This window comes from Janthinobacterium sp. GMG2 (assembly GCF_033949445.1).
In the GTDB taxonomy this organism is placed as follows: domain Bacteria; phylum Pseudomonadota; class Gammaproteobacteria; order Burkholderiales; family Burkholderiaceae_D; genus Janthinobacterium; species Janthinobacterium aestuarii.
This window is the reverse complement of sequence record NZ_JAXAWA010000008.1, coordinates 167348-223046: the sequence shown is the minus strand read 5'-3', so window position 1 is coordinate 223046 and position 55699 is coordinate 167348. Positions and strand designations below refer to the sequence as shown.

56 protein-coding genes (2 of these 56 cut by a window edge) are annotated in these 55699 nt (G+C 63.3%); 27 read left to right on the top strand and 29 right to left on the bottom strand.

The window, feature by feature from the left end:
* The 6 genes from SKZ59_RS24950 to SKZ59_RS24925 form a co-directional block, all read right to left on the bottom strand.
* Positions 1-65, bottom strand: the beginning of a protein-coding gene (locus tag SKZ59_RS24950; protein WP_319993274.1) for a hypothetical protein. 274 nt of this gene lie to the left of the window's left edge; 65 of the gene's 339 nt are visible here — the first part of the coding sequence; its start codon is at positions 63-65; the stop codon falls past the left edge of the window.
* Between the two features lie 21 nt (positions 66-86).
* Positions 87-473: a phage holin family protein gene (locus SKZ59_RS24945; protein ID WP_034758936.1), complete on the bottom strand. Its 387-nt coding sequence runs from the start codon at positions 471-473 to the stop codon at positions 87-89.
* Between the two features lie 17 nt (positions 474-490).
* Positions 491-793: a DUF883 family protein gene (locus SKZ59_RS24940; protein ID WP_034758939.1), complete on the bottom strand. Its 303-nt coding sequence runs from the start codon at positions 791-793 to the stop codon at positions 491-493.
* Positions 794-851: 58 nt separating this feature from the next.
* Positions 852-1388 (bottom strand): ferritin-like domain-containing protein, encoded by a 537-nt coding sequence (locus SKZ59_RS24935; RefSeq protein ID WP_070304102.1) that lies wholly within the window; start codon positions 1386-1388, stop codon positions 852-854.
* An 84-nt stretch (positions 1389-1472) separates the two neighbouring features.
* Positions 1473-2372, bottom strand: coding sequence for an OmpA family protein (locus tag SKZ59_RS24930; RefSeq protein ID WP_034758945.1), 900 nt, complete (start codon positions 2370-2372; stop codon positions 1473-1475).
* 26 nt (positions 2373-2398) lie between these two features.
* Positions 2399-2803 carry a DUF4398 domain-containing protein gene (locus SKZ59_RS24925; RefSeq protein WP_319993273.1) on the bottom strand — a complete coding sequence of 135 codons (405 nt, stop codon included), beginning with the start codon at positions 2801-2803 and terminating at the stop codon, positions 2399-2401.
* Between the two features lie 256 nt (positions 2804-3059).
* Here SKZ59_RS24925 and SKZ59_RS24920 point away from each other — a divergent pair, with 256 nt between their 5' ends.
* Positions 3060-5096: an AsmA family protein gene (locus tag SKZ59_RS24920; protein WP_319993272.1), complete on the top strand. Its 2037-nt coding sequence runs from the start codon at positions 3060-3062 to the stop codon at positions 5094-5096.
* Between the two features lie 169 nt (positions 5097-5265).
* Positions 5266-5484: a glycine zipper 2TM domain-containing protein gene (locus SKZ59_RS24915; RefSeq protein WP_034758955.1), complete on the top strand. Its 219-nt coding sequence runs from the start codon at positions 5266-5268 to the stop codon at positions 5482-5484.
* An 85-nt stretch (positions 5485-5569) separates the two neighbouring features.
* Here the strand turns inward: SKZ59_RS24915 and SKZ59_RS24910 are convergent, their stop codons facing one another.
* Positions 5570-6346, bottom strand: a complete 777-nt coding sequence (locus SKZ59_RS24910; protein WP_081368341.1) for a Crp/Fnr family transcriptional regulator — start codon at positions 6344-6346, stop codon at positions 5570-5572.
* 174 nt (positions 6347-6520) lie between these two features.
* On the opposite strand from SKZ59_RS24910, the gene SKZ59_RS24905 reads away from it, so the two are divergent.
* From SKZ59_RS24905 to SKZ59_RS24890, 4 genes are all read left to right on the top strand, one after another.
* Positions 6521-7189: a glycine zipper 2TM domain-containing protein gene (locus SKZ59_RS24905; protein WP_319993271.1), complete on the top strand. Its 669-nt coding sequence runs from the start codon at positions 6521-6523 to the stop codon at positions 7187-7189.
* Positions 7190-7354: 165 nt separating this feature from the next.
* A complete protein-coding gene (locus SKZ59_RS24900) occupies positions 7355-7621 on the top strand; it encodes a hypothetical protein (RefSeq protein WP_219329640.1) in 267 nt (88 codons plus the stop codon).
* A gap of 195 nt (positions 7622-7816) precedes the next feature.
* A complete protein-coding gene (locus SKZ59_RS24895; protein ID WP_010396376.1) occupies positions 7817-7963 on the top strand; it encodes a lmo0937 family membrane protein in 147 nt (48 codons plus the stop codon).
* Between the two features lie 211 nt (positions 7964-8174).
* Positions 8175-8810, top strand: coding sequence for an OmpA family protein (locus tag SKZ59_RS24890; RefSeq protein ID WP_070304156.1), 636 nt, complete (start codon positions 8175-8177; stop codon positions 8808-8810).
* A gap of 70 nt (positions 8811-8880) precedes the next feature.
* Here the strand turns inward: SKZ59_RS24890 and SKZ59_RS24885 are convergent, their stop codons facing one another.
* Positions 8881-11727 (bottom strand): pitrilysin family protein, encoded by a 2847-nt coding sequence (locus SKZ59_RS24885; protein WP_319993270.1) that lies wholly within the window; start codon positions 11725-11727, stop codon positions 8881-8883.
* Positions 11728-12021: 294 nt separating this feature from the next.
* Between SKZ59_RS24885 and SKZ59_RS24880 the strand changes: the two genes are divergently transcribed.
* The 3 genes from SKZ59_RS24880 to SKZ59_RS24870 all read left to right on the top strand — a co-directional run bounded on the left by SKZ59_RS24880 (position 12022) and on the right by SKZ59_RS24870 (position 14556).
* Entirely contained in the window at positions 12022-12279 is a 258-nt protein-coding gene (locus SKZ59_RS24880) for a hypothetical protein (protein ID WP_034758969.1), read from the top strand.
* Positions 12280-12362: 83 nt separating this feature from the next.
* Positions 12363-13910, top strand: coding sequence for a TerC family protein (locus SKZ59_RS24875; protein WP_072456421.1), 1548 nt, complete (start codon positions 12363-12365; stop codon positions 13908-13910).
* 67 nt (positions 13911-13977) lie between these two features.
* The gene (locus SKZ59_RS24870) at positions 13978-14556 is read left to right on the top strand and encodes a DUF3617 domain-containing protein (RefSeq protein ID WP_034759524.1); all 579 of its coding nucleotides are present in this window, start codon (positions 13978-13980) and stop codon (positions 14554-14556) included.
* Here SKZ59_RS24870 and SKZ59_RS24865 read toward each other — a convergent pair.
* Complete coding sequence (locus tag SKZ59_RS24865) at positions 14544-15653, bottom strand: porin (protein ID WP_070304107.1); 1110 nt, start codon at positions 15651-15653, stop codon at positions 14544-14546. The two genes, SKZ59_RS24870 and SKZ59_RS24865, sit on opposite strands and share 13 nt — an antisense overlap.
* 320 nt (positions 15654-15973) lie before the next feature.
* Here SKZ59_RS24865 and SKZ59_RS24860 point away from each other — a divergent pair, with 320 nt between their 5' ends.
* The 4 genes from SKZ59_RS24860 to SKZ59_RS24845 all read left to right on the top strand — a co-directional run bounded on the left by SKZ59_RS24860 (position 15974) and on the right by SKZ59_RS24845 (position 20098).
* Complete coding sequence (locus SKZ59_RS24860) at positions 15974-18085, top strand: site-specific recombinase (protein WP_319993269.1); 2112 nt, start codon at positions 15974-15976, stop codon at positions 18083-18085.
* An 11-nt stretch (positions 18086-18096) separates the two neighbouring features.
* Positions 18097-19473, top strand: coding sequence for a cardiolipin synthase (gene cls / locus SKZ59_RS24855; protein WP_413774598.1), 1377 nt, complete (start codon positions 18097-18099; stop codon positions 19471-19473).
* 96 nt (positions 19474-19569) lie between these two features.
* Entirely contained in the window at positions 19570-19815 is a 246-nt protein-coding gene (locus SKZ59_RS24850; RefSeq protein ID WP_034758982.1) for a type II toxin-antitoxin system ParD family antitoxin, read from the top strand.
* Complete coding sequence (locus SKZ59_RS24845) at positions 19808-20098, top strand: type II toxin-antitoxin system RelE/ParE family toxin (protein ID WP_319993267.1); 291 nt, start codon at positions 19808-19810, stop codon at positions 20096-20098. The genes SKZ59_RS24850 and SKZ59_RS24845 overlap by 8 nt, the downstream gene beginning before the upstream one ends.
* Positions 20099-20128: 30 nt before the next feature.
* Here SKZ59_RS24845 and SKZ59_RS24840 read toward each other — a convergent pair whose 3' ends face one another.
* Genes SKZ59_RS24840 through SKZ59_RS24830 form a run of 3 tightly spaced genes read right to left on the bottom strand, consistent with a single transcriptional unit; the run spans position 20129 to position 22631 of the window.
* A complete protein-coding gene (locus SKZ59_RS24840) occupies positions 20129-20947 on the bottom strand; it encodes a metallophosphoesterase family protein (RefSeq protein ID WP_070304111.1) in 819 nt (272 codons plus the stop codon).
* 4 nt (positions 20948-20951) lie between these two features.
* Positions 20952-21860 carry a diacylglycerol/lipid kinase family protein gene (locus tag SKZ59_RS24835; protein ID WP_413774603.1) on the bottom strand — a complete coding sequence of 303 codons (909 nt, stop codon included), beginning with the start codon at positions 21858-21860 and terminating at the stop codon, positions 20952-20954.
* A 12-nt stretch (positions 21861-21872) separates the two neighbouring features.
* Positions 21873-22631 carry a phosphatase PAP2 family protein gene (locus tag SKZ59_RS24830; protein WP_319993266.1) on the bottom strand — a complete coding sequence of 253 codons (759 nt, stop codon included), beginning with the start codon at positions 22629-22631 and terminating at the stop codon, positions 21873-21875.
* A gap of 141 nt (positions 22632-22772) precedes the next feature.
* On the opposite strand from SKZ59_RS24830, the gene SKZ59_RS24825 reads away from it, so the two are divergent.
* A complete protein-coding gene (locus SKZ59_RS24825) occupies positions 22773-22997 on the top strand; it encodes a hypothetical protein (protein WP_319993265.1) in 225 nt (74 codons plus the stop codon).
* Positions 22998-23104: 107 nt separating this feature from the next.
* On the opposite strand, the gene SKZ59_RS24820 is transcribed toward SKZ59_RS24825, so the two are convergent.
* From SKZ59_RS24820 to SKZ59_RS24805, 4 genes are all read right to left on the bottom strand, one after another.
* Entirely contained in the window at positions 23105-24205 is a 1101-nt protein-coding gene (locus SKZ59_RS24820) for an AI-2E family transporter (RefSeq protein WP_070304113.1), read from the bottom strand.
* An 89-nt stretch (positions 24206-24294) separates the two neighbouring features.
* Positions 24295-25485, bottom strand: a complete 1191-nt coding sequence (locus SKZ59_RS24815) for a DUF1501 domain-containing protein (RefSeq protein ID WP_319993264.1) — start codon at positions 25483-25485, stop codon at positions 24295-24297.
* Positions 25486-25496: 11 nt separating this feature from the next.
* Positions 25497-27041 (bottom strand): DUF1800 domain-containing protein, encoded by a 1545-nt coding sequence (locus tag SKZ59_RS24810; protein WP_319993263.1) that lies wholly within the window; start codon positions 27039-27041, stop codon positions 25497-25499.
* 96 nt (positions 27042-27137) lie between these two features.
* Positions 27138-28043, bottom strand: a complete 906-nt coding sequence (locus SKZ59_RS24805) for a LysR family transcriptional regulator (RefSeq protein WP_319993262.1) — start codon at positions 28041-28043, stop codon at positions 27138-27140.
* Positions 28044-28215: 172 nt separating this feature from the next.
* Here SKZ59_RS24805 and SKZ59_RS24800 point away from each other — a divergent pair, with 172 nt between their 5' ends.
* Positions 28216-29232 (top strand): zinc-binding alcohol dehydrogenase family protein, encoded by a 1017-nt coding sequence (locus tag SKZ59_RS24800; protein ID WP_319993261.1) that lies wholly within the window; start codon positions 28216-28218, stop codon positions 29230-29232.
* Here SKZ59_RS24800 and SKZ59_RS24795 read toward each other — a convergent pair whose 3' ends face one another.
* Together SKZ59_RS24795 and SKZ59_RS24790 are read right to left on the bottom strand one after the other, a co-directional pair.
* Complete coding sequence (locus tag SKZ59_RS24795) at positions 29233-30501, bottom strand: glycerate kinase (protein WP_319993260.1); 1269 nt, start codon at positions 30499-30501, stop codon at positions 29233-29235.
* A 37-nt stretch (positions 30502-30538) separates the two neighbouring features.
* Positions 30539-31870, bottom strand: coding sequence for an MFS transporter (locus tag SKZ59_RS24790; RefSeq protein ID WP_034759002.1), 1332 nt, complete (start codon positions 31868-31870; stop codon positions 30539-30541).
* Positions 31871-32010: 140 nt separating this feature from the next.
* On the opposite strand from SKZ59_RS24790, the gene SKZ59_RS24785 reads away from it, so the two are divergent.
* Both SKZ59_RS24785 and SKZ59_RS24780 read left to right on the top strand, forming a co-directional pair.
* On the top strand, positions 32011-33174 hold the full coding sequence (locus SKZ59_RS24785) for a sugar diacid recognition domain-containing protein (RefSeq protein ID WP_319993259.1): 1164 nt from the start codon (positions 32011-32013) through the stop codon (positions 33172-33174).
* Between the two features lie 43 nt (positions 33175-33217).
* The gene (locus SKZ59_RS24780) at positions 33218-33571 is read left to right on the top strand and encodes a YnfA family protein (protein ID WP_319993258.1); all 354 of its coding nucleotides are present in this window, start codon (positions 33218-33220) and stop codon (positions 33569-33571) included.
* On the opposite strand, the gene SKZ59_RS24775 is transcribed toward SKZ59_RS24780, so the two are convergent.
* Together SKZ59_RS24775 and SKZ59_RS24770 are read right to left on the bottom strand one after the other, a co-directional pair.
* Positions 33572-33973: a TerB family tellurite resistance protein gene (locus tag SKZ59_RS24775; protein ID WP_034759008.1), complete on the bottom strand. Its 402-nt coding sequence runs from the start codon at positions 33971-33973 to the stop codon at positions 33572-33574.
* 64 nt (positions 33974-34037) lie between these two features.
* Positions 34038-35000, bottom strand: a complete 963-nt coding sequence (locus tag SKZ59_RS24770) for a TerC family protein (protein WP_072456397.1) — start codon at positions 34998-35000, stop codon at positions 34038-34040.
* A gap of 159 nt (positions 35001-35159) precedes the next feature.
* On the opposite strand from SKZ59_RS24770, the gene nhaR reads away from it, so the two are divergent.
* On the top strand, positions 35160-36059 hold the full coding sequence (gene nhaR, locus SKZ59_RS24765) for a transcriptional activator NhaR (protein ID WP_319993257.1): 900 nt from the start codon (positions 35160-35162) through the stop codon (positions 36057-36059).
* 6 nt (positions 36060-36065) lie between these two features.
* On the opposite strand, the gene SKZ59_RS24760 is transcribed toward nhaR, so the two are convergent.
* Positions 36066-37076, bottom strand: a complete 1011-nt coding sequence (locus SKZ59_RS24760; RefSeq protein WP_413774597.1) for a zinc-binding alcohol dehydrogenase family protein — start codon at positions 37074-37076, stop codon at positions 36066-36068.
* Between the two features lie 98 nt (positions 37077-37174).
* Here SKZ59_RS24760 and SKZ59_RS24755 point away from each other — a divergent pair, with 98 nt between their 5' ends.
* A complete protein-coding gene (locus SKZ59_RS24755; protein WP_319993256.1) occupies positions 37175-38095 on the top strand; it encodes a LysR family transcriptional regulator in 921 nt (306 codons plus the stop codon).
* Between the two features lie 83 nt (positions 38096-38178).
* Complete coding sequence (locus SKZ59_RS24750) at positions 38179-39513, top strand: chloride channel protein (RefSeq protein WP_319993255.1); 1335 nt, start codon at positions 38179-38181, stop codon at positions 39511-39513.
* On the opposite strand, the gene SKZ59_RS24745 is transcribed toward SKZ59_RS24750, so the two are convergent.
* The 6 genes from SKZ59_RS24745 to SKZ59_RS24720 all read right to left on the bottom strand — a co-directional run bounded on the left by SKZ59_RS24745 (position 39503) and on the right by SKZ59_RS24720 (position 45823).
* Positions 39503-39952 (bottom strand): MarR family winged helix-turn-helix transcriptional regulator, encoded by a 450-nt coding sequence (locus SKZ59_RS24745; RefSeq protein ID WP_235194348.1) that lies wholly within the window; start codon positions 39950-39952, stop codon positions 39503-39505. The genes SKZ59_RS24750 and SKZ59_RS24745 overlap by 11 nt on opposite strands.
* Before the next feature lie 132 nt (positions 39953-40084).
* Positions 40085-41182: a toxin-antitoxin system YwqK family antitoxin gene (locus SKZ59_RS24740; protein ID WP_319993254.1), complete on the bottom strand. Its 1098-nt coding sequence runs from the start codon at positions 41180-41182 to the stop codon at positions 40085-40087.
* Between the two features lie 44 nt (positions 41183-41226).
* Positions 41227-42339: a toxin-antitoxin system YwqK family antitoxin gene (locus SKZ59_RS24735; protein ID WP_319993253.1), complete on the bottom strand. Its 1113-nt coding sequence runs from the start codon at positions 42337-42339 to the stop codon at positions 41227-41229.
* 147 nt (positions 42340-42486) lie between these two features.
* Positions 42487-44322, bottom strand: coding sequence for a lipid A export permease/ATP-binding protein MsbA (gene msbA / locus SKZ59_RS24730; RefSeq protein WP_070304123.1), 1836 nt, complete (start codon positions 44320-44322; stop codon positions 42487-42489).
* Between the two features lie 108 nt (positions 44323-44430).
* The gene (locus SKZ59_RS24725; protein WP_046682396.1) at positions 44431-44814 is read right to left on the bottom strand and encodes a hypothetical protein; all 384 of its coding nucleotides are present in this window, start codon (positions 44812-44814) and stop codon (positions 44431-44433) included.
* A 46-nt stretch (positions 44815-44860) separates the two neighbouring features.
* Positions 44861-45823 carry a Dyp-type peroxidase gene (locus tag SKZ59_RS24720; RefSeq protein ID WP_319993252.1) on the bottom strand — a complete coding sequence of 321 codons (963 nt, stop codon included), beginning with the start codon at positions 45821-45823 and terminating at the stop codon, positions 44861-44863.
* Positions 45824-45977: 154 nt separating this feature from the next.
* Here SKZ59_RS24720 and SKZ59_RS24715 point away from each other — a divergent pair, with 154 nt between their 5' ends.
* Entirely contained in the window at positions 45978-47399 is a 1422-nt protein-coding gene (locus tag SKZ59_RS24715) for a PLP-dependent aminotransferase family protein (RefSeq protein WP_070304125.1), read from the top strand.
* A gap of 5 nt (positions 47400-47404) precedes the next feature.
* Here the strand turns inward: SKZ59_RS24715 and moaA are convergent, their stop codons facing one another.
* Both moaA and SKZ59_RS24705 read right to left on the bottom strand, forming a co-directional pair.
* Positions 47405-48472, bottom strand: coding sequence for a GTP 3',8-cyclase MoaA (gene moaA / locus SKZ59_RS24710; protein WP_139143443.1), 1068 nt, complete (start codon positions 48470-48472; stop codon positions 47405-47407).
* Positions 48473-48575: 103 nt separating this feature from the next.
* On the bottom strand, positions 48576-48857 hold the full coding sequence (locus SKZ59_RS24705; RefSeq protein ID WP_070304164.1) for a helix-turn-helix domain-containing protein: 282 nt from the start codon (positions 48855-48857) through the stop codon (positions 48576-48578).
* Between the two features lie 165 nt (positions 48858-49022).
* Here SKZ59_RS24705 and SKZ59_RS24700 point away from each other — a divergent pair, with 165 nt between their 5' ends.
* The 6 genes in view from SKZ59_RS24700 to SKZ59_RS24675 are tightly spaced (at most 30 nt apart) and all read left to right on the top strand, a layout consistent with a single transcriptional unit that may run on beyond the window.
* On the top strand, positions 49023-51335 hold the full coding sequence (locus SKZ59_RS24700) for an FdhF/YdeP family oxidoreductase (RefSeq protein ID WP_319993251.1): 2313 nt from the start codon (positions 49023-49025) through the stop codon (positions 51333-51335).
* Between the two features lie 13 nt (positions 51336-51348).
* Positions 51349-52728 carry a cytochrome ubiquinol oxidase subunit I gene (locus tag SKZ59_RS24695; RefSeq protein ID WP_070304128.1) on the top strand — a complete coding sequence of 460 codons (1380 nt, stop codon included), beginning with the start codon at positions 51349-51351 and terminating at the stop codon, positions 52726-52728.
* 30 nt (positions 52729-52758) lie between these two features.
* A complete protein-coding gene (locus tag SKZ59_RS24690; RefSeq protein ID WP_319993250.1) occupies positions 52759-53739 on the top strand; it encodes a cytochrome d ubiquinol oxidase subunit II in 981 nt (326 codons plus the stop codon).
* A 27-nt stretch (positions 53740-53766) separates the two neighbouring features.
* The gene (locus tag SKZ59_RS24685; protein WP_034759046.1) at positions 53767-54687 is read left to right on the top strand and encodes a bestrophin family protein; all 921 of its coding nucleotides are present in this window, start codon (positions 53767-53769) and stop codon (positions 54685-54687) included.
* A gap of 12 nt (positions 54688-54699) precedes the next feature.
* Positions 54700-55557 carry a formate dehydrogenase accessory sulfurtransferase FdhD gene (gene fdhD / locus SKZ59_RS24680; RefSeq protein WP_413774596.1) on the top strand — a complete coding sequence of 286 codons (858 nt, stop codon included), beginning with the start codon at positions 54700-54702 and terminating at the stop codon, positions 55555-55557.
* A gap of 7 nt (positions 55558-55564) precedes the next feature.
* Positions 55565-55699, top strand: partial view of a ribonuclease Z gene (locus SKZ59_RS24675; RefSeq protein ID WP_319993249.1) — the beginning only. It continues 834 nt past the right edge of the window; only the first 135 of its 969 coding nucleotides appear in the window; it begins with the start codon at positions 55565-55567; its stop codon lies beyond the right edge, outside the window.

The following is a 55699-nucleotide window of genomic DNA, read 5'->3' as shown; positions in this document are numbered from 1 at the left end:
TCGCCCTGGGCGATCAGCAGGCGCTTGCGGGCGGCTTGCGCCGCCAGTTTGTCGGTTTCCGACATGAATTCTCCTCGTGAGGCAGCTTACATCAGCATGTCGCGGTCGGCCTTCAATTCCGCCATGGTGGCCGGCATCGACAGCTTTCCTTGACGCAGCATGGCGCGCGCATACATGACCAGCGCGATGGCCAGCAGTACGAACACGACCGTCATGATCGCCAGGATCTTCCAGCCCAGGCTATCCCAGGCGAGGAAAACGATCAGCACGCTGCCGTAAGCGATGGCAAACAAGCCCGCCACCGTCGCCAGCGCGAAAATGACAATCAGCTGCAGCATGTGATTGCGCACTTCCGACAGCTCGATGGTGGCCAGTTCCAGCCGCGACAACATCAGTCCGACGGCGTTTTTGGCCAGGCCGGCGACCGAGCCGATCAATCCCGGCCCCTGGTGAGACGAAGCAGACTTGTCCATATCGCTCCTGTATGGGATTACTTGCGGCCCAGGATGAAGCCGACCAGCACGCCGACGCCAGCGGCAACGGCCACCGTACGCCATGGGTTTTCCTTGACATAGCCGTCTGCCTGGGCAGCCATCTGCTTGGTGGCGACGATGGCCGACGCTTGCGCTTCATGCGCCTTGGCCAGGGCGGCGTCCAGGGTTTTCATGCCCTTGATGCGCACTTCATCGGCTTTTTCGCCAGTCAGGGCGGCAGCGGCGCTGAACAGGGCTTGTGCATCCTTGACGAGGGTTTTGACATCGTTATTAACGGTGGTGATATTATTTTCCAACATGGTTTAGCTCCTTAGCTGTGGATGAATGTAGTTACTATACCTACTTTACTCAAAAACACTATTCCATTAGATCGCGCATATCATCGGCGTGCTCTTCTTCAACAGCCATGATTTTGATCAACAAATGGCGTGTGGTCGGGTCTTTGTCGCCGATTTTCACAATCATCTGGCGATACGACTCGATCGCTACCCGCTCCGCGATCAGATTGGCACGCACCATGCTCTGCACGTCTTCGGAGTCATCATACTCGGCATGGCTACGCGCAAGCAATGTTGCAGGATTAAAATCTGGCTTGCCATTCAATTGCACGATGCGTTCGGCCAGCCAGTCCGCATGTTCCTGCTCCTGCTGCGCATGCTCGAGGAACTCGGCCTTGATGCTGCCATTGTCGCGTCCGCTTACGGTGTAGTAATGGCGTTTATAGCGTGCGATACACACCAGTTCGGTGGCCAGCGCGCCATTCAACAAGGTAATCAACTCCTCGCGGTCGGCCTGGTAGCCGGCCGTCACGGCGCCGTCGTCCAGGTTTTTCGCGGCAGCGCGGATGGCCGCCGTATCGATGCCAGCTGGAATCTCAACAGATGTTGGTGTCATGATGCTTCCTTTCAATACTTGCGTGGGTATCCACCGGCCAGGTTGCGGCCGGTGCTGCCTTTGGCTTACAACGCCCCAAGGCGTTTAACGGCGGGCGGGAATCGCCGTGTTGTCCTCGGACAAGACGATTTCCACCCGGCGATTCAGTTGGCGGTTTGCCGCCGTGTCATTGCCGGCGGCCGGATAGGCGGCGCCATAGCCTTTCGTGGCGATGCGGTCGCGGCTGATGCCTTGCTCCAGCAGCGCATTGCGCACGGATTCGGCGCGGCGTTGCGACAATTCCAGGTTGTGCGCGGAGCCGCCCGTGCTATCCGTGAAGCCTTCGATCAGCACGGTGCGCTGCGGGTTGTTTTTCAGCACATCAGCCAGCTTGCGCGCCGTATTCGCGCCATCGGCCGTCAGATTCGCCTTGTCCGTGCCAAACAGCACGTCGCCCAGGGTGATCACCATGCCGCGTTCGGTTTTCTTGGCGGCCAGGTCGGCCAGCTGCGCCTCGAGTCCGGCGGCGCGGGCTTGCGCATCGCGGGCCGACGCTTCGGCAGCTTGTGCCTGGGCCTTGGCCGCTTCCGCATCGGCCTGCGCCGACTGGGCGCGGGCCGTTGCCTGGTCAGCCTGCTGCGTGCGCGCATCGAGGCGCAATTGATCGCGCTGCTTGCCGGCGTTGGCGATATCGGCTTCCGCAGCTTTCTGCTTGGCGACTTCTTGCGCCGTGGCTATCTTTTGCTTGGCCAGGTAGGCCAGCTTGTCGACTTTTTCGCTATCTTCCTGGCGCGTGGCGGCCGCGTTCGCCGCTTCCAGGGCAGCGCTCGCTTCACGGAATTCGCGTGGCGCATAGGTCGACACGATCGGGTTCGATTGCGCCGCCATGTAGTCGCCGCGGGTCTGGTCGAGCAGGCTGGTGGTGGTCGGTGCGGAGCTGCAGGCGGCAACAAAGGCGGCCATGGCCAGCAGGCCGGGAATGGTGGTGTAAGTAGCTTTTTTCATGATGGGGTCCTAGTTATTGTTATTAGTTATTGTTTTGGGGCTTGCTGATTGGCGCGGTCGAGCTCTTCGCGCATGACGCGGATGTTTTCGTTGATCTCGTCGGCAGCGCTGGTGGCCTTGGCCGAGTTGGCCTTGCTTTGCGCCAGCTTGGCATCGGCTTGCGCCTGGTCGGCCAGGTCGCGCGCCGTCTTGTAGTCGCGGTCTTTCAGCGCCTGGTTGGCCATGCGCATTTTTTCGCGGGCCGAACGCATTTCATCGGGCGCCAGGTCGGCGGCGCCGGCGCTGGCGGCGTTATCGACGGCGGCGCGCGACACGGCGACGTCGGCCGTGGCTGGCGTTTTCAGGCTGGAGCAACCCGTCATCAGCACAATGGCGGTGGCGCAAGCGGCCAAGGCGGCCAACGGGGACATCTTGAAATCTCGGTTTGTCATTTTTCTTCTCCTGGAGAATGTAAGCAGTAAGGTTCATACGTCGGTGCATCTGGAATCAGGAACGGCGTTTGATGTAGACGTTATAGGCTCCGGCTCCCCGCATATCCGTTCGGTGCCGCACATAGGGTAGGAAATCGACAATACTTGCATGGGCAACGTGCGCTAGCGCACGTGCCCGATAGTAAAACCTGAAACAGCCCCGGCCTTAGGACGATTCCTGTAGCATCGCGACTACTTGTTCAGAAAGAATCCGCTCATGCCGCTCTCCCGCCGTCAGAAAATCGCCCTCGCCAGCACCGCCGTGCTCATCGCCCTGCCCGTCACGGCTTCCATCGTCCTGCTGAACATGGACTGGAACCGTGCCAAGCCCTGGCTCAATGCGCGCGCCAGCGAAGCGCTGGGCCGGCCGTTTGCCATCGAGGGCGACCTGGCGCTGACGTGGCAGCAGCCGACGGCTGGAGGGAAACAAGGCTGGCGCGACTATTTGCCATGGCCGCACCTGCAGGCCAAGGATGTGCGCCTGGGCAACCCGAGCACCATGGCTGGGACGGATGACGAAGCGCAGCTGGCCAGCGTCAGCCAGCTGGCGTTCTCGCTCAATCCGCTGGCCCTGCTGGACAAGAAAATCATCATCCCGCAATTGCGCTTCGACACGCCGCAGGTGCGCTTGCTGCGCAACAAGGACGGCAAGAACAACTGGACCTTCGACAAGCAGGAACAGCCGTCGCCGTGGCAGCTGGAATTGCAAAGCGTAGTCTTCAGCAAGGGCACCGTGACCCTGGATGATGGCGTCAGCAAAACGGCCATGCGCGCCGATGTCGACACCATTGCGGGCGACGCGCGCTACGGCATCGCCTGGACGCTGTCCGGCAAATACCGTGGCGAAACCGTCAAGGGCGGCGGCAAGGCGGGCGGCGTACTGTCGCTGCAGCAGCAAGGCACGCCCTTCCCCATCCAGGCCGACATGCGCGCGGGCGGCAACAGCATGGCCATCGAAGGCACGCTCACGCGTCCGGCGAACCTGGCCGCGCTCGACGTGCGCCTGAAGCTGTCCGGCCCCAGCATGGCGCGCCTGTATCCCTTGACGGGCGTGCTGCTGCCGGAAACGCCGCACTTCAGCACGGAAGGCCATTTGACGGGCACCCTGGCGCCGCGCGGCGGCGAGTGGGTATACGACAAGTTCAACGGCAAGGTAGGGTCAAGCGACATCAGCGGCAAGCTGGCTTTTTCCGCCAGCACGCCGCGCAAGCGCCTGACGGGCGAAGTCCACTCGCGCCTGCTGCAATTTTCCGACCTGGGTCCGCTGGTGGGCGCCGATTCCAGCGCCAGCAAGAAGGAACGGGGCGTGGCCTCGACGCAGCCGGCCGGCCGCGTGCTGCCGGTGGAAACGTTCAAGACAGAGCGTTGGACCAGCCTGGACGCCGACGTGCGCTACACGGCCGACAAGATCACGCGCGACGCCGAGCTGCCGATCAGCAAGCTCGACACGCATGTGGTGCTGACGGATGGCGTGCTGTCCTTGACACCGCTCAACTTCAACGTGGCGGGCGGCACCCTGACGTCGCAGATCAAGCTCGACGGCAGCGGCAAGGTCATCGCCAACGGCATCGCCGCCGAACTCAAGGCCAGCGCGCGCCATCTGCACATCCAGCAACTGTTCCCCCGCCTGCCCGCCCTGCAGGCCAGCGTGGGCGAAATCAATGGCGACGCTTCGCTGTCGGCCACGGGCAATTCCGTCGCCACCCTGCTGGGCAGCTCGAACGGCGAAGTGCGCGCGCTGATCAATCGGGGCAGCATCAGCAAGCTGCTGCTGGAAGAAATGGGCTTGAATATCGGCAGCGTCGTGCTGGCCAAACTGTCTGGCGACAAGCAGGTCAAGCTGAACTGCATGGCCGCCGATTTCGCCGTCACCAAGGGACTGATGCGCACGCGGCAGTTCATCGTCGACACGGATGACGCCGTCCTGAATATCGACGGCACGGTGAACCTGGCCGATGAACGGCTGGACCTGACCCTGCGGCCGGACAGCAAGGGCTTGCGCGTCTTTTCGCTGCGCTCGCCCCTGTATGTGCATGGCACTTTCAGCAAACCCGACGTGAGCGTCGACAAGGGCGTGCTGGCCCTGCGCGCCGGTGGCGCCCTGGCGCTGGCCGTGGTGGCGCCCGTGGCGGCGCTGCTGCCGCTGGTCAATGCCGGTCCCGTCGAGGATAGCGAATGTGCGGCACTGCTGGCCCAGGCGCGCGTCAAGCCAGTCGCCCCCAAGCCGGGGAAAGCCGTACGCAAGGTGCGCTGAACGGGGTGTGGGTGCCTTTACAATTGTTACACACCTATGTGCGTTGCCGAACAGACCCTGCCTTGTCGCAATCCTATCCTGTGATCGTGCCTGAAACACACGGCGTCACGAAGTCATCCGGCCCATACCATGCCGGCGCCACGAGGTCCGAATTCATAGGAGAACTATCATGCAAATCATTAAAAAAATCGCCGCTACCACTTCCGTTGCTGCCCTTCTGCTGAGCCTGACGGCTTGCGCCAACATGTCCGGTCAGGATAAAAACACGGCCATCGGCGCCGGCGTCGGCGCCGTTGCCGGTTCCGTGCTGACGGGCGGTAGCGCTGTCGGCGCAGTCGGCGGCGCCGCTGTCGGCGGCGTGATCGGTAACCAGGTCAAGCCGAAGTAATCGATGATGAAAAAAGCGGGGTGGGTGCCCAGGCGCCCGCCCCGCTTTTTTGCGTCTGCGGTATAAGCTTTAAAAAAAACAGGAATCAGACGAAGACGTTGGCCATGCCGATGGTGCCGCTGTCCTTGACCAGCTCGTAGCAGCGGCAGGAAACGGCTTCCAGGCCAGCCGAATCGAGGATCTCGATATTGCCGCGGCTGTAAGTGATGAGTTTTTGCTGTTGCAGCGCACTGGCCGCCTTGGTCACACCGACCCGCCGCACACCGAGGGTATGGGCGAGGAATTCATGCGTGAGGTGAAATTTTTCGGACTGCAAGCGGTCGCGCGTGATCAGCAGCGAACGGGCCAGGCGCGCCTCGAGCACGTGGAAGCGGCTGCACACGGCAATCTGGATGGCTTGTGCCAGCAGGGTGTCCGTGTAGCGGTACAGCAAACGCTGCAGGGACTCGAGCTGGGCGAACTCGGCGCAGAAATCGGCCCGCGCGATGCGGCTGGCCGTGCCGGAACGTTGCACGACTGCGCGCACTTGCGCCAGGTCATGACCGAGCGCGACGGAAGCGCCCAGGACGCCTTCGCGGCCGACGGAGCCCACTTCCAGGGTCATGCGGCCTTCCGCCACGGCCAGCAGCGAGATCAGGCAGTCGCCGGGGAAATAGATGTGGGCGATAGGCTGGCCAGGTTCGTACAGCACCTCGCCCACCTCGACGGTGACGGTATCGAACAGCGCCGTTAGGTGCCGCAAATCGTGCTCGGGCAGGCTGGCCAGCAAGCGGTTGCCGGCGTCAGGCGCGCCCATGGGCGACCCCAGGCCGGATCGGCCTGTATCGCGGGACAGGGTCGTGCTGGCGTTCGTTAGTGGCATTGCTTTTCCTTGGTGTCGTTACAACTCGACATAATTTTTACCTAGCCTACGGTGCAGTACCGTCCCTGTATGTACGGTGACGCACGGAAGCGGGGCAAGCGGTACAGCACACTGGCCGCATGCACGGATAACACGCACTACCCATTTCATTATTTTAAAAACAAGGAGCCTTCCATGACCACCACCACCAAATCCCTCCATCCGCTGGTGCTTGCCGCCGCCGTCGCCGTCCTGCTGTTTTGCGGCGTCGGCACGGCGGCCCTGATGGGCTGGCTGCCTTCGTCCCAGGGCGATAGCCAGCCGCTGGCAGCGGGCACCTCGGCCGAGCAGATGGCCAGCCTGCAGGCGAACCAGCCGCCAGCGAACCTGCAGCCTGCCGGCGCGCAGCCGCTGGCCGCCCTGCCGCCACAGCAGCAGCAACAGCAACAGCAGCAACCGGTGCGCCAGGCGCAACAGCAGCCACAGCAGCCACAGCAACAGTACGCAGCAGCCCCGGCGCCGCAAGTGTGCGGCAATTGCGGCGTGATCGAAGCCATCCATGAAGTCAATACGCGCGCCGAAGGCAGCGGCGTGGGCGCGGCCGGCGGCGCCGTCGTCGGCGGCTTGCTGGGCAACCAGGTAGGCGGCGGTCATGGCAAGCAACTGGCTACCGTGCTGGGTGCCGTTGGCGGCGCCGTGGCCGGCAACCAGATCGAAGGCAGCGTGCGCGCCACGCGCAGCTACAACATCGTCGTGCGCCTCGATAACGGCAAGACGCGCACCGTGCACCAGAGCGCCGCGCCGAACTGGCGCCAGGGCGACCGCGTGCGCATCGTCAACGGCGGCTTGCGCGCCATGGGCTAAGCGAACCGCGGCGGCGCCGCTGCCGCGATTAGTTGCAAATTCAACACACGCCCGGCCCGTCCGGGCGTTTTCTTTTTGATAATGTTCGTTGGCGTACAGATGAGTTTGCCGTCCCGCGAGATGATGCATTCAAGAAAGTTCAACGGATGTCTTCAAGGAGATGCGATGGAAAACGACAAGACAGGCAGCCGCCGGATCTGGCTCGGCTTTATCGGTGGCGGCGCATTGGCCACCGCGCTGGGCTTCTGCGCGCTGGACCTGGCGCCCGTGCAAGCGAGCGCGCCCGTGTTTGGCGTGATGCTGTTGCTGACGGGCGGCATGGTCAGCTGCCTGGCCGGCGCCATCGGCCTGGCCGGCATGCTGGCCTGGATACCGGGCATGGATGGCGAACAGGAAACGCCACCGCTACGCGAGCGGAATTTGGCCAAATAAGCTGGATAAATCAGGAATAAGTTGGGTAAATAAGGCTTGTGTACGGCACCGTACAGAAAATTTCAGAAACAAAGTAGACAATAAGTCATGGCATCAGCGTTCAGCGACCCAGTCGCCGCGCAATGACAAAAACCGATGACAGCGCCCGGCCAAGGCAGCCGCCGTCATCCACACATTACTCTCGGAGGACACATCATGCTGTATACAATCGCCGTCGTACTCATTATTCTTTGGCTGCTGGGCCTGGTAACTTCCTATACCATTGGCGGCTTCATTCACATTCTGCTGGTGGTCGCCGTGATCATGGTGCTGCTGCGTTTGATCAGCGGGCGCGGTTTATAGAGGCCAGCGCACTGGCCAGACAGGGCGGCGCGCGTGCAAACGGCGCCGCCTTTTTGCCGCCTTTTGCATACAGTGCGTGCGCACTGGCACGCCGCGGCATTTTGCAGTAACGTGTGCAGGTAATTCCTGGGTATGTCCCAATAACAAAACAAGGAGAAAATCCATGAAAGAAACATTCAAAAAAGGCCCTGGCGCCAAATCCCTGATCGGCATGCTGGTGATCGCATTGGCCGCCACCGGCTGTGCGGACATGTCCTCGACGCAGCGTGGCACGGCCACGGGCGCCGGCATCGGCGCGGGCCTGGGCGCCTTGATCGGCGGCACCACCGGTGGCGGCAGCAGCGGCCGCACGGCCGGCGGCGCCCTGATCGGTGCCGCAGCTGGCGCCGTGGTCGGCAATATCTGGTCGAACCGCATGGAAAACCAGAAGCGCGCGATGGAACAAGCGACACAGGGTACTGGTGTGCAAGTGTCGCAAACGGCCGATAACCGCCTGAAAATGGAAATCCCGAGCGACATTTCCTTCGATACCAACCGCGCCGACATCAAGGGCAACTTCCGCCCCATCCTCGACCGCTTCGCCGCCACCCTGAATGAAAACCCGAACACGACGGTCAGCATCATCGGCCACACGGACAGCACGGGCAGCGATTCCATCAATGAGCCGCTGTCGGTGGAACGCGCAGCGCACACGCGCGACTACCTGTCGATGCGCGGCGTCTCGCCGACCCGCGTCGTGACGGAAGGCCGCGGCGCCCGCGAGCCGATCGCCTCGAATGCCGATGCATCGGGACGCGCACGCAATCGCCGCGTGGAAATCTATGTAGCCGAGCTTGCCCCACGCTAAGCTGACACGCATCAATAAAAAACCCGCCGGCAAGGTAACTTGCCGGCGGGTTTTTTCCATGTAAAACAGCTTATTTCGACGTCGTTGCCTTGGCGCCGCTTTCACCCTCTTTCGCCACCTTGGCGAAGTCGCCCGCCACCACCACCGAAACGGCCGATGGCTTCAGGTATTCGCGCAGGCCCTGGTTCACTTGCGCCAAGGTCAAGGCGGCCACTTTCGCTTCCAGGTCCTTGTCGTACGCCATCGTGCGGTCCTGCGCCAGGTAGCCGGCCAATTCACGCGCCAGGCCAGCGTCCTGCGTGCGGCCCACTTCTTCCGATTGCAGCCAGCCTTTCTTCGCTTCAACCAATTCGGCTTCCGTGAAGCCGTCGGCCAGCACCTTGGCGATTTCCTCGCGCAGGGCCGCTTCCACCTTGACCGTGTTTTGCGGCGCGCTGATCGCATACGCCATCCAGTAGCCGGCCGGCTCGCGCGACGGGATGCTCACTTGCGAACCGACGCCGTACGACAGGCCTTCCTTCTGGCGGATGCGGTCGGCCAGGCGGCTGCGCAAGGCGCCGCCACCGAGCATGTGATTGGCCATCAGCAAGGCCGGATAGCTGGCGGCATCATCCTTGAGGGGAATCGGCTGGATGGCGAACAGCACGCTGTTGGCCTTGTCCGGCGTTTCCAGTGTGACTTTCTCGCCGCTGACAGGCTTGACGGCGTCAAGAATGCGCACATACGGCTGCTGCGCCTTCCAGCTGCCGTACAGGCTGGCCACTTGCGCCTTCAGCGCGGCCGGATCGAAGTCGCCGACAGCGGCAAAGGTGGCGTTCGAGGCGCCATAGTAGGCGCCATGGAAGGCTTTCACATCGGCAACCTTGATGGCTTTCCATTGCGCCAGTTCCGCCGGCAAGGTGGCCACGTGGCGCACATGGCCTTCCGGCGTGGCGTCGAGCAGGCGGCGGAAGGCGTTCACGGCCAGCGGCTGCGGTTCAGGCAATTCCTGCTCCGCGCGGCCGACGCGCTCGCGCTGCAATTCCAGGAACTCCGTTTCGCTCAGGGCCGGCTTTTGCAGCACTTGCGCCAGCAGGTCCATGGCGGCCGGCAAGTTCTCGCGCTTGCCCGTCAGTATGGCGGTAACGCCCTCGGCGCCGCCCGAAATCGCCACTTGCGTACCCAGCTGGTCGAACTTGTCCTTCACTTCCTGGCGCGACAGTTTATCCGTGCCGCGCGACAGCAGATTGGCCGTGTAGCTGCCCACTTGCCCCTTGCCGCGCAAGCTCTCTTCGCTGCCGATCTGCAATTTCAACACGATGCTGACGGTATTGCCCTTGGTTTTCTTCGGCAGCAAGGCGCCCTTCAAGCCGTTCGGCAAGGTGAAGCGCGTGGTGCGCGATTCGATATTGTCGGGACTCGGGTCGAATGCTTCGCCCTGCGCCACGACGGCGCGGCTCGTGTAGCCGGCCAGTTGCGGCGCCACGTCGGCGTAAGCCGGCACGACGGTGCGGTCCGGCGTATCGGTAGGGATGAAACGGCCCAAGGTGCGGTTCGAGCTCTTCAGGTATTTCTCTGCCGCCGCCTGCACCTGCGCCGTCGTCAGCTTGTCGAGCTGGTCGCGCTGCAGGAAGAACAGACGCCAGTCGCCGGCCGCCAGCGATTCCGTCAGGGCGATCGTCATGCGCGCCGTGTTCGACGTGATCAGTTCCACCTGCTTGTTCAGCTGCTGTTTCACGCGCGCCACTTCCGCATCCGTGACCGGCTGCGACTTCAAGTCTTCCAGCACTTTCAGCATGGCCGCTTGCGCCGCGTCGAGGTTGCCATCGACAGGCACCAGCGCGCCGAACAGGTTGTAGCCCGGCTCCAGGTTGCTTACCGAGTTGTATTCGATCTTGCTGGCCAGCTTGGTTTCCACCAGCGCCTTGTGCAGGCGGCCGGCCGGTGCATCCGTCAGCACGTGGCCGAGCACCTCGATGGCGACGGCATCCGGGTTGCCGGATGGCGCCACGTGGTAGCCGGCGCCGACGAACTGCGTGCCGCCGCTGCGGCGCACCGTCACGGCGCGCTCGCCATCCTGCACCGGTTCGGCCGTGTAGGTCGGTTCGATCACGCGCGTCGGTTTCGGGATCTTGCCGAACAGTTCATTGATCTGCTTCAAGACCTTCGCCTCATCGAAGCGGCCCGCCACCATCAGCACGGCGTTATCGGGCTGATAATATTTATGGTAAAACGCGCGCAGGCGGGGAATGTTCACCTGCTCGATGTCGGAACGGGCGCCGATGGTCGACTTGCCATAGTTGTGCCAGTCGTAGGCGATGGCCTGGATGCGCTCGCTCGTCACGCCGATCGGGTCGCTCTCGCCCATCTCGAACTCGTTGCGCACGACCGTCATTTCGCCCTTCTGCGTCTTCGGATTCCACAGGTCGTTCTGGTCGATGGCCGCGTTGACCATGCGGTCCGCTTCCATGGCCAGCATCTGGCGCAGATTGTCGTCGTTGGCGGGGAAGGTGGCGTAGTAATTGGTGCGGTCGTACCAGGTGGTGCCGTTGAACTGGGCACCCGTCGAGTTCAGGATCTCAACCGGGGTTTTCGTCCCCTTCTTGATGCCGAAGTTGGCGCTGGGCTTGAACAGCAAGTGCTCGAGCAAGTGGGCCATGCCCGTTTCGCCATAGTTTTCATGGCGCGAACCGACCAGGTAGACGATGTTGGTGGTCAGGGTCGGCTTGCTGGCATCGGGGAACAGCAGCACGCGCAAGCCATTGGCCAGCCGGTATTCGGTAATGCCTTCGACGGACGTGACCTTGACGGCGGCGGCGCGATTCGGCGCGGCCTTGCCGGTTTTCTGGGTCGGCGCCGCTTCAACGGGGGTGGCGGCCAGGATGAACGACGGCGACAGGATGCCGGCGGCAAGCAGGAGGGCGGTAATTGGTTTCAAGGCAGAGTCCTGGTAACACTACATGATTGGGCAAGGCGCAACAGCAAGCGCCATGGAATACATACTGAGTGCAAGAATGATCACGGAGCTTGCGCTGCGTCTTCGCCACTACGTGAAATTATTGCCATTTCACAATTTACGTCATGCTTGTCACTTGCGCAAGTCCCTGTCATCAAGCTGTTATGTGCCCGTGTTATACTCCACGGTTCCAGAACTATCTGCCTGTATATGAGACGAGCTCTCGTCCTGCTCTGCCTTTTTGTTTTCATCGCGTTACCCCAGGCGTTCGCCAGCATGGCCTACGCCAGCCCCTCCCCATTCCAGCACCTTGATGTCGCCGGCGTTACCGCCACGCCTGCCGCCGATTGCCACGATGCCGGCCAGCCCGGCGACAGCTGCGACGCCAACGAATGCGACAACGATCCCATCACGCTATACCCGAGCTCGCGCCAGGCCGTACCGTTTTACGCCATCATTTGGCAAGCGGGACCGGGCGCACTTTCCGAAGCGGACGTGCGGCTGGCCACCCGGCCGCCGCGCGTCCGCCACTGAGACGAACACGGCAGCACCCATCACGCCCGGGGCACCAGCCGCCAGGCAAGCTTGATACTTACTGACTTTACAAGGTTACACACATGGAATGGTTATTTGACCCGACAATCTGGGTCGGCCTGCTGACGCTGGTCGTACTGGAAATCGTACTGGGCATCGACAACCTGATTTTCATCGCCATCCTGGCCGAGAAGCTGCCGCCGCACCAGCGCGACAAAGCCAGGGTGCTGGGCCTGACCCTGGCCCTCGTCATGCGCCTGGGCCTGCTCTCGCTGATTTCCTGGCTGGTCACCCTGACGACGCCATTGTTTTCCATATGGACATTCTCGTTCTCGGGGCGCGACCTGATCCTGCTCCTCGGCGGCCTGTTCCTGCTGTTCAAGGCCACCAGCGAGCTGCACGAACGCCTCGAAGGCGTCACGCACGCCCAGACGGGCCCGAAAGTCTACGCCGGCTTCGGCCTCGTGGTGGCGCAGATCGTCGTGCTCGACGCTGTCTTTTCGCTCGACGCTGTCATCACGGCCGTCGGCATGGTGGAAAACCTGTACGTGATGATGGCGGCCGTCGTCATTTCCATCGTCGTCATGATGCTGGCCTCGAAAGTGCTGACGCGCTTCGTCAACGCCCATCCCACCGTCGTCGTGCTGTGCCTGAGCTTCCTGCTGATGATCGGCCTGTCGCTGGTGGCCGAAGGCCTGGGCTTCCACATTCCGAAAGGCTATCTGTACGCGGCCATCGGTTTCTCCATCGTCATCGAGTTCTTCAACCAGCTGGCGCGCCGCAACTTCCTCAAGCTGCAATCGAACGCCCCGCTGCGCGACCGCACGGCGCAAGCCGTGCTGAGCCTGCTGGGCGGACGCAAGGGCCGCGAAACCGTCGAAGAGCACGAAGTCAAGGAATTGCCCGACGTCTCCGCCTTCGGCGTGGAAGAGCGCAACATGGTCAGCGGCGTGCTGACCCTGGCCGAGCGCTCGATCCGCTCCGTGATGACGCCGCGCGGCGACGTGTCGTGGGTCAACCTGAACGACAGCAGCGACAAGATGCTGCAGCTGCTGCGCGACACGCCGCACAGCATGATTCCTGTCTGCAATGACGACCTCGACAATGTGGTCGGCATCGCGCGCAGCAAGGACCTGATCGAAGACCTAGTGTCGCACGGCAAGATCGACCCGGCCAGCATGCGCGAAGCCGTCGTCGTGCCGGAAGCGGCCGGCGTGCTGAAAGCCATGGAAACACTGAAGCGCTCGCGCGGTCAGCTGGTGCTGGTGGTCGACGAGTTCGGCACGGTGCAAGGCGTGCTCACGCCGATCGACATCCTGGAAGCCATCGCCGGCGAATTCCCCGACGAGGACGAGCAGCCCGACGTGGAAGTGCTGGGCCCCGGCCACTGGCGCATCGACGGCGCGACGGACCTGCATTACCTGGAGCAAGTGTTCGAGACGGAAACCCTGGTCAGCGAAGACGGCGAATACAACTCGCTGGCCGGCTTCCTGCTGGCGCATTTCGAGAACATGCCGGCCGTGGGCGAAGTGCTGGAACTCGACGATCTGCGCTATGAAATCCTCGAGGCCGACGAGCGCCGCATCGCCAGCGTCGACGTGCGCCGCATCGAGCCTGATCACAGTTTGTAACACAATGGCAAGCGTGCCCCGCTTGCCATGCCGTATGCTGGGGTCTGCCTTTTTTGGAGACGCCAACATGAAACATTCTTTGCTACGCCTGAGTCTGCTGGCTTGCGCCGCCTTGGGCAGCCAGGCCAGCGCCCAGGCCGCCTCGCCCTCCACCACCATCAAGCCGGGCCTGTGGCAAGTCGACAGCAAGATGGCATCGCCCGACGCCGCCACCGACAACGCCATGTCCATGGTGTTGCAGCAGCTGGGCAACCTTCCTCCCGATCAACGCAAGCAGCTGGAAAGCATGGCGGCCAGCCGCGGCATGGCCATGCCCACCGTGGGCGCAGACGGCGCCGTGCGCGTGACGGCGTGCGTGACGCCGGAAATGGCCGCGCGCAAGCAGATTCCCACGGGCCAGCCCGGCGATTGCACCTCGAAGAACAAGGACATCGCGGGCGGCATGCAGGTGTCGTTTACGTGCGCGAATCCGAAATCGAGCGGCGAAGGCAAGGTCTTGTTCAGCGGCGAGCAGGCGTTCAACATGCAACTGGCGGTGACCACCAGCGCGCGCGGCACGCCGGAACAGGTGAATGTGACGAGCAACGGCAAGTGGCTGGGAGCAACGTGCCCTGCGCCATCAAGCGCTGCTGGTCAGAAACCGTGACGGAAGCCCATATTGAAGGCGGCGTCACCACGGCCCGCGTCGCTGGCATTGCCCACCGTGTAGCGGGCGCCATTCTTGTTGTGGATCTTCGCGTAGGACGCGTAGAAATCGCTGCGTTTTGACAGCGAATACGTGAGGCCGACGGCCACCTGCTTGGCATCGCGGTCGGCCAGGTCGCGGTCGTCCTTGCGCACGTACGAGGCCAGCAGCTTGAAGCCGCCCACGGGCACGGACACGCCCAGCAAGGTGTCGCGGCTGTCCGACGACGACATCGACAGGGCCAGCGAGCTGTAGGCATTGTTCGGGTCCCACGGCGAACTGCCATAGCCTTTGTTCACGCCCACGGCGGCAAAGGCGGTGGCCACTTTCAGGTCGATATTGGCCGCGATCAAGGTGTTGCGGGCCGACATGTCGATGGCGGGCAAGGTGCCGGAGGCGAGGATGAAGTTGTTCTTGCGCTGGTGCGACACGCTGACATTCACGGCGCCGGACGAATAGCCGAGGGTGGCGCCATACGCGCGGTTGTTGGCGCTGCTGTACGGCGACTCGCCGAAACTGTAGATGGCGCTGGCGGTCACGCCGCGCAAGGCGGGAGTGACGTATTTGACGGTATTGTCGTAGCGTTTCACGCTGTAGCCGGCCAGATTGCCGGCGCTGCCGGCCATGCCGCCCTTGAACGGGTCGGCCACGTCGGTCAGGGTCAGGTATTGCAGGTTGTACTGGCGCCCCAGAGTCAGTGCGCCCAGGCGGCTGTCGAGGCCCACGTAGGCCTGGCGGCCGAACAAACGGCCCTCTTCCGACTGGCCCGTGTCATTCTGGATGCCCGCTTCCAGGGTAAACACGGCGGAGACGTCATTGCCCAGCGCTTCGCGGCCCTGCACGCCCAGGCGCGAGCCGGACGCGACGCCGCCGGACACCTTGGCGCCGGCGCAATTGGCGGTGCAGCCGCGTTCGGCCACGATGCCCGCGTCGAGCACGCCGTACACGGCAACGTTACTGGATGCGGCACTGCCTGCGCCATCGGCAGCCTGGGCCGTCGCGCCCAGCGCGAAAGGCCCCATCCCTATCACAGCAAGCGCAAAATACGAGGTCTTCATGATAAATATCTCGGTAACGTGAGTTGAAACTTCCCGGTATTGATCAGGACATGCGCTGTGTGTCTGATCTCAGTGTTACCTTATCCCCGCTTTTTGTCCAGCCATCCGTGCGTTGTACAACAGAAACTTCAGCTTAGCCCCAAGAAATGCGTCGTACACTGACAACACGCAAGATTGACCATGATTGGTGGCAATTTGCGGCAAAATGGCGTGAATTGCAGGCCCTGCCGTAAAGCAATGTTCGGTGGCGAACGTTGCGCGATCTGACGCAGGCGGTACACTACTGGTTTTACCGACAGCGGCTCGCCCGTTTTTTCTGCATGCTAGCTATCCTCGAACGCATTGACCCCAACTCCAGCAATATCGACTTGCTGGTGGAATTATTCAACTCACTGCGTCCCAAGCGCTCCCACGACAGCGCTACCGCGATTGCCAACGTGCGCACCCTGCGCCAGCTACTCAAAGGTAACCCCGCGCAAGCGCGCGCCCTGCACGAATACGTGCTGCGCGTGCTGGCCGCGCGCCGCCACGCCAGCCTGTACACCGATATCGGCGTGCTGTCGAACAGCGGTTTTTTCACGGAATTGAAACGCCGCATCGCCTACCGCATGCTGCCGCCCGCCTTGGGCGACGAATACCTGAACGACGCGCTCGACCAAGTGCTGTACCTGAAGACCGATTATTTGTGGATCAGCAACGTGCCGGCCACGGACTGGCTGGAACTGTTCGACGTATTGACCAGCGACGATATCGAACTGGCCGTCGGCGATGGCAACATCATGCTGCCCGGCATGCTCGACGCCATCCGCACCCTGTCCTACCGCGTCTGCGCCATGGGGCTGGAACCGGAACTGACGCGTTTCCACAATGAAATCGAAGTGTTCCAGTCGCCGTTCATGGTGCAGAACACGGAAGTGAACGCCTACCTGGACGCCTACACCAGCCTGCTGCACGGCGAGATCGAGCACATCGAGGACGCGCGCCATTTGCTGGTGATGCTGGACCAGTGCGACGCCGTCATCGCCAAGATCCGCAAGAAGGCGCTGTACCAGGGCACCAGCATTCCCCTCACGTATCTATTGGTGGCCTTGGCGCAAAGCATCGAGCGCCTGCGCAAGCTGCTGTTCCTCGTCGACACGAGCGGCGAATTGCCCGCATCGAACAACGTGGACATCGCCGCCATCACGGTCGACGCCACGCAAGACTTGCTGCACCCGCAGCCCGTCAGCCGCCGCCGCGCGGGCGCCGTCGGGCTGGCGCTGGAACTGATACGCGCGCATAACCACAAGTACAAGGTCAGCGACCTGTTTTCCGACAATATCAACTTGCTGGCGCGCAATGTGACGGAAAACGCCAGCCGCACGGGCGAGCACTACATCGCGGAAAACCGCCGCGAGATGGGCGCCATGTTCCTCTCATCCGCGGGCGCAGGCATCATCATCGGCTTCATGGCCCTGTTCAAGATACTGATGTCGTATCTGCGCTCGGCGCCGCTGGTCGAAGCCTTCATGTTCAGCATGAATTACTCGATCGGCTTCATGTTCATCCACTTGCTGCACTTCACGGTGGCCACCAAGCAACCGGCTATGACGGCCTCGCGCATCGCCGCGGGCCTGCACAGCAAGGATGGCAGGAATATCGACCTCGACAGCATGGCCGAACTGATCAACAAGGTCTTCCGCACGCAAAACATGGCCGTGCTGGGCAACCTGGCCACCGCGATTCCCACGGCCTGGCTGATCGCGCTCGGCTACAAGGCGATCACGGGGCACAACCTGGTCACGCCCGAGAAGGCGATGCACTTGCTGCACGATATCGACCCCATCGGCAGCCCCGCCATCTTCTACGCCATGATCGCCGGCGTGTGCCTGTTCGTCGCCGGCCTGATTTCCGGCTACTATGACAACCAGGCCCTGTACACGCGCTGGGCGCAGCGCATCGCGCAATTGCGCGGCCTGGGCCGGGTGATCGGCCAGGAGCGCTTGCAACGGCTGGGCCTGTATCTGGAAAACAACCTGGGCGGGCTGATGGGTAACTTCTATTTCGGTATCTTGCTGGGCTCCATCGGCACCCTGGGCTTTTTGATCGGCTTGCCGATCGATATCCGCCACATCACCTTCTCGGCCGCCAACTTCGCCACGGCCCTGGTGGGCCTCGACCACAACATGAGCTGGCAACTGGCCGTCAAGTCGCTGTCGGGCATCTTCGCCATCGGCACGGCCAACCTGCTGGTCAGCTTCGGCCTGGCCCTGTGGGTGGCCCTGCGTTCACGCCAGGTGCGCTTCAAGCACGGCATGCAATTATTGAAGATTCTGGGCAAGCGCTTCCTGCGCTCGCCCATCGTCTTCTTCTTCGGCTCGAAAAACCCGCCACCGCTGGCACTGCTTGACGAGTCGGCAACCCTGTCACTGACGAACAAGGCTCAAAAATGACCGCTCGGCGCATGCAACCCTGTCTCACCGCCCTACTGCTGTGCTGGACCCTGGCTGCATGCGCCTCGCTGCCCAATGTCAAGAATCTCAATACCACCCTGGAGCCGGTGGCCAAGCCCAAAGTCATCACGGGCAAGGGCGCCGTGCTCAACGTCAACAGCCGCGCCGCCCTGCTCAACAAGCGCTGGGCCAAGTCCGGCATGGACTTGAAGACCCAGGCCGCGCTGGAAGAGGCGGCCACGGGCGTGCCTTTAATCAAGGGCAACAAGGTGACCCTGCTGTTTGACGGCCCGCAAACCATGGCCGCCATGTTCCAGGCCATCAGCGAAGCGAAGACCAGCATCAACCTGGAAACGTATATCTTCGACCAGGATCCGCTGGGCCTCAAATTTGCCGACATGCTGATCGAAAAGCAGAAAGCGGGCGTGACGGTCAACATCATCTACGACAGCGTGGGCACCATCGGCGTGCCGCAAGCGTTCTTTGACCGCATGCGCGCGGCCGGCATCCACCTGGTGGCCTTCAACCCCGTCAATCCCGCCAAGCTCAAGGGCGACGACTGGAAGATCAACAACCGCGACCACCGCAAGGTACTGATCGTCGACGGCAAGATGGCGTTTACGGGCGGCATCAATATCAGCGATACCTATGCGAAAAGCTCGCTGTTCCGCTCGAAATCGAAACCCACGGACAAGAAGGACGTGGGCTGGCGCGATACCCACGTGAAAGTGGAAGGCCCGGCCGTGGCCGCCTTCCAGTGGCTGTTCATCCGCACCTGGGCCCAGCAAGACCAGGCCGACTTGCCTGACGCCAATTATTTCCCCGTGCTGTCGGAAGTGGGCGACAAGCTGGTGCGCGTGGTGGCCAGCGAGCCCGAGGGCGGCTTTGAAATCTACAAGGCATATATCCTGGCCATCCAGGAAGCAAAGAAATCGATCCACATCACGTCCGCCTACTTCGTGCCAGACCAGCAGACGGTCGACGCCCTGATCGCGGCGGCCAAGCGGGGCGTGGACGTGACCGTGGTGCTGCCCGGCGTGTCCGACAGCGGCCTCGTGTTCCATGCGGGACACGCGCTGTACGACCAGCTGCTGGCCGGCGGCATCCGCATCTTCCACTTGAAACTGGCCGTGCTGCACGCCAAGACAGCCGTCATCGACGGCGCCTGGTCAACGGTAGGCTCGACGAATATCGACATGCGCAGCTTCCTGCACAACAGCGAACTGAACGTGATCGTGCTCGGCGACAGCTTCGGCCGAGAGATGGAAAACGCCTTCCAGGAAGACTTGCGCGACTCGGAAGAGATCACCAAGGCGAAATGGGAAACACGGCCGCTCTCGGACCGCATGAAGGAGTGGGCGGCGCGTTTCATGAATTACTGGCTGTAAGCACCGATGGGACAACTGGATATTTGCATGGATATGCACTATATTGCACCAATAGTATGACAATCGTCGTGCTGCTCATCTCTGGAGTTGACTACCATGGCTACCGTGCGCAAGACCATTACCTTGACGGATCAGCAAGACGATTGGATCAAGGCGCAGATTGATGCGGGGCGCTATACCAACGACAGCGAATACATCCGCGACCTGATCCGGCGTGAACAGGAACGCAGCGCCGAACTCGATGCGATCCGCGCGGCGCTGATGGAAGGAGAGGCAAGCGGCGAACCCCAGCCTTTCGACGCCAAGGCGTTCAAGCAGAGAATGCTGGCGGCGCATGGCTGAATACCGGCTGACGCCTGCCGCCGAGCATGACCTTGAGGCGATCTGGGCTTATACGGTACAGCACTGGGGCGTACAGCAGGCCAGTCATTATCTTGACAGCATGACGGCGGCCTTTGATGACCTGGCAGGCGCGCCAGAGACCGCGCCGGCATGCGAGCAGATTCGGCCCGGCTACCGGCGCCGCAAAGTCGGACGGCACATGATTTATTTTCGCATCACGAACTATGGCATTGCCATCGTGCGTATTCTGCATGACCGCATGGATGCGGCACGCCATCTTTAATGAAATCACCATCCGACGCGACGCGACGCCTCACAACGGCCGCAAACTGGCCCACACGCCGCCCTGGCGCTCGAACGCTTCCGTGCTGACTTTTTCAAAGTCGGCGCTGTCTTCATTCCAGCTGTAGCGCTCGACGCGGATACAACTGTTTTCCACGCGCAGCACGTTGAAGGAGTTCGACTCGCCCCTGCCCCGCGTGGATGTGGCCGTACCCGCCTGCACCATCAGGGCCGCGTAGCCGGCGATCTTGTAGCGCTCGGCCGTGTTGCCCGCCACGCTTGCATGCAAATGACCCGCCAGCAGCAAATCGACGCCGCATTCGGAAAACATCTGCAAGGCTTGCGGGGCGCGGTCGACCAGGTCGTCTTCATCGAAGTTTTCCGGCAAGTCGAATGGATGGTGGGTGACGATGATGCGCGTCAAGCCGGGCGGCAAACTGCCCAGGCGTTCACGCAGAAAATCGATCTGCTCGTGGCTGATGCGGCCATCCTTGAACGTCAGGGAACGGGCCGTGTTGATGCCCAGCACAGCGATTTCCTCGTCCACATATTCGGGCGACAAATCGTCCGTCACATGGCGCCGGTACTTCACTAGCGGCGTCAGGAAGCGGGAAACGACGTTGTACAGCGGCACGTCATGGTTGCCCGGCACCACGATCTGCGGCCCCGGCAAGCTGTCGAGAAATTGCCGCGCTTGCTGGAACTGGGCGCTGCGAGCGCGTTGCGTGAGGTCGCCCGAGACGACGACCACGTCCGGTTCCAGGCGTTCGATCAGCGCGCGCAAGGGCGCCAGCAGGTCCGCATCGACCCTGCCAAAATGCAAGTCGGACAAATGCACGATGGTACGCATGGCCTTACTCCCCAGAAAGTGCCGGCGCAGGCACCAGCACGGCCAGCGCGGCCTTGCGGATGCGGTACTGCAGCGGCGTATTCATGATCGTCACTTCGCCATCGGTCGCCACGCGCAGGCGGCGGTGGTGCGTGGCCACCTCCAGGTCGGTGGCCGTCAGCACATCAAAATCCTTGGCCTGCGACAACTTGCCGAACAGCGCGTGCAAGGCCAGCTTCAACAAGCCCAGGCGGCCAGGACGCTGCGCCACGTACAAGCTCAGCTGGCCGCCATCGAGCCGTTCGCGCTCGCCGATATTCAAGCCTTCCATCATGTATTCATTATTACCGATGAAGACGAATGGCGTGCGCCGCGCATGCACGGCGTCGTTGAGTGTCAGTTGCACGCTGAGGAATGGGTAGCGGCGCAAGGCAGCCAGCAGGGCCCAGCTGAAGGCCAGCCACTTGCCCCGTCCCAGCCGCCGCTGCTGCTTTTCGCGGTCGCGCACGATATCGGGATACAGGCCCAGGCTGGAATTGTTCAGGAAGATACGGCCATTGACTTCGCCCACGTCGACCTGGTGCGGCACGCCCTGCGCCACGTTGGCAATCGCCGCATCGAGCTCGAGCGGAATATTCAAATCCTTGGCGAAATGGTTCAAGGTACCCAGCGGCAAGACGCCGAACGGCGTGCCGCTGCCCACGACAACGGACGCGACGGCGTTGATGGTGCCGTCGCCGCCGCCGGCTACGACGATGGGCGCGCCATCGCGCAGGGCTTGTTCGGCCGTGGCGATCATCTCGGTGCCGCTTTGCGCCAGGGTAATGTCGGCGTCGAGGCCCACGGCGGCGAATTTCGCTTCGAGCTGCTGCGCCCAGTCGGGCGCATAGCCGCAACCGGCGCCTCCGTTGATGATGACTGCAATTTTGCTCAGGACAGTTTCCCCTTATTTGGTTTGCCGGATATGCCGGCGCCGGCGCAGGGTCGACACGCCGGCGATGCAAATGGCCAGCCAGCCATAGCTTTCCGCCATGGCCGCCAGCACATCGCTCAGGTAATGCGCGCCCAGGTAGATGCGGCTGAAGCCCACGAGCGCCGCCATCAGGAAAGCGCCCAGAGCGATGGTGATACGCTTGCCCCAGGCGCCCGGCGCCGTCTGGCAAATCAGGTAGGCGGCCAGCAAGCCGTACAGGGCTGTCGAGGTGGCAGTATGGCCACTCGGAAAGCTGTAGGTGCTCAGGGCCGTCTGCAGGATGGGCTCGTCAAAGCTGGGCCGCGCGCGGACAAAAATGTACTTTAGCAGCAGGTTCAAAAACATGACGCCCGGCATGGTGATGACGAGGGTAAACAGCCAGTAATCGGCGCCCTTGCGGTGCAGATACCAGCCCAGCAAGGTGGCCAGGATGGTGGCGCCGATCACGCCATGCATGTGCGTGACGACCAGAAGGCAAGTGGTGATCCACGGCACGGCATGCTGGTTGAACCACTGCGCCACCTGCAAGTCGATCACGGTAATTTGCTCCATGCCCATCACGGCTTCGGCAATCTCGTGGAAGACGACGATGGCCACCAGCATCAGGGCCACGCCCACCGTCATATGCAGGCCCAGCTCGCCCTCGGGCGACAGGCGCGCCTCGACGAAGCGGCGCAGTTTCGTGGTCCAGCCCGTGGTCATGCTCATGTCATTTTTCTCTTGCAAACTCATCTCTCTTTCCTGTTCCCGGTGATGATCAAAAAAACCACACCAGTAAAAAAATACTGTTTATTCATACAGTAGCTGTGTATTCATACAGTAGTTATGCTATTCTGATGACTCGTTCAACACATCTCCCTCAAAGGAATTGTCATGGCAACATTGAATAGCGGTTTTGGCTCACGGTTCGGCCTGGAATACGCCCCAAGCTCTTTCCTCGTCCGCATGGGCAAGCGCGAAATCCTCGTCTGCCGCGACTTCCGCAAGCGCTACTACACCGTCAATCCCCTGATCGAGTGCGGTACGGGCATCGAGCCGGGCTATGTTGAAGTGCTGCTGATGCGCCGTTGGTTGCTCATTCTATCCAAGGCACGTTAAGAATGACTTTAAAACAAGGTACTCGTACCCTGTTGTAAAGTCAGCTCCGTCCGGCCACGCCGGGAGCGCGCCAGTACCGGCCAGCGGCAACGCTGGCCGACCCCTCATTACTGTGTGCGTTCCGGTGCGGCCGGGCTGGCAGGTGTTTGCACTGGCAGCGTCGTGTCAAACACGTTCGCTTCGTACCACAAGGTCACGAACAACACCATCACGACGGGGCCGATGAACAAGCCCACGAGGCCCAGGGTTTCCACGCCGCCCAAAATGCCGAACAGCACGGCCAGGAAAGGCAAGCGGGTGGCGTTGCCGATCATGCCGGGGCGTACGAAATGGTCGGCCACGAATAGCACCACGGTGCCCCACGCGGCTACGCCGATGGCGGCGCCCACACTGCCCTGGAAGACCAGCAAGGCGGCCGCGCACAGGTAAGCGAGCGGCGCGCCGAACGGGATGATGGCCAGGATGCCCGTGGCGAACGCCCACAGGGCCGGCGACGGCAAGCCGGCGATGGCGTAGGCGATGCCGATCAGCACGCCTTCGGCCAGGCCCACCAGCACCAGGCCGTTGACGGTCGCGCGGATGGCGGTGGGAATTTTTTGCGCATAGCGGCCCCACCGTTCGGGGCGCAGGAAATGGCTGCCGACGGCCGTGATCTGGCGCGTCAGCGCTTCGCCATCCTTGTAGAAGAAAAACAGGCATAAAAACGCCAGGCCAAAATCGACCAGGCGGTGGAACACGTCCGCGCCCAGCACCTTGAGCATGTCGCGCGCGGAATGAAAGCCGCCCACGGCGCTGCCCGCAAAGAAGTGGCCGAGGCCGTGGGGCTGGCTCAGGGTGGCTTGCCACCAGTCGCCGATAGCGCTGCCGGCCAGCGGAATGTGCGCCACCCAGTCCGGCACGGGCAAGCCGTCCGTATTCGCATGCACGACGAAATTGGCCAGCACGGGCACTTCGCGCGCCGCCTGCGCCACGCCGAACAGCACGGGAACGATGAAGATGCAGGCGAACGCCAGGGTCAGCACGGCCGCCGCCACGATGGGGCGCTGGCCCAGGGCCGCGCGCACGCGCAAATACAGGGGCCAGGTGGCCACGCACAGGATGCCGGCCCACACGAGCGGCAAAAAGAAACGCTGCATGACGAACGCCGTCACGGCGATCAAGGCCAGGGAAAAACCTGCGCTGACAATATCGCGCTGAGTATCGTTCATGCCACTCCATTCGTGCCCGGCGCCATGGAGCGCCAGTATTGGCTACGCGCCAGTTGCGCAGGCGTAGCGTAACACGGCGGCATTCCGCTTTAGACGAGGCCCAGCTCCGCAGGCTTGACGCCGGCAAATACGTGGTCGAGCTGCGCCGGGGTCAAGCCGAAGGTGCGGCGCAGCAAGCCTCCCAGCACGGCACGGTATTCGTTGAGTACGGGCATGTCGCGGTTCTGGAACAGCGTCGCCTGCGAAATCGCCACCTGTTCGCCCGCCACCTGCTTGCCTTTGATGCCGCCGCCCAACACCCAGAACACGCTGCCGTGGCCATGGTCCGTGCCGCGGTTGCCGTTTTCGCGGAAGGTGCGGCCAAATTCGCTGACCACCACGACGACGGTATTGCGCCACTCGCTGCCCATTTCCTGCGAGAACGCGGCCAGGCCACGCCCCAGCTCATCGAATCGCCCCGCCAGATAGCCGTTGGCGCCGCCCTGCCCCACGTGCGTATCCCAGCCGCCCACGTCGACGAAGCCCAGGTTGTATTTGTCCTTCATCAAGCGGGCGATCCGCTGCGCCTCCAGTTCAAAACCCTTGGTACTGATGGCGTTGCGGTTGGCCGCCTGCATCTCGCCCGTCAATTCCTTCGTCACATCGTCGCGCACGGCAAAGCCCGCGCTGACCGGTTGCTGCAGGGACGTGCCCTTGTACATGGCAGCGATAACCTGGCTTTGACGCGCATCAATGCCCGACTTGCCCACGGAACGCAACGCCATGTTCGGCACTTGCAGGCCACCCTGGAAGATCAGCGGCAGCTGGTCCGTGAAGGAAATGGCGTGGTTGCCTTGCTTGGCATTCAAGCTTTGCGCCAGCCGGTTCAAAAAGCCCGAGCGGAAATCGCGGCGCCCGCCCAGTCCCTGTCCCAGTTCGATGCTGTCCTGCGTCTCGAAATGGCTGCGCGTCAGATCCGTCGTGCCCGCAAACGGAATGAAGGCCGCCTCGCCACCCATAAACATGGGATAGATGGTTTCGCGTAAGGCCGGATGCAGGGCCCAGTCGGTCGTCAAGGCCAGCGCGCCGTTCTCCTCGCCCGGTTTCGCGATGGCGATATTCGGCCGCGAGGCATAGTAAAAATCGCTGCCGACGGGCACCAGCAGATTGTTTGCGTCATAGCCTCCGCGCAAAAAAACGAACAATAGCTTCGCATTCGTGGCGGGCGCGGCCAGCAAGCTGCCCGCATGCGACAACAACGGCGCGGCGGCCAGGGCTTTCAACAAGTCACGACGGTTCATGACAATTCCTTTCAGCGGTGCATCATTTCGGGCGACGAGAGCAGGAAGGTATTCCACTCCTGCGGCGAAGCGGCCTGCTCCAGGGCCTGCCGCGTGGCCGGGCTCAAGGTCGGCTGCAGCGACTGGTAATACAGGGCGCTGGCCAACTGGGGAAACGCCACCTTTTCCTGCGGCTGCGGGCCATCCGTCTTGAACAGGCCGGCGCTGCCCGAGCCGATGGTGCGGGCGATATCGAAGCGCGTCGTCATCTGGCCTGGGCTGGCCCAGGAAGCGTCCGTCAGAGGATAACCGTCCGGCGTCTGGCGCCCGTACAGAGGCTGGCCCATGCGCGAGAGCCAGCTCAGCATGGGGCCCGCATTCAGGATGGGCTTGTCGTCATAGCTGAGGCGCACGGCCGACACCACGTAATGCATGGGGTCCTTGAATTTCTTGCCCAGCGACTGCTTGAATTCGGGACTGTTGAACATGGTTTGCAGCACGTCGGCGATCATGCCATCGCTCTGCTGAAACGTGGCCGCCATGCGCGCCACCAGGGGCGCGGGCGGATCATCGCCGACGAAATACTGGGCCAGCTTGCCGCTGATGAAATGGGCGGTGGCGGGACTGCGGCTCAAACGATCCAGCGCTTCATCGAGCTCGGCCAGTCCCCTGCCCTTCACCGTTTGTCCGAGGAATTGTTTATCGCCGTAATCGTGGCGGTTCGGGTTGAATTCAAACAAGCCCCGGCGCACGTATTGCGACTGCAGCGCCGGTTTCACCTTTGGCGTATCCGGTCCCAGGTTCACGCCCACGCCTGTCAGGATGCGCGCCAGTTCCTGCACGTCCGTCTGGCTATAGCCGCCGTTGACGCCCAGCGTATGCAGTTCCATCAACTCGCGCGCATAGTTTTCATTGATGCGCTTGGCGGCATTGGCTTCATTGTCCAGATAGCGCAGCATGGCCGGATGGTGGACGGTCGCGCCCAGCAAGTCGCGGAATTTTCCCAGCGCGTGCGGCGCGATGGCGTTCGCCTCGTAATCGCCGACCATGGCGCGCAAGTTATGCTTGCCCTGGTGCACGCTGAAATGGTTGAGCCAGAACCAGCTCAGCTGCTGCTGCAGCTGGTTCGGCGAATACACGTCCAGCAATAGAGAACGCGTAGCCGCTTCGCGCGCCAGGCGGTTGAGCTCCTGCTGGTAATCCTTTTGCGCCTGCTGCTTGGCCATGTCGTCCATGACGGCAGCCGACTCCTTGCGCTTTTGCTCCACGGACATGACGAGCTGATCGAGCGGCACCTGGCTGATCGTCATGGCGTCGATCTGGGCCTGCACGGCGGATGGCAGGCTGGCTTTACCCGCATGCAATTGCGCCTGCAGATAACGCTGCCAGCCTTGCGCCTGCATCTGGCGCGCGCTGCCGGCGTTCACGCCCCAGCTGACCCTTTCCAGCAGGGCAATGTCCTGCGCGGAACTGGTCTGCGCGCGATGGTCGGCCTGGACGGCAGGTCCGGTCGCGGCGCAGCCGGCCAGCAACAGCAGGGAAATCAAGGTCGTCGGCAACAGTCGGTTGGGGGTCATGGCGGTCCTTCAAGCGGTTTCAACCAGAATGCCTGAGGGTACGCCCAGGTTGACCTGCGCATGATTGCCATTTGCAACGAGTTGTAATCAACAATGCTATTTTTGCAATTCCGCGCACTTGTCACGCAGGAAATCGCGCAGCTGCAGCACCAGCGGCGTCACCTGCGCCCGGTGCATGCACAGCAGTTGCAAGGGCGCGGCCTCGCCCGCCACCTCGGGCAGCAGCACGTGCAGACGGCCGGCGGCCAAGTCGCCGGACACATCGAGCCGCGATTTATAGGCGATGCCCAGGCCTGCCACGGCCCAGCGGCGCACCAGGTCGGCATCGTCGGCGCTGCGGTTGCCGCTCACATCTATCGTCACCTGCTCGCGCTGCGGCAGGCGGTAAAAGGTCCAGCGGTCGTGCAAGCCGTCTTCCAGCGCGAAGCGCAGGCAATTGCGCTGCGACAAGTCTTCCAGCGCCAGCAGGGGTCCATGTTCGCGCAGGTAGGCGGGCGACGCCACCAGCACCCGGTCGTTGGCGGGCGCGACCGGCATGGCGACCATGCTCGAATCGTCTTGCTGGCCATAGCGGATGGCCACGTCGACTTGCTGGCGCACCATGTCGGCCACCCGGTCGCTGACGCTGAGCTGGTAATGCAGCTTCGGATGGCGCGACTGGAATTCGTCGAGCCAGCCCAGCATCAGATTGCGGCCCAGGTCGGAAGGCATGGCAATTTTCAAGGTTCCGCCGAAACTGTCCTTGCCGGCGAGCAGCGCATCGTGGCCGGCGCGCAGCAGGCGCAAGGCTTCGCGCGCGTGTTCCAGGTATTGCGTGCCTTCCGCCGTCAGGCTCAGCGAACGCGTCGTGCGGGCCAGCAGGCGCAAGCCCAGCTCCCCTTCCAGGCGCTTGACGGCGGCGCTGGCCAGCGCGGGCGAAATGCCGATCTCGCGCGCGGCCGCCGACAAACTGCCGCGGTCGGCCGTGCGCACAAACACCTGCAAGTCATCGAGTCGCAGCAATTTTCAGTATTCCTTTGAAAGTGTTTCGGTACGCGCCCCCTGTTTCCAGGGCGAGAAAATGGCCATGATACGTCAAGCCCGTATCGCCACGCCAACAATGGTGTCGGATTACGGTCCTTCGGACCTGATCCGACCTACCCCTAATCCATCACTGTTTTACCAAAGGAAGCACATGAAAGCCATCGCCTACCACCACAGCCTGCCCATCACGGATGCCGACGCCCTGCTCGACATCGAGCTGCCCGTGCCCGTCGCCACGGGGCGCGACCTGCTCGTCGCCGTCAAGGCCATTTCCGTCAACCCCGTCGACACCAAGGTGCGCAAGAACCGCGCGCCGAAAGACGGCCAGCCGGAAGTGCTGGGCTGGGATGCGGCCGGCGTCGTCACGGCCATCGGCCCCGACGTGACCCTGTTCCAGGTCGGAGACAAAGTCTGGTACGCAGGCGCCATCAACCGCCCCGGCAGCAACAGCGAATTCCAGCTGGTCGACGAGCGCATCGTCGGCCACATGCCGGCCAGCCTCGACTTCGCGCCAGCCGCAGCCCTGCCCTTGACCGCCATTACGGCCTGGGAATTGCTGTTCGACCGCCTGCAGATCCGCCGCGACAAGAATCTCACCGGCAAGTCCCTGCTGGTGATCGGCGCGGCCGGCGGCGTCGGTTCCGTGCTCGTGCAACTGGCGCGGCAGTTGACGGGCGTGACCATCATCGGCACGGCCTCGCGCGCGGAAACGGCCGATTGGGTCAAGGAACTGGGCGCCCACCACGTGATCGACCACAGCCTGCCGTTGGCGCAGGAAATCACGCGCCTGGGTTTGCCGCCCGTCGATTACGTGATCAGCCTGAACCAGACCGACAAGCATTTCGAGCACATCGTCGAACTGATCGCGCCGCAAGGCAAGTTTGCCCTGATCGACGACCCCGAGCACATCGACGTGCGCAAGTTCAAGGGCAAGAGCGTGTCGCTGCACTGGGAACTGATGTTTACCCGTTCGCTGTTCCAGACGGTCGACATGGTCAAGCAGCATGAATTGCTCGAGGAACTGGCGCAGCTGGTCGATGCGGGCGTCATCAAGACGACCCTGGCCGAACGCTTCGGCACGATCAATGCGGCAAACCTGAAACGCGCGCACGCCCTGCTGGAAAGCAATACGGCAAAAGGGAAAATCGTCCTGGAAAGTTTTAATTAATCAGGTAATCAAAATGGCCCGGAAATCATTGACGTTGGTTAATGTCGGGCCCGTGATCACGGCATCTCCCAGCGCCTGGAAGAAGCCGTGGCCATCGTTGTTATCGAGGCTGTCGCGTGGCTTGATGCCTTGCGCCCAGGCCCGTTGCAGGGTGTCGGGCGCCAGGACCGCGCCGGCGATGTCTTCCTGGCCGTCGACGCCATCCGTGTCGCCGGCCAGCGCGTGGATGCCCTCGTGTCCGTCCAGTGCGATGCCCAGCGCCAGCAGGAATTCCACGTTGCGTCCGCCGCGGCCGTTGCCGCGCACGGTGACCGTCGTTTCACCACCCGACAGCAGCACGCACGGGGCGGGAAACGGCTGGCCCCGCACGGCCGTTTGCAGCGCGATGCCAGCCATCACCTTGCCCACGTCGCGCGCCTCGCCTTCCAGGCTGTCGCCCAGGATATACGGCGTGACGCCGGCCGCGCGCGCCACATCGGCCGCCGCTTCCAGGGCCATCTGCGGCGTGGCGATCAGGGTCGTGCGCGTGCGCGCCAGCCGTGGGTCATCGGGTTTTACGGATTCGCCGCGCCCGCTTTCCAGGGTCTTTCGTATGCTGTCCGGCAAGTCCATGCCATAGCGGCGCACGATGGCCAGCGCATCGTCGCACGTGGTCGCGTCACCCACCGTGGGGCCGGAAGCGATGTCGCCCAGCTTGTCGCCAGGCACGTCGGAAATCGCCAGGGTCACCACTTGCGCCGGATGGCAGGCGGCCGCCAGGCGCCCGCCCTTGATGGCGGACAAATGGCGGCGCACGCAATTCATTTCGCCGATGGTGGCGCCCGACGCCAGCAGCGCGCGGTTCAGCGCCTGCTTGTCTTCCAGGCTGATGCCGTCAAGTGGCAAGGCCAGCAGCGACGAGCCGCCGCCCGAAATCAGACACAGCACGGTATCGTCAGCGTGCAAATTGCCGACCAGCTCGAGCATGCGGCGTGCCGCGTCCATGCCGGCCGCATCGGGAACGGGATGCGACGCTTCGACGATCTCGATGCGTTCGCACGGCACGGCATAGCCATAGCGCGTGACGACGAGGCCCGACAGCGGCCCCGGCCAATGCCGTTCCACGGCTTGCGCCATGGCGGCCGACGCCTTGCCCGCACCGATGACGATCAGCCGGCCCTTGGGCGCGGGCGGCAGATGGGGCGGGATGCAGTGCGATGGCTGGGCCGCGGCGATGGCGGCCTGGAACATGGCTTGCAGCAAGGCGCGCGGCGGTGGGGTCGTCGTCATGGTCAATTCCTCCGGTTCGATGGCATCAGCGGTTCACTTAGCGATTAACGATGCGCGCGGGAACGCGCAGCACCAGTATGGCGCCCAGCAGCATCACTGCGGAAAGAATATACAGGGCCACGTCGGTGCCGCCCGTCGCATCCTTGATCCAGCCGACGAGGAAGGGACTGACGAAACCGGCCACCTGGCCCAGCGAATTGATCAGCGCCAGGCCGCCGGCCGCCGCCGCGCTGCCGAGAAACGCCGTCGGCAAGGGCCAGAACATGGGCAGGCCAGACAGCGCGCCCATGGTCGCCAGCGACAGGCCGATGAGGGCGACAACCACGTTGCCGTGCGCCTGGGTCGCCAGCAGCAGGCCGCACAGCGCCATCAGCAAGGGGCCGCTCAAATGCCAGCGGCGTTCCTTGTGCTTGTCGGCCGAACGGCCCACCCAGATCATGAAGATGCTGGCGCACAGGTAGGGAATGGCGCTGACCCAGCCCACGGCCACGGGGCTGGCGAAACCGAGCGACTTGACGATGGTGGGCAGCCAGAAGTTGATCGCGTACACGCCCATCTGGATGCAGAAATACACGAGGCCCAGCATCCACACATGCTTGTTGCGCAGCACGCTGGCAAAGGTGTCGGCCGTATTCGCGCCGTTGCGGCGCTGGCGTTCGTCCTCGTCGAGGTCGGCGCGCAGCAGCTGCTTTTCTTCGGCATTGAGCCACTTCGCCTGGGCGATGCCATCGTTCAGCAGCACGTAGACTAGAAAGCCCAGCAGCACGGTGGGAATGCCCTGCAGCAGGAACATCCATTGCCAGCCGGCCAGGCCGCCGTGGCCCGCGAACGATTGCATCATCCAGCCCGACAAGGGGCTGCCCAGCAAGCCGGAAATGGGAATGGCCGACATGAACAGGCCCATGATGCGGCCCCGGCGCGACGCGGGATACCAGTTCGTAAAGTACAGCACGATGCCGGGGAAGAAGCCCGCCTCGAACACGCCCGTGATGAAGCGCAGCGAATAGAACGCGGCCGGCGTGGTGACGAACATCAGGCAGGCCGAGGCGATGCCCCAGGCGATCATCAGGGTGCCGATGACCTTGCGCGCGCCCAGGCGGTGCAGCAGCAGATTGCTGGGCACGCCGCTGGCCACGTAGCCGATGAAGAAAATGCCGGCGCCCAGGCCGTACACGCTTTCGCTCCATTGCAGCGCATCGAGCATTTGCAGCTTGGCAAAGCCGACATTCACGCGGTCCAGGTAATTGAACAGGTAGCAGATGAAGATGAAGGGGATCAGATGCAAGGTGACCTTGCGGTAGGCGCCTTCGCGCACGCGGTCCTGCGCGGACGCGCCGGCGGACAGGCTGGCGCCTGGATGGGTGGTCATGGGCGTCTCCTGACTATTTTTTATGGGATACGGCCAGCCCATCGTACAATCGCCGGCAGAAACAGTCATCGTGCGGATGCATGAAGAAATATGGTGCTTTATACGATGATTCCATGCAAATGCACAAGACGGACCACCCCATGCCGAATATTGACCTTCCCCTGGCGCAGGACATCGTCCAGCGCACCATGCACATCATTCCCTTCAGCGTCAACGTCATCGATGCGCGCGGCGTGATCCTGGCCAGCGGCGATCCGCAGCGCGTGGGCAACCTGCATCCGGGTGCGCAACTGGCGCTGGCCCGGCGCGCCAGCGTGGAAATCGGCGCGGCCGACATGGCCAGGCTGCCCGGCACGCGGGCCGGCATCAACCTGCCCCTGACCGTGCGCGGCGAGATTTGCGGCGTGCTGGGCCTGACGGGCGAGCCGGACGCCGTGCGCCAGTTCGGCGAACTGGTGCGGGCCATGGCGGAAATGATGCTGGAACAGGCGCGGCTGGTCAGCGAGTTGCAGCATGAAAAGCGCTACCGCGAGGAATTCGTGTTCCAGCTCGTCTACCGCACGGGCATTTCGGACGCCAGCATGCAGGCATGGGCGGCGCGCCTGGCGGTCGATTTACGCGTGCCGCGCGCCATGTTCGTGCTGGAAATACCGGATGCGGGCGAAGGCCCGGGCGAGCGGCTCGACCAGGTGCTGACGCAGCTGCAACAAGTGCAGTCCGACCTGTCGGCCCGCTGGCCCTCGCTGCTGATGGCCGTCGTCTCGCCGGGCGAACTGGTGCTGCTCGACGCCTTTCCCGCCAGCGGCCCGCAGCAGGCGCGCGCGGCGCAAGCCAGGCAGCGCCTGCTCGAACTGCACCAGGTGGCGCAGCAAGCGCTCGCGCCGCCCGCCACCCTGGCCATGGGCGTGGCCTTGCCGGGCCTCGATGGCGCCACGGCTTCATATGAATCGGCGAAGCAGACGGCGCGCGTGGGGCGCGCCCGCGATGGCGGGCACACTACTTTTTCTTATCTGGAACTGAGCCTGCCCGTGCTGCTGTCCGGCCTGCAAGCGGGTTGGCAGGCCGAGCAATTGCGCCAGACCCTGGCGCGCCTGCTGGCGCACGACCGCAAGTCGGGCACCCTGATGCGCACCCTGGCTACCTGGTTCCGCCACCACAGCCACCCGATGGCCACGGCCAGGGCACTGCACATCCACCGCAACACGCTCGATTACCGGCTGCAAAAGATCGCCGAATTGACGGGGCTGGACCTGGACGACACGGATGACCGCCTGCTGCTGTATGTCGCCCTGCAACTCAATTGACGCCCCCGTCTACAATGTCGGCTGACCGCACAACAGGAATAGCATGAACGACGCCACCGAATGGACCAGTCTTGCCCGCACTTTCGGGCTGTTTACCGTCACGGCCGTGGCCGAACTGCTGGGCTGCTACCTGCCCATGCTATGGCTGAGCAACAAGGGCAGCGCCTGGCTGCTGCTGCCGGCCGCCCTCAGCCTGCTGGTCTTCGTGTGGCTGCTGACCTTGCATCCGGCCGCCAGCGGCCGCGTGTATGCCACGTATGGCGCCATCTATATCGCCACGGCGCTGGGATGGCTGTGGCTGGTGGACGGTGTCACGCCGGCCTGGACCGACATCGCCGGCGTGGGCCTGGCCCTGGCCGGCGCCGCCGTCATTGCCATGGGGCACAAGGCGCAGTAATTACGCCGCATGCCGGCGGAAGTTCGTTTCCGCTGACCACGCCGCGCTGGCGCGGGCCAGCAGGACGGCTTCGCCATCGGCCAGCCAGTCGTCCGCATCGGCGATCTTCCACATGGCTTGCAGCAGCTGGCGGCGCAAGTCCGGCTCGGTGATTTCATCGAGCAGGCTGTCGATCACGCCATTGGCCAGCTGCACGGCGCCATGCACGGTCGACGTCAGCATGTCGTCGCACAGGTCTTGCAGCAATTGCTGGAAGGCGGCCGGCTCCAGGTCGATATGCTCGAGGATTTTGCTGCGGTGCATCGCTTGCAGCTCGGCACTGGCCAGGTTGCCATCGACCACCATCATCAGGGCCAGGATACGTCCCGCTGCCTGGGGACTGTTCATTGCATAGGTACGCATAGTTCACTTTCCATTGTCAGTTTAAAAAGCGCGCTCCGCCATTGCAGGGCGCGCGGTACGGCATTTACTTCTTGTCGCTGCGGGTGATGAACACGCTGGCCACGCAGCTCGACACGATCAGGACCGCCACCACCAGCAACGACGCTTCCACCGGCACGTGGTACCACGGCATGATCAGCATCTTGGCGCCGATGAACACCAGCACCATCGCCAGGCCATACTTGAGCATGTGGAAGCGGTCAGCCACGTCCACCAGCAGGAAGTACAGGGCACGCAATCCCATGATGGCGAACAGGTTCGACGTGAAGACGATGAACGGGTCCGTCGTGATGGCGAAAATCGCCGGGATCGAGTCCACCGCGAAGACCAGGTCCGTCACCTCGATCAGGATCAGCACTAGGAACAGCGGCGTGACATAGCGCAAGCCGCCCTTTGCCACGAAGAAACGCTCGCCGTGGTCGCCGTCGGCCACCCGCAAGTGGCGGCGGGCAAAGCGCAGCACGGGGTTGTTCGCCACGTCCGGTTCCGCATCGGCAGCCACCAGCATGCGCATCCCCGTTACCAGCAGGAAGGCGCCGAACAGGTACAGCACCCAGCTGAACTCGCTCACTACCCACGCACCGGCCATGATCATCACGGCGCGCATGACGATCGCGCCCAGCACGCCATAGATCAACACGCGGCGCTGGTACTGGATCGGTACCTGGAAGGCGCTGAAGATCAGCAGGAAGACGAACACGTTATCGACCGACAGGGCTTTCTCGATCAGGTAGCCGGAGAAAAATTCCAGCGCCTTCTGGTTGGCGATCTCGGGACCGGCCGTGCCGTTCAGGTACCACCACAGCCCGCCGTTGAACAGCAGGGCCAGGCTGACCCACACGAGCGACCACGTCGCCGCTTCCTTGACGCTGACCTTGTGCGCCTTGTTGCCGCCAAAGACGAACAAGTCCAGCGCCAGCATCACCAGGACAAAGGCGATGAAGCCAGCCCACATGGGTGCCGTCGCAATACTTTCCAGGCCGTTCATCGGCGGCCTCCGCAACTGTCTGTTTGTATCCAGAAGTCCATGACACTCTCCTTGCATGAATTGAGCAGCCATCATAGTCCGAATATAAACATCGAACAAATCGAATATAATTTAAGAATACATCGAAAAACTCGATGCATTAATCCGCCGGGAAAAACCATGTCGACACTCAACTTCAAGCACTTGCGCTATTTCTGGATGGTGGCCAAGACGGGCAGCATCGCGCGCGCGGCCGAGCAGCTGCACCTGACGCCGCAATCGATTTCCGGCCAGCTCAGCGAGTTTGCCGACACCCTGGGCGTGGAACTGTTCCGCCGCAGCGGGCGCCAGCTGGAATTGACGGACACGGGCCGGCGCATCCTCAGCCATGCCGAAAGCATTTTCAACACGGGCGATGAGTTGCTGGAAATCGTGCGCGACCAGTCGCGTACGACAACGACGACCTTCCGCGTGGGCTGCGCCGATTCCGTGTCAAAACTGATCGCCTGCCGCCTCGTGGAGCCGGCGCTGGGACTGGCCGAGCCGCTGCGCATCATTTGCCGCGAAGGCAGGCTGGCCAGCCTGCTGGCGGACCTGGCCGTGCACCGGCTCGACCTGATCATGGCGGACCGCCCCATGCCAGCCCACTTGAGCGTGCGCGGCTTTAACCATTTGCTCGGTGAAAGCGGCATGACCCTGTTCGGCACGCCAGCCCTGGCCGCCACGCTGAACGGCGGCTTCCCGCAATGCCTGGATGGCGCGCCGCTGCTGCTGCCCGGCGAAGACTTCGCCATCTACGGGCGCTTGCTGCAATGGCTCGGCGACAATAATTTGCACCCGCGCATCGTCGGCGAGTTCGACGACAGCGCCATGATGAAGGCCTTCGGCCAGTCCGGCGCCGGCCTGTTCTTCGCCCCTACCGTCATCGCGCCCCAGGTGTGCGAGCAATACGCCGTGGTGGCGCTGGGCCGGGTCGATAGCCTCGTCGAGCAGGTGTATGCGATCACCACGGAACGGCGCTTGCGCCACCCGGCCACCATCGCCATCAGCCAGAGCGCGCGGCGCGAGCTGTTCGTGTAAACCCGTTCAGCCGCTGACGGCGATCTTGCCCGGCTGCCCGCCCCGCTCCAGCAGCGCATGCGCGCGCCGCAAGGTGGCCGCGTTCATCGGCGACAAGCGCTGCCGCAGCGTATGGCGCAGCACGCCCTCGTCCAGCAGCCGCACCACGCGGTTCAGGATGCGGTGCTGCTCGATCATGTCTTCGGTGGCAAACAAAGGCCGCGTAAACACCATTTCCCAGTGCAAGGAGATGCTCTTGCCCTTCAGCGACGCCGCATCGAAAACATCGTGGTCGTCGATGACGGCCAGCTTGCCGTGCGGCGCGATGAGCTCCACCAGTTGCGCGATATGTTGCGCCGTGTGCGACAGCGCCGCGATATGGCGCACGGGCGCCACGTTCAATGCCGCCACCTGCGCCGACAACGGTTGTGTATGGTCGATCACGTGGTGCGCGCCCATGGCGCGGCACCAGTCGCCGCTGTCGCCGCGCGAGGCCGTGGCAATCACCGTAAAACCCGTCAGCTGGCGCGCCAGCTGGATCAGCAGCGAGCCGACGCCGCCCGCGCCGCCCAGCACCAACAGGCTGCCCCGCTCCTGCCTGTCGCCAGGCGCGATGGCAAAACGCTCGAACAGCAGCTGCCACGCCGTCAGCGCCGCCAGCGGCACGCTGGCCGCCTGCGCAAAGTCCAGGGTCGCCGGCATACGCCCCGCGATGCGCTCATCGACCAGGTGATATTCGGCATTCGCGCCCGCGCGGTCGAACGAACCCGCGTAATACACGGCTTGCCCCGGCGCGAACAGGGTCACTTCGCTGCCCACCGCATGCACGACGCCGGCCGCATCCCAGCCCAGAGTCGTGACGGCATCGGGTACCGTCACCAGCCCCGCGCGCACTTTGGTATCGAGCGGATTGACGCCGACGGCGCGCACCTGCACCAGCACGTCGCGCGGGCCGGGCACGGGCATCGGGCCTTCCATGTCGAACAGGCCGCCTTGTTCGTCCACACTGCTTCCTTTCTTGAAACCAATCATCTTCATTGCTTGCTCCAGCAGGTCAAAACCCCATGGTAAGCAGCCACGCGAGAAAGAGAAATATGCTTCAATGCGTTTCACACCTGACCAAACTGTCATGAATCATGCAAGACATCGATAATCTCTCCGGCGTGGCTCTGTTCGTGCAACTGGCGCAGGCGGGCAGCTTTGTCGCCGCCGCGCGCCAGGCCGGCATTTCGCCATCGGCCGTCAGCAAGAGCCTGGCCCGGCTCGAGCAGCGGCTGGGCACGCGCCTGTTCCAGCGCAGCACGCGTCAGCTGAGCCTGACGGCGGAAGGCAAGCTGTTCCTCGCGCGCAGCGAACGCATCCTGGCGGAAATGCAGGCGGCGCAGGAGGAACTGGCGGGCACGCTGGCGCCGCGCGGCCGCCTGCGCCTGGGCTTGCCGGAACTGGGCAGCGTTTTCCTGCCCGCGCTGGCTGATTTTTCCCAACGACACCCAGCCATCGCCCTCGACCTGGACTTTTCGGACGCGCTGGCCGATGTCGTCGGCGATGGTTTCGACGCCGTCATCCGCATCGGCGCACCGCGCGATTCGCGCCTGGCCGCCCGCAAGCTGGGCCAGTTCCGCTCCTGCCTCGTGGCCTCGCCCGCCTACTTGGCGCGCCACGGCACGCCCAGCCATCCCCTTGAACTGCAACAACATGCCTGCCTGCACTACCGCTTCCGCCACAGCGGCAAGGTCGAACAGTGGCAGCTGCGCCAGCAAGCCGAGGCGCCGACGCCGGATTTGCCACTGTCCATGGTCTGCAACAACGTCGAAGCGCGGCTGCACTTCGCCCGGCAAGGCCTGGGCATCGCCTGGCTGCCCGACTTTTATGTGCGCTCCGCCATCGACGACGGCAGCCTCATCGAAGTGCTGAGGGACTACGCAATCACCGGGCATCCGGCCCACAGTTGCTGGCTGCTGTGGCCATCCGGGCCGCACCTGGCGCCGAAAGTACGGGCGCTCGTCGATTTCCTGGCCGAAACAGACATACTGTTGTCAGCCGCCCACGGAAGATGAGGCTCAAATACATTTGAGCAAATACATCTATATAATGGCAAGTCTCCCCGACGCCCTGCGCGCCCCTTCCTGGACTTGCCGCAATGAAGCACTTGCACGATATTCCCTCTGCCTTCAAGCATGAATTTGCCAACCCGCGCCTGTGGTGGTCGCGCGCCGTCGTCGTCGGCATGGCCGCCATCGCGGGGCTCGTCGTCGTCGGTTTTACGTGGCTGGCGGAGGAAGCGCTGGACTTGTTTCTCTTTTTTAACGGCAAGGCCTGGTGGTTCGCCCTGCTGTGGACGCCGGCCTGCGCCGCCCTGCTCGTCTGGCTGACGCGCCGCTACGCGATGGGCGCGGCTGGTTCCGGCATCCCGCAAGTGATGGCGACGCTGGACCCGGCCGTGGCGCCCGAGCAGCGCTCGCTGTTCGTGTCGCTGAAACTCAGCGCCGCGAAAATCGTCCTGACGGCGGGCGGCTTGCTGGGCGGATTGTCGCTGGGGCGCGAAGGGCCGTCCGTGCAGATCGCCGCCGGCGTGATGCTGGCCGCGCGCCGCTGGCTGCCCCGTCACTCGCAGGTGAGCGCCCATTCCCTGCTGGTGGCCGGCGGCGCGGCCGGCATCGCGGCTGCCTTCAACACGCCGCTGGCCGGCGTCATGTTTGCCATCGAAGAATTGTCACGCTCGCCCGAGCAGCGCAACAGCGGCCTCATCGTCGCAGGTATCGTGCTGGCCGGCATGATGGCCGTGTCCATCCACGGCAACGCCACCCACTTCGGCATCATCCACCCGGGACCCATCGGCCTGGCGCTGGCCTTGCCGGGTTTACTCGTCACTCTGGTCGCGGGCGTGGCGGGCGGCCTGTTTGCGCGGCTGCTGCTGGCGTCCGCCCGGGGCAATCCGCTGGGAAAATTATCTGCGTGGAGAAAAGGCCGGCCCGTGCTGTTCGCCGCCGTCTGCGGTGTGCTGGTGGCGGCCATCGGCATCGCCAGCCATGGCGCCACGTTCGGCAGCGGCACCGTGGCCACGCGCGCCATGCTGGAAGGCTCGTCCGACGTGGCGCCCGCCTTTGTCGCCTTCAAATACGTGGCGACGTGGCTGACCGTGTGGTCGGGCGTGCCGGCAGGCATTTTCGCGCCCTCCTTGGCCATCGGCGCCGGCATCGGCCACGATATCGCCGTGCTGCTGCACTACCCCCATGCGCCCGCCCTGATCGCGCTGGGCATGGTCGGTTTCCTGGCAGCCGCCACGCAGGCGCCGCTGACGGCGTTTATCATTGTCATGGAAATGGTCGACGGCCACGGCATGGTGCTGAGCCTGATGGCCTGCGCCGTCGTGGCCAGCACAGTCTCGCGCGTGCTCAGCGAGCCGCTGTACGGGGCGCTGGCGCAGCTGCAGTTGCAACGGCTACCGCAAGCAGGCAGGGAAACTACATCGTAAACGGAAACGGCTGCATGCCCGCCTGCCTGTCATCGGGAGCGACGACGGCCAGCAAGGCACTCAAGCCCTGGTTCAGGTGGGCCAGGCTGGCGGCGTCCAGCTGGGCCAGGGCGCTGGGCAGCAAGCCGCGTGCCGGCTGCGGCGCGCCGGCGATCACGGCCTGCCCTTCCGCCGTCAGGGTCAGCGTGACCACGCGCTGGTCGGGCTGGTCGCGCGCCTTGCGCACATAGGATTTTTTCACCAGCGCCTCGACCAGGTTGCTGGCCGTCGTCTGGTGGATCGACATCTTGCCGGCCAGCTCGCCCATGCGCAGGCCCGGCCGCTCCAGCAATTCCTGCATCACCCACAATTGCGCGCCCGACACACCGCATTGCTTCTCGATCTGCGCCGAATGCCGCTGCGCCGCGCGCATGACGACGCGCATGTTTTGCAAGGCCATGCCCTGCGCCCTGGCTATCGCCGATACTTCCGCTTCCGCCACCATTGCCTCCAGTTATCCCGCCGGCTTCGCGCCTGCTGGCGGGCCGGAATCCGTACATGATACCTGCAATGGCGGGCGCCCTCCTACTGCCTATTGACCGGCAGACAGGTGCACTCCGGCCTGCCAAGTCTTCTCCCACACCTGTTTGCCCCGCTTATCCCAACGGCGCTCGATGCCGTGCTTCTTGCCGTGCTCATACGGCACAAGCTGCAGCAGACTGCCGTCGCTCGCCCAGACTTGCAGCAAGCCATGGCGCTGGCCATCGCGCATCGGAATGACCTTGGCGCGCACGCCGTTGTCATACCATTCCGTGACATCGCCCTGCTCGCGCCCCTGTGCGTCCTGCTGCCAGGCGATCGACGGCTTGCCGTTGCGGCTCCACTTCTGCATGCTCAGCAGCTTGCCCTTGCGGTACAGGGCCTTTTGCGCCAGTTGGCCATTGTCATGGCTTTCAAACGACCAGCCATCGGCTTCGCCATCCACCCAGACCTTGCGCGCGAGCACCTTGCCATCTTCGGCAAGCGTGAGGAATTCGCCATCCTGCTTGTCATTCATAAAATGACTGCGCTGGAACAGCTTGCCATCGGCGTAAAACACTTCCTGCAAGCCATGCATCTTGCCGCCTTTCAGGAAGGCGCGGCTGCTCATCCTGCCATTCGGCCCGTACGATACGTACTCGCCATCGGCCATCTGCTTGCCGTGGTAGCTGATACGGTTCATCAGCTGGCCATTTTCATGGTAATTCTCGGAGATGCTGTCGCGCCCGTTCGCCAGCACGGTTACGCGCTGCTTGACCTGCCCGTTTGCATAGAATGACGTGCTGCCCGTCAGTACATTGCCCTGGGCATCGAGCCGCTCATCGCGGGCCAGCTGTCCATTCGGGTAATACCACTTGCGCAAGTGGAGGAAGCTGGCCTGGCTCAGATCGGGGCCGCTGGCATAGGTTTCCAGCGCCACCGTGCCCGGTGCATAGGGGAACTCCAGCAGCACATGCCAGGCGCCCAGCACCTCGTCGCGCACGGGCGCCGTGCGCAGCGCATACGCGGCGTGGCGCACATCGCTCGCCGCATAGTCTTCGTCCAGATAGACGCTCTTGTCCTGCGCCTGCTGTTGCCCCTGTGCCGGAGCCTGCTCCTGCGCCGCCAGCGGCACCGCCGTCATGAGCGCAGCCAGCAGCACCAGGCGCATGGTCCGTCGATATGGCTGGCCGGTCCCAATATGGATGTTAGCCACTACTTCGCCGCCACCGGCTGGCCATCCTGCCACGCCTGTTCCAGCACCAGCTTGCCGGCCTTGTCCCACTGGCGCTCGATGCCGTGTTTCTTGCCGTGTTCATACAGCACGATCTGCCGCAGGCTGCCGTCGCTGTACCAGGTTTGCAGCAAGCCGTGGCGCTGACCTTTGACGAACGGGGTCACGCTGGCGCGCACGCCGTTGGCATGCCATTCCGTTGTATCGCCGTGGTCACGCCCCTGCGCATCTTTCTGCCACGCAAAAATGGGATGGCCATTCGCCCCCCACTTTTCCAGGCTGAGCACGGCACCTTTCCGGTACAGCGTCTTGTTCGACAGTTTTCCATTGCCATGGCTTTCAAACGACCAGCCATCGGGCTGGCCGTGCACCCAGACAGTCTTGGCCAGCACCTTGCCGTCCTCGGCATACGTGACAAACTCGCCCTCGCGCTGGCCATCGACATACCGCCCCTTCCGGAACAGCTTGCCATCGGCATAAAACGATTCCTGCACACCATCCATCTTGCCATTGCGTTGATACGAGCGGCTGCTGACGGCCCCGTTCGCGCCATACGACACGTGCTCGCCATCGGCCATCTCGTCGCCGTGATACAAGATGCGGCTCATCAGCTGGCCATTCTCGTGATACGTTTCCGAGATGCTGTCGCGCCCATTCGGCAGCGCCGTCACCTTCTGCTTGACCTGGCCGTTTTCAAAGTACACGCAGCCGCCGAGCAGCTCCTCGCCATGGTCATTGAAATAGGTTTCGCGCAGCAGCTGGCCATTCTCGTAGTAGTACTTGCGAAAGCGCACGAACTTCACCTGGCTCAAGTCCAGGTCGGTGGCATAGGTTTCAAAGGCCAGCACGCCCGGCGTGTCGGGAAATTCGAGCCGCACATGCCAGGCGCCCAGCGCCTCGTCGCGCACGGGCGGCGTACGCAGCGCATAGGTGGCGCGGCGCTGGTTGCTTGGCATAAAATTTTCATCCAGATACATAGTCTGGTCTTCCTCCTGTAGGGTTGGCGTTGGCGCTGCCTGCTGCTGCGCCGCCAGCGGCAAGGCTGCGCACAGCGCGGCGGCCAGCAGCCAGCGCATCGTTTGTCGATTTTTCATGTTGTTCCATTGTTCATGTTGCTTTGCGGCCACCATCATAAAGGCAAGCACCGTGCGCCATGGGCACGATTGCCGCCCCATGAAAAAAGGCCGGGACGGACCTGCTGGTCCGGCTCCGGCCCGGCGGATGCGCTGGCGCGCCACACCTCAGCCCACGCTGTCCTTGACGGGCGACAACTGGCTCGCATGCAGGCGCGCATACGCGCCGCCCTGCTGCAGCAAATCCCCATGGCTGCCCGATTCCACCAAGCGCCCGCCCTGCATGACGACGATGCGGTCGGCGCTTTCGATGGTCGACAAACGGTGCGCGATGACGATGGTGGTGCGGTTGCGCATCAGCACTTCCAGCGCGGCCTGCACCGAGCGCTCCGACTCCGTATCGAGCGCGCTGGTCGCTTCGTCCAGAAGCAAAATCGGCGCGTCCTTGTACAGGGCGCGCGCGATCGCCAGGCGCTGGCGTTGTCCGCCCGACAGGCGTGAACCGTTCTGCCCCGCCTGGGTGGAGTAGCCTTGCGGCAGTTGCATGATGAAGTCATGCGCATAGGCGGCGCGCGCCGACGCTTCGATGCGGGCCTGGTCCGGGGCCGGGTCGCCGTAGGCGATGTTCGCCGCCATCGTGTCGTTGAACAAAATCACATCCTGGCTGACGAGGGCGAACTGGCGCCGCAGGGCCAGCAAGGCGTAGTCGCGCACGTCGACGCCGTCGAGCAGGATCTGGCCGCCGCTGACGTCGTAGAAGCGCGGCAGCAGGCCCAGCAAGGTCGTCTTGCCGCCGCCGGAACCGCCCACCAGGGCCACCGTCTCGCCGGCGCGGATGTCGAGCGTGATATCGCTCAAGGCCGTGGGCGCATCGGGATCGTCGCTGTTGTAGCGGAACTGCACGTTCTGCAAGGACAAATTGCCCTGCACGGCCGCCGGGGCCACTGTGCCCGGGTCCGGTTCCAGCGGCGTATCGATCAGGCCGAAAACGGACTCGGCCGCCGCCAAACCCCGTTGCAGCGGCTCATTGATCTTCGTCAAATTCTTGATCGGCGACTGCATGGCCATCAAGGCGCCCATGAAGGCAACGAAGGCCCCTGGCGTGATGGCGCCGCTTTGCGCGCGCAGCATGGCGAAATAGATCACGGACGACAGGGTAATACCGACGAGCATCATGATGAAGCCGGAATTCATTGCCGACGTGGCCGCGTGCTTGACGGCCAGCTGGCGGTTGCGCTTGACGACGTCGACGAAGCGCGCCTGTTCGTAATCCTGGCCGCCGAAGATTTTCACGACGCGCTGGCCGGCGATGCTTTCGTCGAGCACGGACGTCAGCTCGCCCACGGCTTGCTGCGAACTCTTGCTTAAATGGCGCATGCGGCGTCCCGCCAGGGTCACGACGATGGCCACGATGGGCATCGACGCCATGCAGAACAGGGCCAGTTTCACGTCGATGCTGAACAGCAGGATCAAATAGCCGACGGTGGCGACGGAATCGCGCACCATCACGTTGAGCACGTTCAAGCCCGCCTGCGACACCTGACTGGCGTCGAAGGCCACGCGCGACTGCGTCAAACTGGTGGTGGTGGTGTCGAAGAAGCGGCTGGGAAGGCGCATGATGGTGGCGAACATTTTTTCGCGCAAATCGGCCTGCACCCGGCTCGATAGCCAGACGGAACCGTAATCGCCGGCAAAGCTCGACACCATGCGCAGCACGGCCAGGCCCAGGATGGTGGCGGGAATCACCCACAAGTCCACCTGCCCCGCCTGTGCCGGCAAGAAACGGTCGACCCAGCCCTGCAGCATGCCCATCACGCCGGACGCGGGCGCGACCTGCGTGCTGGCCGTCGTACGCATGGCGTCGACGACGTTTTGCAACTGGCGGATTAACAACACATCGGTGGCGGACGCCACGCCCACGGCCAGCAAGGTGGCGGCAACGATGGCGCCATAGCGGCGAAACTGGCCGGCCAGGCGGAAAAACAGGAGGCGACTTTGCTGCATGCAGGTGAGAAAAGTGAGGGTAAAGCGTGATTCTAACCGCTGCCAGACTTACCTAGAGGAAAGTCGCACCTTGCCGGTGCAGAACCGGCAAGGGAACAACACGGACGATCAGCTCTTCGCCACTTTCCACGCGGCCGTGCCGGCCTTGCAGACCTTCAGCTTGAGCGTCTGTTCCTGGCCCTTGGCGCTCAAGCCCACCTGCACCTTGCGGCACGTTTGCGCATCCGTTTTTTCCGTGTCGCTGGCCGTGATTTCGGCGGCGATGCGCACGGAATTGCGCAAGCCTTCATTACTCCATTGCACGGTTTCGCCATCCTTCTTGTCATTGAGCACGTCGGTGACGGCCTTGACGAAGACGGGCTTGTCGTTCTTGTTCAGGTAAGCCATCGGCGTATCGGCCAGGAAACCCAGGCCGACGGCGGAGGCGGAAGCGCTGAAGACGACGCTGCCGAAGATCAGGGCGGACAGCAAGGTGGCGGGACGAATACGCATGAAAAACTCCTAGTAAAAGTAAAAATCGGAACCGCCGGGGCGGCCCTTAGCCGGGATCCGCCGGCGAAATACCCACGGTCAGCAAGGCATCGATGCTGGGCACGAAATAGATCGCCGACGACAGCGCCGTGGAAAAATCCAGCAGCCTGTCCGTCTTGGTGACGCCATCATAGCCTACACCGTACATTTGCCGCAGCATGCCCATGGTCACCGTGATGTCCTTGCAAAAACCGACAAACATGACACCCGCCTCGCTGGCATTGGCGTAATTGGCATTGCGGCGCACGATATCGACTTCCTCGCCATCGCGGATGAACTGATTGCGGCCCACGTGGGAATCGACGGGCAGCGGCGACAATTCATGGCTGCCTGCCTTGGTGCGGCCCCACACCTGCTCCGCCGCGTGCACGGGCAAGGCGCGCAGGCGTTCCACGTCCATGCGCCATTTCTGCAGCAGCACGGTCGAGCCGCCCGCACCCGCCTCGCCGTCCGGAATGATGGCCACGCCGTTGGCACGAAACGGATTCGGATTGGCGACGCCGTCGGCAAAGCCGTCGAAGGTCACGTTATTGTGATACGGAAAACACACCTGCTCGCTGGCCAGCTCTGCAAACGGACTCAGCAAAGTGAGCGTCGTGCGCATGCTGTCGTACAGGTTGGCCGCGTTCGACTGCGTGATCCAGACCCAGAAATCGTGCTGGGTGGCCGGCGCCGTCTTGCCGTTGGCGCCCACCAGGTCGTGCGCGAACGACGCCATATTGTCCGGCACGCAGCCGGGGCAAGCGGCGCGCCACAGCTCGGGCTTGAATCCCAGCACCACATTGGCCGTGCCGCCCGTCAACTGATGGTGGCGGTTCAGGGTGGGATCGAGGATACCCGTGACTTCGGATTCCCACAGCTTGCCCAGCAGCTTGAACAACTGCCGCATATCGACGCCGGCCTTCACATTGAACTGCAAATGCACTTCGTCGCGCGCGACGACAGACAGCATGCTTTGTGGGATTGCCATCAAATGTTCCTTTTTTACTTTCTGTGTGGATATTAAACCAGAACTGCCGAACGACAGTTTCATTTCGACAACATGCGGTGGCCGCAGCCATACCGCCTCCATGAATTGGACGATAATGCAATGACGTAGAGCAAGAATCAAAGAATGGATACCAATGAAATTGTATGAAAAGCTCGTCAGCGAGATCGAGCAACTGGTGGCCAAGGGTGTGCTCTTGCCCGGCGAACGCATTCCCTCCGTGCGCCAGACCAGCCAGCAGCACAAGCTGAGCATCACCACGGTGCTGCGCGCCTACGTCAAGCTGGAAAGCATGGGCGTGATCGAAAGCCGGCCCCAGTCCGGCTACTTCGTGCGCCCGCGCGCCGGCGACGTACAGACCGCCGACCTGTGCATGCAGGCCTCCCAGCCCAGTCCCGTTCCGGCGGAAGTGCACGTCAGCCGCCTGGTGCTGTCGACATTGCGCTCGATTGGCTTGCACGATGCCATCCCGCTGGGCTCGCCCTACCCCGACCCGTCGCTGTTTCCCTGGGAACGCATCAACCAGTATGCGGGTGCCGTGGCGCGCCGCAACCGCGTGTGGAACATGACGGACGACCTGCCGCCGGGCAACCCGCAGCTGATCCGCGAAATCGCCCGCCGCTACATGGAAAACGGTCTGGCCGTCGATCCCGATGAAATCATCGTCACCGTGGGCGCCACGGAAGCGATCAACCTGTGCCTGCAAGCCGTGGCCAAGCCGGGCGATACCATCGCCGTCGAGTCGCCCACCTTCTATGCCATGCTGATGGCCGTCGAACGGCTGGGCATGAAGGTGGTGGAAGTGTCCACCGATCCGTACGACGGCATCAGCATCGAAGCGCTGGCCGACATCATGGCCCGGCAACCGATCGCCGCCGTCATGGTGATGCCGAACTTCCAGAATCCGCTGGGCTTCCAGATGTCCGACCAGCGCAAGCGCGCCCTGGTCCAGCTGCTGGAGCAGCACGACGTGCCCGCCATCGAAAACGGCGTCTACAACGAACTGTATTACGGCGACGCCCACCCGTCCTCGCTCAAGTCGTACGACCGCAAGGGCATGGTGCTGCACTGTTCCTCGTTTTCCAAGAGCCTCAGTTCCGCGCAGCGCGTGGGCTGGGCCCTGGCTGGGCGCTACCGGGGCAAGGTCGAGGAACTCAAATTCCTCAACACCCTGGCCACATCGTCGTTTCCGCAGCTGGCCATCGCCGAATACCTGCAAAACGATGGCTACGAACAGCATCTGCGCCGCACCCGCAAGGCCTATGCCCAGCAAGCGCGCATCATGGCTGCCGCCGTGCAGCGCTTCTTTCCTGCTGGCACGAAAATCTCGCACCCGCAGGGCGGCTACGTGCTGTGGGTGGAATTGCCCGGCGGCATAGACTCCATGCAGCTGTACCGGCGCGCGCTGGAATGCAAGATCACGGTGGGTCCGGGGCGCATGTTTTCCGTCAGCCAGGCCTACAAGCATTGCATCCGCCTCAACTACAGCTATCCGTGGAGTGTGGGCGTCGAGCAAGCCATTATCCTGCTCGGCAAACTGATCACCGAATTCCTGTAGATCACTCACCCGCCCACCAGCGACATGCGCACGGTGGGATACTGCTTGCGCCCGCCAAGCTGGGCCAGTGCACCGCGCACTTCCGAATAGCGGTCGCCACGCCGCTGCCAGTGCTGGCGCAGCAGGGTTTCCAGTTCTTGCCCGGAGTCAAGCCGGGGCCGCAGGTCGAGGCCGTCCTGGGCGAACAAACAAGTAAACAGCTTGCCGTCCGACGACACGCGCACCCTGCTGCAGTTGCCGCAGAACGGCTGCGACACGCTGGAAATAAAACCCACTTCGCCGCCGCCATCGAGGTAACGGTAGCGGCTGGCCGTCTCGTGCAGGACAGGCTTGCCTTCGCCCAGCGACACGAGGGGGAATTCGGCGGCGATCAGCGCGCGCGCCGCGTCAGACGTGACGACGTGCGTGCGCGACCAGGCGCCGATGCCGCCCACGTCCATGAATTCGATCAGGCGTAGGATCACGCCCGTGTGGCGGAAGCGGCGCGCCAGCGGCACGATCTGGCTGTCGTTGACGCCTTTCTGCACGACCATGTTGACCTTCACGGGGCTCAATCCCACGGCTTGCGCTACCTCGATCCCGTGCAGCACTTTCTCGACAGGAAAGTCGACGCCATTCATGCGCTGGAAAATACCGTTGTCCAGACTGTCGAGACTGACGGTGACCCGGTCCAGGCCAGCATCCTTCAGCGAACGCGCCTTGGCCGCCAGCAAGCTGCCATTCGTCGTCAGGGCGATGCTCACGGCGCGCCCGTCCGGCGTGGTGAGCCGCGCCAGCGACTCGATCAGTTGCTCCAGGTTCTTGCGCAGCAGCGGCTCGCCGCCCGTGATGCGGATTTTATTCACGCCGAGGCGCACGAAGGCGCGCGCCATCGTTTCGATCTGCGCGAAGGACAGGCGCTCGCTGGAGGGAAGAAACGGATAATCGCTCGGGTACAGCTCGGCCGGCATGCAATAGGTGCAGCGGAAATTGCACTGGTCGATGACGGAAATGCGCAAGTCCGTCAGGGGGCGGCCCAGCATGTCCACGCACGGCTCACTATGGTCTGGCTGCGGATACCTGATGGTGTTCATTGTGCTTCCCCTTGATGTGCGTTCGTCTGGAAGTAGCATAGGACGAAAGCAGGCACTCAAGGAGGTACAGTCCGGCGCCAGGCGATAGAGTACAGATTCGGCTTTACTCTCCTGGTGGCGCGAACATGCTGGCGCACAGCTCGGCGCCCGCCGTACTCAGCGAAGCGCTGCCGCCGCCACCCTCCGCCGTGGCAACGGTCACCAGTCCCGCGCTGGACAGCGCATTGAGCTGGCGCAGCAAAGTGCTCATCTGTACTCCTGCCCGCTTGGCCAGCTTGGCCAGCGACCACGGTTTTTCCGACGCCTCCTGCCGCGCTTGCCACAGCAGCGCCAGCAGGGCTATCAGTGCCGCGTCGACTCCCACTTCCTTGTCTTCCTTGTGCATGTTTTTCTCCTTGTCCACATCATAAATCACGGCCGGCGCCGGCGCGACCGGCATCGTCGTCTTGCCATCTGTACTCTGTTTTTTTAGCCGGAACTGTGCGCCTATGGGGCTGTCCGCCGCCCCTACCATGTGATTGTCCCATCGCATATCACCAGGAGAGTCATCATGAGCAAGCCAAAGTCCGACGCGCGCATCGCGCCCTACACCCATGCCGCGGCCGGTTGGGGTGCCCTCAAGTACGTGGCCATCAATCTGTTCAAGGAAAAAGTCAGCGCGGGCAATTACCGCTCGCTGTTCGAGCAAAACCAGCCCGATGGTTTCGACTGTCCCGGCTGCGCCTGGCCCGACCGCGAACACGCGTCGACGTTTGAATTCTGCGAAAACGGCGTCAAGGCCGTGGCCGCCGAATCGACGAGCAAGCGCGTGCGCCCCGAGTTTTTCCAGGAGCACACGGTCACCGAACTGATGGGGCAGTCAGACTATGATCTGGAGCAACATGGCCGTTTGACGGACCCCATGGTGTACGACGCCGCCAGCGACAAATACCAGGCCATTTCCTGGGACGACGCGTTCGCCCTCCTGGCGCACCACCTGCACGCGCTGGACGACCCGAACCAGGCCGCCTTCTACACATCGGGGCGCGCCAGCAACGAAGCGGCCTTCCTGTACCAGCTGTTCGTGCGCGCCTACGGCACCAACAATTTTCCTGATTGCTCCAACCTGTGCCACGAAGCGACGAGCCGTGGCTTGCCGGAAACGGTGGGCATCGGCAAGGGCACGGTGCTGCTCGACGACTTCGAGCATGCGGACACCCTGCTGCTGTTCGGCCAGAATCCGGCCACCAACCATCCGCGCATGCTGGGCGAACTGCGCGAAGCATCGCGCCGTGGCGCCACCATTGTTTCCATCAACCCATTGCACGAACGGGGCCTGGAGCGCTTCACGAGTCCGCAGCATCCGCTGGAAATGCTGACGGGCGGCAGCACGAACATCTGCTCGCTGTTCATCTGCCCGACCCTGGGTGGCGACTTCGCGCTGATCAAGGCCATGGCCAAGCGCGTCGTCGAGCTCGATGACGAGGCCATCGCCCACGGCCAGGAGCGCGTGCTCGACTGCGCCTTCATCGCCGAACACACGACGGGCCTCGACGCGTTCGCGGCCGACCTGCGCGCGGAAAGCTGGGATTTGCTGCTGGCCGAATCGGGCGTGGCGCGCGACAAGATCGAAGAGCTCACGCAGATCTATGTGAAAGGCAAGGCCGTCATCGCCACCTGGGGCATGGGCGTGACGCAGCACAAGAACTCGCTGGCCACCGTGCAAATCCTGTCGAACTTGATGATGATGCGCGGCAATATCGGCAAGCGCGGCGCGGGCCTGTGTCCCGTGCGCGGCCACTCGAACGTGCAGGGCGACCGCACCATGGGCATCGAGGAACAGCCGACCAAGGAATTCCTCGACCGCCTGGGCCTCGTCTTCAACTTCGAGCCGCCGCGCCACCACGGCTACGACGCCGTCGGCACCATCGCGGCCATGCTGGAAAAGAAAGTCAAAGTATTTGTGGCGCTCGGCGGCAACTTCTCGATGGCCACGCCGGACACGCCGCGCACGTGGGGCGCGCTGCGCTCGTGCGACCTGACCGTGCACATCGCCACCAAGCTCAACCGCAGCCACCTCGTGCATGGCAAGGATGCGCTGATCCTGCCCACCCTGGGCCGCACGGAGATCGACGTGCAGGAAGGCGTGGCGCAAGGCGTGACGGTGGAAGACTCGATGAGCATGGTGCACATCTCGTTCGGCATGAACCAGCCCGCCTCGCCCAATCTGCGTTCGGAAATCGCCATCGTGGCCGGCATGGCGCAAGCGACCGTGGGCAGCGAAAAGATCGACTGGCTGCGCTATGCCGGCAACTATGCGCTGCTGCGCGACTCCATCGAGCAAGTATTCGATGACTTTTTCGACTACAACTTGCGCATAGCCAAGCCGGGCGGTTTCCACCTGAAAATCGCCTCGCGCGAACGGGTATGGAAGACGGACAGCGGCAAGGCGCAATTCATCGTCAACGCCGTGGAACTGGACACGCCGATCCACCGTGCGCGCCAGCAATATGGCGAGCGCCTGATGGTGCTGATGACCACGCGTTCGCACGACCAGTACAACACGACGATCTACGCCATGGACGATCGCTACCGCGGCGTGTTCGGCCAGCGCCGCGTGGTCTTCATCAACAAGGACGACCTGGCCATGCTGGGCTTTGCGGCCGGCGACTGGGTCGACCTGATCGGCGTGTGGCATGACGGCATCGAACGCCGCACCGACCGCTTCCTGCTGGTCGAGTACGACATCCCGCGCGGCTGCATCGGCGCCTACTACCCGGAAACCAATCCGCTGGTGCCGCTCGACAGCGTGGGCGAAGGTTCGCGCACGCCGACCTTCAAATCCATCCCCGTGCTGCTGTCGCCTTCGGCCGCCCTCAGCTGATCAGGAGAACGCCATGTTCGGTTTCGATACCCTGGACCTGTCGCGCGCGCAATTTGCGATGACGGCCATCTTCCACATCCTGTGGCCCATATTGACGATCAGCCTGTCGCTGTTCCTGTTCGTTGTCGAGGCGCTGTGGCTGCGCACCAGCGACCCCGTCTACTATCGCCACGCGCGCTTCTGGAGCAAGCTGCTGGTGCTGAACTTTGCCGTCGGCGTCGTCAGCGGCATTCCCCTGGAATTCCAGTTCGGCACCAACTGGGCGCCGTTCTCGCACCACTCGGGCCAGTTCATCGGCAACATCCTCGGCTTCGAGGGCGCCATGGCCTTTATGCTGGAAGCGGGCTTCATCGGCGTCATGATGTTCGGCTGGGGCCGCGTACCGAAAGGCGTGCACCTGTTTGCCACCGGCATGGTGGCGCTCGGCTCCAGCATTTCCTCGTTCTGGATCATGGTCGCCAATTCCTGGATGCAGACGCCGGCCGGCGTGCGCGTGGTCGACGGCAAGATCATCGTCACCGATTACGTGGCCGCCATCTTCAATCCCGACATGGCCTGGGCCGTGGGCCACATGTGGGTGGCCGCCGTGGAAACGGGCTTGTTCGTCATCGCCGGTATTTCCGCCTGGTATATGTTCAAGCGCCGCGAACCGGCCTTCTTCGCCCGCTCGTTCAAGCTGGCGCTGATGCTGCTGCTCATCATCGCGCCGTTGCAGGTCTGGCTCGGCGATTCGAGCGGCGTCGATGTTTTCAAGACCCAGCCCGCCAAGGGTGCGGCCATCGAAGGCCACTGGCACACGAACCGCGATGGTGAAGGCGCGGCCTGGTCCTTGCTGGCCTGGCCCAACCAGCTTGAACAAAAGAATGACTGGTCGATCGAAGTGCCCGGCATGCTCAGCGTGATCGCCACGCATAGCGCCACGGGCAAGATCACGGGCCTGGCCGACATCGCCCGCGAAGACCAGCCGCCCATGCTGCCGCTGCTGTACTACGCGTTTCGCGCCATGGCCGGCATCGGCATGTGGTTCGTGCTGCTGTCGTTCTGGACCTTCGTGGTCTGGCGCAAGGCGGGCGGACGGGTGGAAGAGTTCGTACGCAACCGAAAGCTGCTGCTGGCCTGGGTGCTGACAATACCGCTGCCCTACATCGCCGTCGAGTGCGGCTGGATCGTGCGCGAAGTGGGACGCCAGCCGTGGGTCGTGTACGGCCTGCTGCGCACGCGCGACGCCGTCTCCGACGTGGCGGCCCATGCCGTGGCCGGCAGCATGCTGATGTTCTTCGTGTTTTACATCGTGCTGTTCGTCACTTTCTTTGTGTTTGCCAAGAAATGGCTGCAACAAGGCCCGGACGTGGCACTGCCGCTGCCGGACGCTGCCCATGCCGTTGGGTATTGAAATGCGCCACTACCAATCAAGGAGTTTGTAATGGAGATGAATTCGCATGCCATGCTGGGCAATGCCTGGTTCGGACTGATCGGCCTGATGCTGATCTTTTACGTGGTCACGGACGGCTTCGACCTGGGCGTGGGCATCCTCAGCCTGTTCACCCGCCGCGAGCAGGAACGCAACCTGATCTTCCAGTCTATCGAGCACGTGTGGGACGCCAACGAGACCTGGCTGGTCGTAGTGGGCGGCGCCCTGTTCGGCGCCTTCCCCAGCGCCTACGCCACCTTGCTGGAACAGCTGTACATTCCCATCATGCTGCTGATCGCCAGCCTGATCATGCGCGGTGCCTCGATCGAGTTCCGCCATGCGGCCGGCAACAAGCGCCTGTGGGACGTGATCTTCGGCGTGGGCAGCCTGCTGGCCGCCGTGGCGCAAGGCGTGGTGCTGGGCGAGGTCATCACGGGCTTGCAGCCGGGCTGGCTGAGCGGCATCTTCACGGCCTGCACGGCGCTGGGCGTGGTGGCCGGCTATTGCCTGCTGGGCAGCACTTACCTGATCAAGAAGACGGGCGGCCAGCTGGAAGCGGCGGCGCGCCGCTATGCGACGGCCAGCGTGCTGGCGACTGTCGCGGCCGCCATCGTGCTGTCGGCCGGCACCATGGTCTTCAGTGCCATCGGCCACGACCGCTGGGCGCAGCCGGGCGTATTCGGCGTGCTGCTGGCCCTGGCCGCCATCGCCGCCAGCGCTTTTATTTACATCCTGTGGGCCGTGCACGTGAACGGCGTGCGCGGCCCGTTCCGCGGCGCCATCGTGCTGTTCCTGGCCTCGTTCGCGGGCCTGGCCATCAGCTTTTTCCCCGACCTCGTACCGGGCAAGCTGAGCATCGCGGCGGCCGCCTCGGATGAGCCGACCCTGATCTTCATGCTCATCGGCATGGGTGCCATGCTGCCGATCATGATCGGCTACAACCTGTTCCAATACTACGTCTTCGAGGGCAAAGTCGTGCCCCGGAAACATTAACCGGCATCACGGCATGCGTCTTCCATCATGATTATCCGCCCCACCACCAACTGGTTTCGCATGCTGTTCGTATGGGATGGCTCGGTGCTGCAAGCCATCATCCCGCAATTGCTGCTGATGCTGGTCGTCAGTTCGCTGGCCTTGCTGACGGATGGCCGTATCTTCGGCGTCAAGATTCCGCTCGATACGGCGCCATTTCCCATGGTCGGCATCAGCCTGGCGATCTTTCTCGGCTTTCGCAACAACGCCAGCTATGCGCGCTTTGTCGAGGCGCGGCATATCTGGGGGCAATTGCTGATCGCCGCACGGGCCCTGGCTTCGCAGGCGATCACGTATCTGCCGCAGGAAACGAGCGGCCTGGACCGCGAGTTGCTGCTGCGCCGCCTGACCGCCTTCGTCTACGCGCTCAAGCACCAGCTGCGCCAGACAGATCCGCAGCAAGACCTGGCGCGCTACCTGCCGGCCGAGGAAGTGCAGCGCTTGCAAGGTATCCACTTCAAACCCGTCGCCGTGCTGCATGCGGTACGGGCCATGCTGTACGACGCCGTGCGGCGCCAGCCGGGCCAGACGCAGCTGCTGTGGATGCTCGACACGCAGCTCAACGACCTGGCCGCCACCGTGGCCGGCTGCGAGCGCATCAAGAACACGCCGATTCCATATCCGTATGGCGTGCTGGTGCACCGCACCGTCTATATGTACTGTTTTTTACTGCCGCTGGGCCTGGTGGACGCCATCGGCGTGGCCACGCCCCTCATTTCCGTCTTTGTTGCCTACACCCTGTTTGCGCTGGAAGCCATCGCGCAGCAGATCGCCGAACCGTTCGGCCTGGCGCCCAACTGCCTGGCCCTGAACGCCATGACGCGGGAAACGGAACGCTCGCTGCTGGAATTGAACGGCGACCCGCTGCCGCCATCGATCCAGCCCTGCCCGCGCTATCAAATCAATTAACGGGAGAACAGCATGGACTTTGATACCACTACCACCGAACGCGACGGTTTCCTGGAAGTTCCCATGGTGCGCCACCAGGCCGGTGTGGCCACGGCGGGCCACGACATGGTGGCCGAGGAGTATCCCGTAGCCCTCGTCTACAACGGCATCGCCCACGCGGTGATGATGGCCACGCCGCGCGACCTCGAGGAATTCGCCGTCGGCTTTACCTTGACGGAGGGCATCGTCGGCAGCGTACGCGACATCTACGACCTCGACGTGTGCTGCGGCGAGGACAGCGCGGAAGTGCGGCTGACCATCGCCCAGCCGGATTTGATCAAGCTCAAGGCCCGCCGCCGCGCGCTGACCGGGCGCACGGGCTGCGGCGTGTGCGGCATCGAAAGCCTGGCCTTGCTGGACCTGGTGCCGGAAAAGATCACGCGGCCCCTGCCGCCGCTGGTCGCCAGCAGCGCCATCCTCGGCCGCGCCGCGCGCGAACTGCTGCCGTACCAGGAACTGATGCACAAGACGGGCGGCGTGCATGCGGCCGCCTGGTGCACGGCCGAGGGCGCCATCGTGAAAGTGTTCGAGGACGTGGGCCGGCATAACGGCCTGGATAAACTGATCGGCTACCTGGCGCTGCATCGCATCGCCATGCACGACGGCTTCGTCTTCCTGTCCAGCCGCGCCAGCTATGAATTGGTGCGCAAGTCGGCGCGCATGCATATCGGGCTCGTCGCCACCATCTCGGCGCCCACCTCGCTGGCCATCCGCATCGCGCGCCAGGCCGGCATGCAACTGGCCAGCTTTTGCCGCCGCGACGGCTTTGTCGACTACACGACGCAGGCAAGTTGCCTTGATACTGCACAAATCCGCCACCCTGCCGCATAATGCGCCCATGTTCAAACTGACTTTTCTCGGCACGTCTTCCGGCGTGCCCACGCGCTACCGCAACGTCACGTCGCTGGCCCTGCAAACCACGCACAACCGCGACTGGTGGATGATCGATTGCGGCGAAGCGACGCAGCACCGG

Coding starts and splice junctions, on each gene's coding strand:
- SKZ59_RS24800 (WP_319993261.1), top strand. CDS start 28,216: ATGAAAGCCATCGCCTACCACCACAGCCTGCCCATCACGGATGCCGAC.
- SKZ59_RS24750 (WP_319993255.1), top strand. CDS start 38,179: ATGAAGCACTTGCACGATATTCCCTCTGCCTTCAAGCATGAATTTGCC.
- SKZ59_RS24740 (WP_319993254.1), bottom strand. CDS start 41,182: ATGCGCCTGGTGCTGCTGGCTGCGCTCATGACGGCGGTGCCGCTGGCG.
- SKZ59_RS24785 (WP_319993259.1), top strand. CDS start 32,011: ATGCCGAATATTGACCTTCCCCTGGCGCAGGACATCGTCCAGCGCACC.
- SKZ59_RS24820 (WP_070304113.1), bottom strand. CDS start 24,205: ATGAACGATACTCAGCGCGATATTGTCAGCGCAGGTTTTTCCCTGGCC.
- SKZ59_RS24770 (WP_072456397.1), bottom strand. CDS start 35,000: ATGAACGGCCTGGAAAGTATTGCGACGGCACCCATGTGGGCTGGCTTC.
- SKZ59_RS24935 (WP_070304102.1), bottom strand. CDS start 1,388: ATGACACCAACATCTGTTGAGATTCCAGCTGGCATCGATACGGCGGCC.
- SKZ59_RS24865 (WP_070304107.1), bottom strand. CDS start 15,653: ATGAAGACCTCGTATTTTGCGCTTGCTGTGATAGGGATGGGGCCTTTC.
- SKZ59_RS24845 (WP_319993267.1), top strand. CDS start 19,808: ATGGCTGAATACCGGCTGACGCCTGCCGCCGAGCATGACCTTGAGGCG.
- SKZ59_RS24830 (WP_319993266.1), bottom strand. CDS start 22,631: ATGAGTTTGCAAGAGAAAAATGACATGAGCATGACCACGGGCTGGACC.
- SKZ59_RS24890 (WP_070304156.1), top strand. CDS start 8,175: ATGCTGGTGATCGCATTGGCCGCCACCGGCTGTGCGGACATGTCCTCG.
- SKZ59_RS24690 (WP_319993250.1), top strand. CDS start 52,759: ATGGAGATGAATTCGCATGCCATGCTGGGCAATGCCTGGTTCGGACTG.
- SKZ59_RS24915 (WP_034758955.1), top strand. CDS start 5,266: ATGCAAATCATTAAAAAAATCGCCGCTACCACTTCCGTTGCTGCCCTT.
- SKZ59_RS24870 (WP_034759524.1), top strand. CDS start 13,978: ATGAAACATTCTTTGCTACGCCTGAGTCTGCTGGCTTGCGCCGCCTTG.
- SKZ59_RS24840 (WP_070304111.1), bottom strand. CDS start 20,947: ATGCGTACCATCGTGCATTTGTCCGACTTGCATTTTGGCAGGGTCGAT.
- SKZ59_RS24715 (WP_070304125.1), top strand. CDS start 45,978: ATGAAATTGTATGAAAAGCTCGTCAGCGAGATCGAGCAACTGGTGGCC.
- SKZ59_RS24735 (WP_319993253.1), bottom strand. CDS start 42,339: ATGAAAAATCGACAAACGATGCGCTGGCTGCTGGCCGCCGCGCTGTGC.
- SKZ59_RS24900 (WP_219329640.1), top strand. CDS start 7,355: ATGGAAAACGACAAGACAGGCAGCCGCCGGATCTGGCTCGGCTTTATC.
- SKZ59_RS24700 (WP_319993251.1), top strand. CDS start 49,023: ATGAGCAAGCCAAAGTCCGACGCGCGCATCGCGCCCTACACCCATGCC.
- SKZ59_RS24685 (WP_034759046.1), top strand. CDS start 53,767: ATGATTATCCGCCCCACCACCAACTGGTTTCGCATGCTGTTCGTATGG.
- SKZ59_RS24775 (WP_034759008.1), bottom strand. CDS start 33,973: ATGCGTACCTATGCAATGAACAGTCCCCAGGCAGCGGGACGTATCCTG.
- SKZ59_RS24725 (WP_046682396.1), bottom strand. CDS start 44,814: ATGCGTATTCGTCCCGCCACCTTGCTGTCCGCCCTGATCTTCGGCAGC.
- SKZ59_RS24755 (WP_319993256.1), top strand. CDS start 37,175: ATGCAAGACATCGATAATCTCTCCGGCGTGGCTCTGTTCGTGCAACTG.
- SKZ59_RS24780 (WP_319993258.1), top strand. CDS start 33,218: ATGAACGACGCCACCGAATGGACCAGTCTTGCCCGCACTTTCGGGCTG.
- SKZ59_RS24850 (WP_034758982.1), top strand. CDS start 19,570: ATGGCTACCGTGCGCAAGACCATTACCTTGACGGATCAGCAAGACGAT.
- SKZ59_RS24945 (WP_034758936.1), bottom strand. CDS start 473: ATGGACAAGTCTGCTTCGTCTCACCAGGGGCCGGGATTGATCGGCTCG.
- SKZ59_RS24790 (WP_034759002.1), bottom strand. CDS start 31,870: ATGACCACCCATCCAGGCGCCAGCCTGTCCGCCGGCGCGTCCGCGCAG.
- SKZ59_RS24925 (WP_319993273.1), bottom strand. CDS start 2,803: ATGACAAACCGAGATTTCAAGATGTCCCCGTTGGCCGCCTTGGCCGCT.
- fdhD (WP_413774596.1), top strand. CDS start 54,700: ATGGACTTTGATACCACTACCACCGAACGCGACGGTTTCCTGGAAGTT.
- nhaR (WP_319993257.1), top strand. CDS start 35,160: ATGTCGACACTCAACTTCAAGCACTTGCGCTATTTCTGGATGGTGGCC.
- SKZ59_RS24810 (WP_319993263.1), bottom strand. CDS start 27,041: ATGACCCCCAACCGACTGTTGCCGACGACCTTGATTTCCCTGCTGTTG.
- SKZ59_RS24930 (WP_034758945.1), bottom strand. CDS start 2,372: ATGAAAAAAGCTACTTACACCACCATTCCCGGCCTGCTGGCCATGGCC.
- cls (WP_413774598.1), top strand. CDS start 18,097: ATGCAACCCTGTCTCACCGCCCTACTGCTGTGCTGGACCCTGGCTGCA.
- SKZ59_RS24860 (WP_319993269.1), top strand. CDS start 15,974: ATGCTAGCTATCCTCGAACGCATTGACCCCAACTCCAGCAATATCGAC.
- SKZ59_RS24720 (WP_319993252.1), bottom strand. CDS start 45,823: ATGGCAATCCCACAAAGCATGCTGTCTGTCGTCGCGCGCGACGAAGTG.
- SKZ59_RS24905 (WP_319993271.1), top strand. CDS start 6,521: ATGACCACCACCACCAAATCCCTCCATCCGCTGGTGCTTGCCGCCGCC.
- SKZ59_RS24875 (WP_072456421.1), top strand. CDS start 12,363: ATGGAATGGTTATTTGACCCGACAATCTGGGTCGGCCTGCTGACGCTG.
- SKZ59_RS24745 (WP_235194348.1), bottom strand. CDS start 39,952: ATGGCCTTGCAAAACATGCGCGTCGTCATGCGCGCGGCGCAGCGGCAT.
- SKZ59_RS24910 (WP_081368341.1), bottom strand. CDS start 6,346: ATGCCACTAACGAACGCCAGCACGACCCTGTCCCGCGATACAGGCCGA.
- SKZ59_RS24815 (WP_319993264.1), bottom strand. CDS start 25,485: ATGAACCGTCGTGACTTGTTGAAAGCCCTGGCCGCCGCGCCGTTGTTG.
- msbA (WP_070304123.1), bottom strand. CDS start 44,322: ATGCAGCAAAGTCGCCTCCTGTTTTTCCGCCTGGCCGGCCAGTTTCGC.
- SKZ59_RS24940 (WP_034758939.1), bottom strand. CDS start 793: ATGTTGGAAAATAATATCACCACCGTTAATAACGATGTCAAAACCCTC.
- SKZ59_RS24695 (WP_070304128.1), top strand. CDS start 51,349: ATGTTCGGTTTCGATACCCTGGACCTGTCGCGCGCGCAATTTGCGATG.
- SKZ59_RS24760 (WP_413774597.1), bottom strand. CDS start 37,076: ATGAAGATGATTGGTTTCAAGAAAGGAAGCAGTGTGGACGAACAAGGC.
- SKZ59_RS24880 (WP_034758969.1), top strand. CDS start 12,022: ATGGCCTACGCCAGCCCCTCCCCATTCCAGCACCTTGATGTCGCCGGC.
- moaA (WP_139143443.1), bottom strand. CDS start 48,472: ATGAACACCATCAGGTATCCGCAGCCAGACCATAGTGAGCCGTGCGTG.
- SKZ59_RS24920 (WP_319993272.1), top strand. CDS start 3,060: ATGCCGCTCTCCCGCCGTCAGAAAATCGCCCTCGCCAGCACCGCCGTG.
- SKZ59_RS24795 (WP_319993260.1), bottom strand. CDS start 30,501: ATGACGACGACCCCACCGCCGCGCGCCTTGCTGCAAGCCATGTTCCAG.
- SKZ59_RS24895 (WP_010396376.1), top strand. CDS start 7,817: ATGCTGTATACAATCGCCGTCGTACTCATTATTCTTTGGCTGCTGGGC.
- SKZ59_RS24705 (WP_070304164.1), bottom strand. CDS start 48,857: ATGCACAAGGAAGACAAGGAAGTGGGAGTCGACGCGGCACTGATAGCC.
- SKZ59_RS24825 (WP_319993265.1), top strand. CDS start 22,773: ATGGCAACATTGAATAGCGGTTTTGGCTCACGGTTCGGCCTGGAATAC.